A 55155-nucleotide genomic window follows, 5' to 3' on the forward strand; every position below is an offset into this window, starting at 1 on the left:
AGCTCGGCAAGGTCCTCGCCAAGCGCGTCGAACCCGCCCTGACCGAGGGCGCACACGTGCCCGGTCTCGACCCGTCCACGGCCGCGCTCGTGGCCAAGTACCGCGAACTGCGCGGCCGTTGAGACATGAGGGCGGCCGCGTGGACGCGAAATGCGGATGCGCGGCCGGCTTCCGGCGGGTGACACTGCTCCGGCCCGTCACCCGCCGGAAGGACACTCACCATGGACCAGCTCTTGGCCGCGCTCGCCGACCAGGACCGGCTGAAGCTGTACGCCCGGATCGTGCTGGAGGACCTGCCGCCCCGTGAGGAGGACTCTCCCGCCGCGCGCAGGCACCTGGGGCGCCTGATCTCGGCCGGGCTCGTGGAGCGTCTGCCGGACGGTTCCCTGAAGGCCGACCCTGCCGTCTTCCGCCGTGCCCGCCCCGCCGAACCGGCGCAGACCGGCGTACCCCGGCGCCTGACCGGGTTCTTCGCCCACGGCCGGCTGACCTCGATCCCGGTCCGTCCGGTCGTACGCCGTGAACTGCTGGAGCATCTGACGCAGACCCTCTTCGCGGACGGCCGCAGCTACACCGAACGCGAGGTCAACGAGGCCTTCCGCACCGTCCACGACGACACCTCGGCGCTGCGGCGCTACTGCGTCGAGAACGGTCTGCTCGTGCGCGAGCGCGACGGCAGCAGCTACCGGCGCGCCACGCCGGTCACCGTCTGACGGCGCCGCCCCGGCTCAGGCCACCGCGCCGAGGGTGTCCGCCAGGCGGCGGTGGGCGGCGCGTGTCGCGGGGAGGGCGGCGAGGGCGGCGGCGCCGGCCACGGCGGCCGTGCCGAACAGCAGCAGGAGGCCCGGCGACGGACCCCGCGCGATTCCGGCGCCGATGCCGCTGGAGCTGCCCTGGGCGTCGATCAGCCAGTGCGCCAGCGGCAGGCCCAGGGCGGTGCCGAGCAGGACCGCGGTCAGGGCGGTGCAGGCGGTGGCCGTGACGGTGATCGCGGTGATCTGCCGTGGGGTGAGGCCGATCGCCTTGAGCGCCAGCAGGTCCCGCTCGCCCTCCCGGACGGTGCCGCCGATCACGGTGAGCAGCTCGACGATCCCGATGAGCGCCAGTACGGCGATCAGGCCCAGTACCACTCCGCGCAGCGATGACAGCCCGTCCACCGGGTTGGGGACGGCGTGCACGTCCAGGTGCCCGCCGGCCTCCGTCGCCAGGTCGCCCGCGACCTCGTGCGGGTCGGCACCCGGCCGCAGACGCAGCTCGTAGAGGGCGGGGCGCAGCTCCGGGTCGTTCTCTCGGAGGGTGTCGAGCGAGGTGGAGATGACCCGGCCGGCGTTCTCCGTCTCGATGCTGCGGCCGACGATGTGCAGGATCTGCGGCTGGTCGCCCACGGTCATGCGCACCCAGTCGCCGACCCGTACACCGAGCAGGTCCAGCAGTCCCTGCCCGGCGACCGCCTCGTCCCGGCCGAGCGCCGGGCGGCCCTCGGCCACGGCGTAGGGGTAGGGGGCCTCGCGGGTGCCGAGACCGCGCAGCGCGATGGTGCCCGTCTGCCCCGGCACCAGCGCCGCCACCTCGACGCCCGGGTGGGCGGCGGTGATCCGCGGGTCGTCGCCGAGCAGGGAGCGGACCTCGGCGTCGCCGATCTCACGGTCCGGGCGAACGGTGAGATCGGCGAGACCGACCTGGCCGGGGCTGCTGTGGAAGCGGTCGAGGGTGGTCCACGCGCTCATCGCCACCACGATCAGCAGCAGGGGCAGCGCCAGCCGGGCGACGGTGGCCGGTGTCCGCGGCCGGCGGGCGAACGCCTGGTGCCAGCCGAGGACCAGCGCGGGTGGCAGCCGCAGTCCCAGTGCGCCGCGCGCCGCGCCCGACAGCCGTCCCGCGGCCGGGACGCCGGTCCGGGGTACGGGGACCGGCGGCACCCGCCCCGCCCGCCAGGCCGCGAGCCCCGTGGTGGCGGCGATGAACAGCACGGCGGCCACGGGTGTGCCGGCCAGGGCCGCGGTGTGCCCCGGCAGCCCCTGCCACACGCCGACCGCGTCCCCGAGGCGGCCCGGGATCCGGCTGCCCAGGGCTTCGGTCAGCGCCGCCGCGGCCACCGCGCCGAGCAGGGCGTACGCGAGGTGCTGGAGCAGGAAGACCCGTACCACCTGCCCGGGTGTGAAGCCGATCGCCTTGAGCACGGAGATGTCCCGCAGATGGCTCCGTATGCGGGTGCCGATCGCGCCGTGCACGGCGAGCCCGGCCGCGAGCAGGGCGCCCAGCCCGAACAGGCCCAGCACCTGGCCGAGCAGCCGGGTGTCACCCTGCGCCTCGGACCGGGCCTGCTGCCAGGTGGAGACCTCGCTGACCGCGCCGGCCCCCAGCACGGTGACGGCGCGCTGGACGGCGTAGTCCGTCTCCTGCGGATCCGTCAGGCGCAGCCCCGTCACCGCGCCGTCCGGGGCGCGTACGGCGGACGGCAGCGCCCAGACCAGGCCCGGTCGCTCGCCGGGGCGGTAGCGCGGCTCGGCGCTGTCGGCGATCCCGGCGACGGTGAGGGTGCGCGCGGTGCCGGGCAGGGCGAGGACGTCGCCGGGCTCGGCGAGCAGGGCGCGGGCCAGACGGCTCTCCACCACCACGCCGTCGGGGTGCGCGCCGTCCAGCCAGCGGCCCGAGGTGAGGACGGGGCGCCCGTCGGAGGGGCCGGCGCTCGTGCCGCGCAGTTCGACCGAGGCGCGGATGCCGCGGACGGCGACGGTGGCGGACTCGGTGGGGTAGGGGCCCGCGACGGAGTCGAGGCCGTCCAGGCGGGAGAGCTTGCCCGCGTCGGCGGAGGGTGCCGTGTGGATCCACACGTGCGCGTCCCGGGCCTGCGTGAAGACGCGCTGCCAGGGGTTGGTGGCGTAGCCGAAGAGCGCCGTCGCCAGGAGCAGTGAGGCCACGACGCCGGCGGTCGCGAGCACGAGGAACAGTGCCTCGCCGCGGTGCGTCCGCAGGTCCGAGTGCACCCAGCGCAGGGTCGCTCGCATCGGCCTCAGCCTCTCGGCCCGGGGGCGTGGTACACCGGTGATCAGTCCCTGAGCTCCAGCACCCGGGACGCGCCCACGCGGCGCGACGGTACGCCGGTCAGCTCCGCGTCGTCGGCGATGCGGCCGTCGAAGAAGCTGATGACCCGGTCCGCGGCGCTCGCCAGCCGTGCGTCATGGGTGACCAGCAGGATCGTCTGTCCGCGCTGGTGGAAGCGGGACAGCAGCCGCATCACCTCGCGGGTGCCCCGGCTGTCCAGGCTGCCCGCGGGCTCGTCGGCCAGCAGCAGCGGCGGATGGTTGACCAGGGCCCGGGCCAGCGCGACCCGCTGCTGCTCACCGCCGGACAGCTCGCCCGGCATGCTGCGTTCCTTGCCCTCCAGCCCCAGCTCGGCCAGGAGCGCCTCGCGTTCGGCCCGTGCCCGCTTCGGCGCGAGACCGGCGAGCAGCGCGGGCAGCTCGACGTTGTCCGCGACCGACAGGTTGGAGACCAGGTTGAAGAACTGGAAGACGATCCCGATGCGCCGCCGGCGCTCCACGGCCCAGCGCGCCTCGCTGTAGGCGTCCGTGCACTCGCCGTCCAGCCAGATGCTGCCGCCGTCCGGGCGCTGGAGCCCGCCGAGCAGATGCAGCAGCGTCGACTTCCCCGCGCCCGACGGGCCGGTCACGGCCACGAACTCGCCCGGCGCCACCGCCAGGTCGACGCCGCGCACGGCATGCGCCGGGGCACCCTCGCCGTGATGCGTCTTGACCAGGCCTTCGGCGCGCAGCGCAGGAGTGGGACGGTGCTCGCTCACTCCAGCTCCTCCAGTTCCTCCTGGCAGCGCTCCAACCAGTCGAGGTCGGCCTGCAGATGCAGCATCGCGCCCTCGATCAGCAGCTGGGCGATGCGGTTGTCCCGGTTCTCGGCGGCGGCCAGCTTCGACAGGCTGCGCATGGTGTTCAGATACTGGCGCCGCTGTTTGTTGATCAGCGCGATCTGGTCGGCCAGGCCGGTCTGCGGGGCGAGCGCGAGTTTCATGAAGAACTCGTCCCGCACCCGCGGCTCGTCCGCCGTCTCCTCGTACCAGGCGTGCAGCGCCTCCCGCCCGGCGTCGGTGAGGTGGTAGATCTTCTTGTTCGGCCGGTTCGACTGCTCGATCTCCTCGCCCTCGATCAGCCCCGACTTCTCCAGCCGGGCGAGGGTGACGTAGATCTGGCCGATGTTCGGCTGAGGGTACGCGGCACCCAGCAGTTGCTCAAGGTCCTGCTTCAGCTCGTAGCCGTGGGCCGGTCCGCGCGCGAGGAGTGCCAGGAGGGGCAGGCGCACTCGTGCTCTCCTCCTCGCGTCTGCTCAGTGTGCTCCACGCCCTAGTATCGCCCATACCTAACGGGTATACATGGCGACTGACTCCGGGCGAAGAGGCCCGATGCCGGTGTACAGGGAGGAACCTATGCGGTGGATACACGCCGCCGGTAGGGGCCTTCTCGTCCTCGTCGTCGTACTGACCGGTTACGTCACCTCCGGCGCCCGCGCCGACGACGGCGCCGAGGGCGGCCGTGGCCCGCTCACCCTGGCCACCGCCGGCGACCTCACCGGCTATCTCGGGCCCCTGCTCCAGGACTGGAACCGCACCCACCCCGACGAGAAGGTCACGCTCGTCGAGCTGCCGGACTCCGCCGACGAGACCCGCGCGCAGATGATCACCGACCTGCGCGGCGGCTCCCGCGGCCGCTTCGACGTCCTCAACATCGACGTCGCCTGGACCTCCGAGTTCGCCGCGGCCGGCTGGATCCGCCCGCTGCCCCGGGACCGCTTCCCGCTCGGCACCTTCCTCCCGCCGGTCGTCGGCACCGCGACGTACGACGGGCGGCTGTACGCCGTCCCCTACGTCACCAACGCCGGCCTGCTGCTGTACCGCAAGGACGTGCTCGCCGAGGAGGGCGTGCCACCGCCGCGCACCTGGGCCGAGCTGGAGCGGGCGGCGGAGACGATCGCCCCGGAGCACGGCCTGGACGGCTACGCCGGGCAGTTCCTGCCCTACGAGGGCCTCACCGTCAACGCGGCCGAGGCCGTGTACTCGGCGGGCGGCACGATCCTCGGCGACGAGGGCGAACGCGTCACCGTGAACTCGCACGCGGCCCGCGAGGGCATCGGCTTCCTCGCCCGCGGCGTACGCGAGGGCTGGATACCGCGGCAGGCGCTGACGTACAAGGAGGAGGAGTCCAAGCAGGCCTTCCTCGACGGCCGCCTGTTGTTCCTGCGCAACTGGCCGTACGCCTACGCCGCCGCCTCGGCCGCCGGGTCCCCGCTGGCGGGCAAGGTCGGCGCCGTGCCCCTGCCCGGACCCGACGGCCCCGGCACGAGTGTGCTCGGCGGCTCCAACCTGGCCGTCAGCAGCCACGCACGGCACCCCGACACCGCCGCGCGCCTGCTCGCGTATCTCACCAGCGAGCCCGTCCAGCGCCAGGTGCTCACCCGTGGCGCGCTGCCACCCGTACGGGCCGCGCTGTACGAAGACCCGGAACTGGTCCGGGACTTCCCCTACCTGCCGACCCTGCGCGCGAGCGTGCTCGCCGCGGCGCCGCGTCCCAAGAGCCCGCGCTACGACCAGGTCAGCCTGGTGGTCCAGGCGGTCGTGCACGACGCGATGACCGGCCGTGAGACGGCCGGGGGCGCGGTGCGGCGGCTGGCACGCGAACTCGCCGCCACCTCCGGTCGATAGTTACCCGTTAGGTAACGCCAACATCTCAACTCGGCGCAGAATGCCCGAATAGTGCCACTATGCGGCAATCAACTCCTCAGTAGCTTGCGCCCATTCGTTGACACCCTCGCGACATGCCTACCTAACATGCATGCATAACGGCTGCCCTCGCAGAGATGGATCAATGGGTTGAACAGGCACCACTGGTGGCGCGATGCGGTGATCTACCAGGTGTACGTCCGCAGCTTCCTCGACAGCACCGGAGACGGCATCGGCGACCTCGCCGGCGTCCGGACCGGACTGCCGTATCTGAAGAAGCTCGGGGTCGACGGCATCTGGCTGAGCCCCTTCTACCCCTCGCCGCAGCACGACCACGGCTACGACGTGGCCGACTACTGCGACGTCGACCCGCTCTTCGGTGATCTCGCCGAGTTCGACCTGCTGGTGCGCGCCGCCCGGCGGCTCGGCGTGAAGGTGCTGCTGGACATCGTCCCGAACCACTGCTCCAGCGAGCACCCGTGGTTCCGCGAGGCGCTCGCCTCGCCGCCCGGCAGCGCGGCCCGCGCCCGGTTCCACTTCGCCGACGGCCGCGGCGAGGGCGGCGCCGAGCCGCCCAACAACTGGCACGCCATGTTCGGCGGCCCCGCCTGGACCCGGGTGCCCGACGGCCAGTGGTACCTGCACATGTTCACGCCCGAGCAGCCCGACTGGAACTGGCGCAACCCCGAGATCGGCGCGGAGTTCGACCGGACCCTGCGCTTCTGGCTCGACCGCGGTGTCGACGGCTTCCGCATCGACGTGGCCGCCGGCCTCTTCAAGCACCCCGGCCTGCCGGACTCCGACGACCCGGAGGCCGACGCCCGCACCCGCGACTCGGTCAACCCGCTCGCGTGGAACCAGCCCGAGGTGCACGACGTCTGGCGACGGTGGCGCGCGACCTGTGACGAGTACGCCGCCCGCGACGGCCAGGAGCGTCTCCTGGTCGGCGAGGTCTCGGTGCCCACGGCCCGCGAGCACGCGCTGTACGTCCGCCCGGACGAACTGCACCAGGCCTTCTTCTTCGACCTGCTCGGCGCGCCCTGGAACCCGGACGCCTTCCGCAAGGTCATCTCCGAGGCCATGCAGGACATCGCCGGGACCGGCTCCACGGTCACCTGGGTCCTCAACAACCACGACCAGGTCCGCACCGTCACCCGCTACGGCGAACCCGCCACCGAGGGCAGCGGCCTGGGCGCCGCCCGCGCCCGCGCCGCCGCGCTGCTGATGCTGGCGCTGCCCGGGGCCGCGTACATCTACCAGGGCGAGGAGCTCGGCCTTCCCGAGGTCGTGGACCTGCCCGACGACGTGCTCACCGACCCGATCTTCCACCGCACCGGCAGCCGGGCCCGGATCCGCGACGGCTGCCGGGTGCCGCTGCCCTGGTCGGGACAGGCCTCGCCGTTCGGCTTCACCTCCGGCGTCGAGGGCGTCAAGCCCTGGCTGCCGCAACCGGAGTGGTTCGCCGAGCACGCCACCGACCGGGCGCTTGCCGACACCCGCTCCTTCTGGCACCTGTACCGCGACGGACTCCAACTGCGCTCCTCGCTCCCCCAGTTGGGCGAGGGAACGCTGCGCTGGCTGGACACCCCGCCGGGCGTCCTGGCCTTCGCCCGCGGCGACGACCTGGTCTGCGCCGTCAACTTCGGCACCGCCCCCACCCCCGCGCCGGTCTCCGGCACCCCCCTGCTGGCGAGCGGGCCCTGCCCGGACGCCGGGGTGCTGCCCGGCTCCACCGCCGTCTGGTGGATCACCGACCCCTCGTCAACTCCCACCCCCTGAAGGGACATCAACGATGATGCGACGACGTACCACCCTGCTCACGGGCTGCACCGCCCTGGTCCTCGCGCTCGGCACGACCGCCTGCGGCGGCGGCCCGGTCGCGGCCGGCGGCGGCGACAAGGCCCTCAGCGGCCGGACGGTCACCGTGGCCGGCGTCTGGTCCGGCAGCGAGCAGGAGAACTTCCAGAAGGTCCTCGACGCCTTCACCGAGAAGACCGGCGCGAAGACCCAGTTCGTGTCCACCGGTGACAACGTCTCCACCGTCGTCGGCAGCAAGATCGAGGGCGGCAACGCCCCCGACGTGGTGATGGTCCCGCAGGTCGGCGTGCTCCAGCAGTTCGCGAAGGAGGGCTGGCTGAAGCCGCTGTCCAAGACCGCGCAGACCTCCGTGGGCGCCAACTACGCGGACGTGTGGAAGGACTACGGCAGCGTCGACGGCACGCTGTACGGCCTGTACTTCAAGGCCGCCCACAAGTCGACCGTCTGGTACAGCCCCGAGGCCCTCACCCAGGCCGGGGTCGAGCCGCCGAAGACCTACGAGGAGATGCTGAAGGCCGGGCAGACCGTCTCCGACTCCGGGCTCGCCGCCTTCTCCGTCGCCGGCCAGGACGGCTGGACCCTCACCGACTGGTTCGAGAACATCTACCTCTCCCAGGCCGGGCCCGAGAAGTACGACGCCCTCGCCGCGCACGAGCTGAAGTGGACGGACGCCTCCGTGGTCGAGGCGCTGACGACGCTCGGTGAGCTCTTCAAGGACAAACAGCTGATCGCGGGCGGGCAGAAGGGCGCCCTGAACACCGACTTCCCGGGCTCGGTGGAGAAGGTGTTCGGCCCCGAGCCCGAGGCGGGCATGGTCTACGAGGGCGACTTCGTGGCCGGTGTCGCCAAGGACCAGTTCGGCAGGACCATCGGCGAGGACGCCAACTTCTTCCCCTTCCCGGCGGTCGGCGGCGGTGACGCGCCCGTCGTCAGCGGCGGCGACGCGGCCGTCGTGCTGAAGGACGGCAAGAACGCCGAGGCGGGCATGCAGCTCCTGGAGTACCTCGCCACCCCGGAGGCCGCCGCGGTGTGGGCCGAAGCCGGCGGCTTCCTGTCCCCGAACAAGAAGGTCGACCTCGCCTCCTACGGCGACGACGTCACCCGGGCGACCGCCGAGTCCCTGGTCGGCGCGGGCGACTCGGTCCGCTTCGACATGTCCGACCAGGCGCCGGCGGCCTTCGGCGGCACCAAGGGCGCAGGCGAGTGGAAGATCCTCCAGGACTTCCTGCGCGACCCCTCCGACCCGAAGGGCACCGCCGCCGAGCTGGAGGCCGCGGCGGCCAAGGCGTACGGGAACTGACGGCCATGACCGCGACGCTCGTGAAGGAGGCGAGCCCGCCGGCCGCCGCGGACGCCGGAAAGCCCCGGCGCCCGCGGTGGCGCAGGCCGGCCGTCGCCCTGCTCTTCGTCCTGCCCGCCCTGCTGCTGCTCGGCGCGCTCGTCGTCTACCCCGTGCTGTTCTCCGTCGGCCGCAGCTTCTTCGACGCGTCCGGCACCCGCTTCGTGGGCGGCGAGAACTACACCGAGATGTTCCGCGACCCGGCGACGCTCAAGGCCGTGCGCAACACGGCGATCTGGGTCGTCGTGGCGCCGGCGCTGCTGACCGGGCTGGGGCTGATCCTGGCCGTGCTGGTGGAGAAGATCCGCTGGGCGACGGCGTTCAAGCTGCTGCTGTTCATGCCGATGGCGGTGTCCTTCCTGGCCGCCGGCATCATCTTCCGGCTCGCCTACGACGAGGACCCGGACAAGGGCGTGCTGAACGCCGCCGTGGTCTCCGTCCACGACGCCTTCGAGGGCACCGCGTCCTACCCGACCGCGCGGGCCCGCGACGGCCAGGGGATGACCAAGGAGGCGGACGGCGCGTACCGGACGGCCGCGGGCGTCTCCCCGGGCGACACCGTGACGCTCGGCCTGGTCGGCGTGCTGCCGGGCGACCTGCCCGGCGGTGCGGAGCCCGCGTACGCGGCGGCGGGGCGGAACGCCGGCCCCGGTGAGCTGCGCGGGGTCGTCTACCTGGACTTCACGCCCGGCGGGGGAGGGGAGCAGGGCCGCGTCGACCGGCAGGAGAGCGGGCTTCCCGAGATGACGGTCGAGGCGGTGCGGGACGGCAGGACGGCCGGTACGACGACCACCGCGTCCGACGGCTCCTTCGCCTTCGCGGGGCTCGAGCCGGGCTCGTACTCCGTGCGGCTGCCGGCCGCCAACTTCGCGCCGCCCTACGAGGGCGTCTCCTGGCTCGGCCCGGCGCTCGTCACACCGGCGATCATCGGCGCGTACCTGTGGATCTGGACCGGCTTCGCGATGGTGCTGATCGGCGCGGGGCTGTCCGCGCTGCCCCGGGACGCGCTGGAGGCGGCGCGGATGGACGGCGCCAACGAGTGGCAGATCTTCCGGAAGATCACCGTGCCGCTGCTCGCGCCGGTGCTGACCGTCGTCTTCATCACGCTGGTGATCAACGTGATGAAGGTCTTCGACCTCGTCTACATCATCGCGCCCGGGCCGGTGCAGGAGGACGCGACCGTGCTCGCGACGCAGATGTGGCTGGTGTCCTTCGGCGGCGGCAACGACCAGGGCCTCGGCAGCGCACTGGGCGTCCTGCTCCTTCTCCTGGTGATCCCCGCGATGGTCTTCAACGTCCGCCGCTTCCGAAGGAGTCAGCGATGAACGCCGTCCGACGCGGCCTGGGCAACAGCCTGGTCCAGGCCTTCCTCGTGGTGGTAAGCCTGATCTGGCTCACCCCGCTGGCCGGGCTGTTCCTGTCGTCGCTGCGGTCCGCGGAGGACACCGCGAAGGGTGGCTGGTGGACGGTGTTCACCAGCCCCGGCCAGCTGTCCTTCGACAACTACTCGGCGCTGCTGCAGAACTCCGGCATCACCCAGGCGTTCTGGAACACCGTGCTGATCTCGGTGCCGACGACGGTCCTCGTGGTCGTCGTCGCCGCGCTCGCCGGCTACGCCTTCGCCTGGCTCGACTTCCCCTTCCGCGAGCCGCTGTTCCTGCTGGTGGTGGCGCTGCTGGTGGTGCCGGTGCAGATCGGTCTGCTCCCGGTGGCCAAACTCTTCGGCCAGTTGGGCCTGTTCGGCACGATCCCGGGGGTCGTCCTCTTCCACGTGGCCTACGGACTGCCGTTCGCGGTCTTCCTGCTGCGCAACTACTTCGCCGAGATGCCGAAGGAGATGCTGGAGGCGGCCCGGATGGACGGCGGCAGCGAGTGGCGCATCTTCACCCGCCTGATCCTGCCCGTGGGCCGCCCGGCCATCGCCAGCCTCGCCATCTTCCAGTTCCTGTGGGTCTGGAACGACATGCTGGTCGCCCTCCTCTTCGCCGACAGCGCCTCCCAGCCGCTGACGGTGGAACTCCAGTCCCAGATCCGCCAGTTCGGCAGCAACATCGACGTCCTGGCCCCCGGCGCCTTCGTGTCCCTGATCGTGCCGGTGGTGGTGTTCTTCGCGTTCCAGCGGCACTTCGTGCAGGGGGTGATGGCGGGGTCGGTCAAGTAGGCCCTCGGCCGGACACACGAGAACGCCGGGCACACCGTGTGGTGTGCCCGGCGTTCTCGTGCCGTACGTGCCGTGCCGTCAGGCCGACGCCGGTGGGTACAGCGATCTCGGTAGCTGGGACGCCGCCGCCGCGTCCAGGAGCCACAGGGTGCGTGCGCGGCCGTACGCGCCGGCCGCCGGGGCCTGGATCTCGCCGGCGCCCGAGAGGGCCATGGCCGCGGCGTTGGCCTTGTCCTCGCCGGCTGCCAGCAGCCATACCTCGCGGGCCGCGCGGATGGCGGGGAGGGTGAGGGTCACACGGGTCGGCGGGGGCTTGGGGGCGCCGTGGACGCCGACCACCGTGCGCTCGGTCTCCCGTACCGCGGGGAGCTCCGGGAACAGGGAGGCCACGTGGGTGTCCGGGCCGACGCCCAGCATCAGGACGTCGAAGGACGGGACCGGGGCGTGGTTCTCCGGGACCGCCGCCCCGGCCAGCTCCTCGGCGTAGGCGGCCGCCGCCGCGTCCACGTCCGAGCCGTGCGGGCCGTCCGACGCGGGCATGGCGTGCACGCGCTTCGGGTCCAGCGGGACGGAGTCGAGGAGCGCCTCGCGGGCCTGGGTGACGTTGCGCTCCGGGTCGCCCTCGGGCAGGAAGCGCTCGTCGCCCCACCACAGGTCCAGGCGGGACCAGTCGACGGCGTCCCGGGCGGGCGCGGCGGCCAGCGCGGCCAGCAGGCCGTTTCCGTTGCGGCCGCCGGTGAGGACGACGGACGCGCTGCCGCGCGAGGCCTGGGCGTCCACGATCTTCGTGATCAGCCGGGCCGCGGCGGCCTGCGCCATCAGATCCTTGTCGCGGTGGACGACCAGTTGGGGTGTGCTCACTTCGCCGCCGCCTTCTTCACCGGTGCCGGCGCCGCCGCGTCCTGCGCGGGCGCTTTCGCAGCAGTTTCGACGGGAGCGGGGATCGCTTCGGCTTCGGGTCCGGTGCCGGTTTCCGCGCCGTCCCCGGTCCGCTCCCTGTCTCCGTCTCCCGTGGGTTCTCCTTTGGCCGCAGGCTTCCCGGCGGCGGTGGGCGACGCGTTCAGCCGGTCCACGCCGTAGCGCAGTGCCGACGCGTACGTGTCGTCCGGATCCAGCCGCCGCAGCTCCTCCGCGATCAGCTCCGCCGTGTCCCGCCGCTTCAGCGCCACCGCACGGTCCGGCTGGCCCTGGATGGACAGCGTGGCCAGCGAGCCGTCGGCACGGTCGAGGGCGATCGGCCCGCAGTCGGTGTCCATGCGGACCGCGGTGAGCCCGGGTCCGGCGGACAGCGAGCGCCGGACGGGGACGTCCAGCCGGTCCGCGAGCCACATCGCCAGCAGCTCGCAGCTCGGGTTGAACTCCTCACCCTCCACCTCGACGCCGCGGACCTGGCAGACCACCTGGTCGAGGGCCGCTGCCAGCATCGAGCGCCAGGGCGTGATGCGGGTCCAGGACAGGTCGGTGTCGCCGGGCGCGTACGTGTCGGCGCGGGCGGAAAGCTCCCGTACCGGCTGCTCGGCGGCGTAGGTGTCGGTGACCCGGCGCTGGGCCAGCGCGCCGAGCGCGTCGCCCGCCGGGTCGAGCGGCGCGTCGACCGGCCACCAGACGACCACGGGGGCGTCCGGCAGCAGCAGCGGCAGCACCACCGACTGCGCGTGGTCGGCCACCTCGCCGTGCAGCCGCAGGATGACGGTCTCGCCGGTGCCCGCCTCGGCGCCCACCCGCACCTCGGCGTCCAGGCGTGACTGTGTGCGGTCGCGGGGGCTGCGTGAGACGCGCCGGATGACGACGAGCGTGCGCGAGGGGTGCTCGCGCGAGGCGTCGCCGGCCGCTTTCAGGGCGTCGTAGGCGTTCTCCTCGTCGGTGACGACGACCAGGGTGAGGACCATGCCGACGGCGGGCGTGCCGATGGCGCGACGGCCCTGCACGAGCGCCTTGTTGATCTTGCTGGCCGTGGTGTCGGTGAGGTCTATCTTCATGGCCGGCGCCAGCTCCGTCCGTCTCGTTCGAGCATCTGGTCCGCCTCGACGGGCCCCCACGTGCCGGCCGGGTACTGCGCGGGCCTGCCGTGGCCGTCCCAGTACTCCTCGATCGGGTCGAGGATCCGCCAGGACAGCTCGACCTCCTCGGTGCGCGGGAAGAGGTTCGAGTCGCCCAGCAGGACGTCCAGGATCAGCCGCTCGTACGCCTCCGGGCTGGACTCCGTGAAGGACTCGCCGTACGCGAAGTCCATGGAGACGTCGCGGATCTCCATCGAGGTGCCCGGCACCTTGGAGCCGAAGCGGACGGTGACGCCCTCGTCGGGCTGGACGCGGATGACGATCGCGTTCTGGCCGAGTTCCTCGGTCGCCGTCGTGTCGAAGGGGGAGTGCGGGGCGCGCTGGAGGACCACGGCGATCTCGGTGACCCGGCGGCCCAGGCGCTTGCCGGTGCGCAGGTAGAACGGCACGCCCGCCCACCGCCGGTTGTCGATCTCCAGCTTGATGGCGGCGTACGTGTCGGTCTTCGACTTGGGGTCGATGCCGTCCTCTTCGAGGTAGCCGATGACCTTCTCGCCGCCCTGCCAGCCCGCCGCGTACTGCCCGCGCACGGTGGCGCGGCCCAGATCCTTGGGCAGCCTCACGGCACCGAGCACCTTGGTCTTCTCCGCGGCCAGCGCGTCCGCGTCGAAGGAGGATGGCTCCTCCATCGCGGTCAGCGCGAGCAGTTGGAGCAGGTGGTTCTGGATGACGTCACGGGCGGCGCCGATCCCGTCGTAGTACCCGGCCCGGCCGCCGATGCCGATGTCCTCGGCCATGGTGATCTGCACATGGTCCACGAAGGACCGGTTCCAGATCGGCTCGAACATGGTGTTGGCGAAGCGCAGCGCCAGGATGTTCTGGACGGTCTCCTTGCCCAGGTAGTGGTCGATCCGGAACACCTGGTCCGGGGCGAAGACCTCGTGCACGACCTTGTTCAGCTCCTCGGCCGACTTCAGGTCGTGGCCGAACGGCTTCTCGATCACGGCACGGCGCCAGGAGCCGCCCTTCTGGTCGGCCAGCCCGTGCTTCTTCAGCTGCTGGATGACGACCGGGAAGGAACGCGGCGGCACGGAGAGGTAGAAGGCGAAGTTGCCGCCCGTGCCCTGCGCCTTGTCCAGCTCGTCGATCGTGGCACGCAGCCGCTCGAAGGCGTCGTCGTCGTCGAAGGTGCCCTGGACGAAGCGCATCCCCTGGATGAGCTGCTGCCAGACCTCCTCGCGGAACGGCGTACGGGCGTGTGCCTTGACCGCGTCGTGGACCTCCTGCGCGAAGTCCTCGTTGGCCCACTCGCGGCGGGCGAACCCGACCAGCGAGAAGCCCGGCGGCAGCAGACCCCGGTTCGCGAGGTCGTACACCGCGGGCATCAGCTTCTTTCGTGACAAATCGCCCGTGACGCCGAAGATGACCAGGCCCGACGGCCCCGCGATACGCGGGAGCCGTCGGTCTGCGGGGTCACGGAGCGGGTTCGCTCCGGAGGAGGACAAGGTGTCAGCCCTCCGCGGGGGCGAGGCGCTTGAGCTCCGCCTCGGTCGACTTCAGCAGGTCGTTCCAGGAGGCCTCGAACTTGTCGACGCCCTCGTCCTCGAGGAGCTGGACCACGTCGTCGTACTTGATGCCGAGCTGCTCGATGGCGTCGAGGTCGGCCCGGGCCTGCTCGTAGGTGCCGGAGATGGTGTCGCCGGTGATCTGCCCGCGCTCCTCGGTCGCCTCGAGGGTGGCCTCCGGCATGGTGTTGACCGTGTTCGGCGCGACCAGGTCGTCGACGTACATGGTGTCCTTGTACGCCTTGTCCTTCACGCCGGTCGACGCCCACAGCGGACGCTGCTTGTTGGCGCCCGCGTTCTCCAGCACGCTCCAGCGGTCGGAGGAGAAGACCTCCTCGTACGTCTGGTAGGCGAGGCGCGCGTTGGCGACGGCGGCCTTGCCGCGCAGGGCCTTGGCCTCGTCGGTGCCGAGCGCGTCGATCCGCTTGTCGATCTCGGTGTCCACGCGGGACACGAAGAAGGACGCCACCGAGTGGATCTTGGAGAGGTCCAGACCCCGCTCCTTCGCCTTCTCCAGTCCGGAGAGGTAGGCGTCCATGACCTCGCGGTAGCGCTCCAGCGAGAAGATCAGCGTGACGTTGACACTGATGCCGTTGCCGATCGTCTCGGTGATCGCCGGGAGACCCGCCTTGGTGGCCGGGATCTTGATCAGGGTGTTCGGACGGTCCACCAGCCATGCCAGCTGCCGGGCCTCGGCGACGGTGGCACGGGTGTTGTGCGCGAGGCGCGGGTCGACCTCGATCGACACCCGGCCGTCCTTGCCGCCCGTCGCGTCGAAGACCGGGCGCAGGATGTCGGCGGCGTCGCGGACGTCCGCCGTGGTGATCATGCGGACGGCCTCCTCGACGGTGACCTTGCGAGCGGCGAGGTCGGTGAGCTGCTGCTCGTACCCGTCGCCGCCGCTGATCGCCTTCTGGAAGATCGTCGGGTTGGTGGTGACGCCCACGACGTGCTGCTGGTCGATCAGCTCGGCGAGGTTGCCGGACGTGATCCGCTTGCGCGACAGGTCGTCCAGCCAGATCGCGACGCCTTCATCGGAGAGGCGCTTCAGTGCGTCTGTCATGGAAAATGCATCTCCTACGTGTCGTATATGAGCGTCAGCGCTGGGTGGCGGCGATCGATTCCCGCGCCGCGGCGGCCACGTTCTCGCCGGTGAAGCCGAACTCGCGGAAAAGGACCTTGCCGTCGGCCGAAGCACCGAAGTGCTCCAGGGAAACGATGCGGCCGGCGTCCCCGACGTACTTGTGCCAGGTCAGGCCGATACCCGCCTCGACAGCGACGCGAGCCTTGACGGACGGGGGAAGCACGCTGTCCCGGTACCCCTGGTCCTGCTGCTCGAACCACTCCACGGACGGCATCGAGACCACCCGGGTCGGCACACCCTCGGCCTGGAGCTGCTCGCGCGCCTCGACGGCGACGTGCACCTCGGAACCGGTCGCGATGAGGACGACCTGGGGCTCGCCGCCCTCGGCCTCGAACAGCACGTAACCGCCGCGCGCCGCGTTCTCGTCGGGCTCGTACGTCGGCACGCCCTGACGGGTCAGCGCGAGCGCGTGCGGGGCGCCCTTGCCGTACTCCTTGGTGTAGCGCCTCAGGATCTCGCGCCAGGCGATCGCGGTCTCGTTGGCGTCGGCCGGGCGGACCACGTTCAGGCCGGGGATGGCGCGCAGCGACGCCAGGTGCTCCACCGGCTGGTGCGTCGGGCCGTCCTCGCCGAGGCCGATGGAGTCGTGGGTCCACACGAACGTCACCGGCAGGTGCATCAGCGCCGACAGACGTACGGCGTTGCGCATGTAGTCGGAGAAGACGAGGAAGGTGCCGCCGTAGATACGGGTGTGGCCGTGCAGCGCGATGCCGTTCATCTCCGCGCCCATGGAGTGCTCGCGGATGCCGAAGTGGATCGTGCGGCCGTAGGGGTCGGCCTCCGGCAGCGGGTTGTCAGCCGGGAGGAACGACGACGTCTTGTCGATCGTCGTGTTGTTCGAGCCGGCCAGGTCGGCGGAGCCGCCCCACAGTTCGGGGATCACGGCGCCGAGGGCCTGGAGCACCTTGCCGGACGCGGCACGCGTCGCGACGCCCTTGCCCGCCTCGAAGACCGGGATCTTCTCCTCCCAGCCGGTGGGCAGCTCGCCCTTGGAGATGCGGTCGAACTCGGCGGCGCGCTCCTCGTTGTTGTCGCGCCACGCCTGGAACGACTTCTCCCAGTCGGCCTTCGCCTGCCGGCCCCGCTCCAGCGCCTGCCGGGTGTGGCCGAGCACCTCGTCGGAGACCTCGAAGGTCTTCTCCGGATCGAAGCCGAGGACGCGCTTGGTGGCCGCGACCTCCTCGTCACCCAGGGCCGAGCCGTGCGCGGCCTCGGTGTTCTGGGCGTTGGGGGCGGGCCAGGCGATGATCGAGCGCATCGCGATGAAGGACGGCCGGTCGGTGACCTTCTTGGCCGCCTCGATCGCGTCGTAGAGGGCGTGCGGGTCCAGGTCGCCGTCCGGCTTCGGGGCCACCCGCTGGACGTGCCAGCCGTACGCCTCGTAGCGCTTGACCGTGTCCTCGGAGACGGCGGTCTCGGTGTCGCCCTCGATCGAGATGTGGTTGTCGTCCCACAGCAGGATCAGGTTGCCGAGCTTCTGGTGGCCCGCGAGGGAGGACGCCTCGGAGGAGATGCCCTCCTGGAGGCAGCCGTCACCGGCGATGCAGTAGATGAAGTGGTCGAACGGGGACTCGCCCTGGGGTGCGTCCGGGTCGAACAGACCGCGCTCGTAGCGGGCCGCCATCGCCATGCCGACCGCGTTGGCGACACCCTGGCCGAGCGGGCCGGTGGTGGTCTCGACGCCCACGGTGTGGCCGTACTCGGGGTGACCGGGGGTCTTCGAACCCCACGTCCGGAAGGCCTTCAGATCGTCCAGCTCCAGGCCGAAGCCGGCCAGGTACAGCTGGGTGTAGAGGGTCAAAGACGAGTGCCCGGCGGACAGGACGAAACGGTCCCGCCCGACCCAGTCGGCATCCGCCGGGTCGTGCCGCATCACCTTCTGGAAGAGGGTGTAGGCGGCCGGCGCCAGGCTCATCGCCGTACCGGGATGGCCGTTACCGACCTTCTGTACGGCATCGGCGGCCAGGACGCGGGCGGTGTCGACGGCCCGCTGGTCCAGCTCGGTCCACTCGAGGTCTGTGGTGGTCGGCTTGGTGCTCACCCTGGGTCAGGGCTCCTCTCCACATGTCGAAGGCCGGTGTCCTCGGCGCACACCGGCTGCCGGTGCACTGGGCGCCCACCGGCCGCTGTCGAGCCTACCCCCGTGAGAACGCGCGTTTTTTCGAGTCATTCCAGACTGCCGGGAGTGTCGTCGATCCGCCTCCCGACCGGGTCGTTCCGCATTCGGCAAGTGAATACGCAGCCGCTCATCCGACTGCTCAATCGACGCTCTCCGCGCCCCTTGGAGCGCACCGGCCAACACGACCCCACCCCCGCGAAGGTCGCGGTATGGGCAACGTCTACAGTGGCGTGGTACGCGCGAGCCTTTACCGGGACTTCACACGGTTCAGGTTTGCTGGGATGTCTCTGTCAGGGGTGTGCGTGACGGCCGTTGAATCCCGTCCTGCGGGGGTAATCGGGACGAGCCAGGGCCCGACTCACCGGCCGTTCGGGGCCCGTGTCAAGGCGTTCGTGGCGCTGACCAAGCCGCGGATCATCGAGCTGCTGCTGATCACCACGGTGCCGGTGATGTTCCTGGCGGAGCAGGGGGTGCCGGACCTCGGGCTGGTGCTCGTCACCTGCCTCGCCGGGTACCTCTCCGCGGGCGGCGCCAACGCGCTCAACATGTACATCGACCGTGACATCGACGCGCTCATGGACCGCACCTCGCAGCGTCCGCTGGTCACCGGAATGGTCAGCCCGCGCGAGTGCCTCGCCTTCGGCATCACCCTGGCGATCGCCTCCACGGTGCTGTTCGGTCTCGCCGTCAACTGGCTGTCCGCCTGGCTCGCCCTCGGCGCACTCCTCTTCTACGTCGTCGTCTACACGATGCTCCTCAAGCGCCGTACCTCGCAGAACATCGTGTGGGGCGGCATCGCGGGCTGCATGCCGGTGCTGATCGGCTGGTCCGCGGTGACGAACTCGCTCTCCTGGGCGCCGTTCATCCTCTTCCTGGTCATCTTCTTCTGGACGCCGCCGCACTACTGGCCGCTGTCGATGAAGGTGAAGGACGACTACGCGCGGGTCGGCGTGCCGATGCTGCCGGTCATCGCCTCCAACAAGGTCGTCGCCCGGCAGATCGTGCTCTACAGCTGGGTCATGGTCGCCGTCTCGCTGCTGCTGACCCCGCTCGGCTACACCGGCTGGTTCTACACGCTGGTCGCGCTGGCGGCCGGCGGCTGGTGGCTGTGGGAGGCGCACGCCCTGCAGAACCGGGCCAAGGCCGAGGTGACCGGCGGGAAGCTCAAGGAGATGCGGCTGTTCCACTGGTCGATCACCTATGTGTCGCTGCTGTTCGTGGCCGTGGCGGTGGACCCCTTCCTTCGCTGACACAGGTCACAGGGCCCCGCTCTCGCCTGCTGATCTACTCGCGAGTAGCATCCTGGTCATGGCAGACACGCAGCAGGTTGACGCTAAGGCCGCGCGCAGGGTGGCCAAGCTGGCCCGGCAGATCGGCGCCTTCGCCAAGGCCCACGGAGGTGCCGAGGCCCAGGTCGCCTACCTCGGGCAGCGCGGCGCCCGGATCGTGCTGGTCGGTACGGACGGCGACTGGGGCGACCTGGTGGCGCCGACGTACGCGACCGCCCAGCAGGCCGTGGAGAAGTCCGGCCTCACCGTCCACGAGGCCTTCGACGGCGAGTTCGCGGCGAAGGTGAAGACCGGCCCCTACGAATGGAAGCGGATGGCCGGGATCCAGATCGGCGGCTGACGACGTCTCCTCCCACAGGGCACGAGGGACGCAACACCTGACACCCGGTTCACCCGTTAGGACTCGTAGGAGTACGTGGTCCAGTCCCGGGAGTCCGGATGATCGAAACGCCGTCCCTCGTGGACCAGTACTGCCACGGCGTACTGAGAACGGAGCTGGGCCTCGGCACCTTCGAGGCCCAGCTGGCCCGCACCGAGGGCCCGCCCGCCCCCGGCACCACCCTCTTCGACACCCAGACCGGCTTCGCGGTACGCCGCTGGTGCCCCCCGCTGCTCGGCCTGGAACCGCACTGCCCGCCCGCCCGTTATCTCGCCCGCCGTCGCGAGCTCGGCGTACCGGAGGCGGCCCGGCGGCTGCTGCGCGGCAGCGGCATCACCACGTATCTGGTCGACACCGGGCTGCCCGGCGACCTCACCGGCCCCCTCGAAATGGCCTCGACCGCCACCGCGCGGGCACGGGAGATCGTCCGTCTGGAGCTGCTGGCCGAGCAGGTCGCCGACACCTCCGGCACCGTCGAGTCGTTCCTGGCGAACCTCGCCGAGTCGGTGCACGGGGCCGCCGTGCACGCCGTCGCCTTCACCTCGGTCGCGGGCGTCCGGCACGGTCTGGCGCTCGCCCCCGAACCGCCGGGGCCGGGTGAGGTGCGCGGCGCCGCGGGCCGCTGGCTGGCCGGCCGCCGCGTCGGCGGGGAGCTGAGCGACCCGGTGCTGCTACGGCATCTGCTGTGGATCGCCGTCGCCTCCGGGCTGCCCCTCCAGCTGCACGCCGGACTCGGCGAGCCGGGCCTGCGCATCGACCGCACCGACCCGGTGCTCCTGACGGACTTCGTCCGTGCGACGGCGGGCCTCGGCACCGACCTGGTTCTGCTGCACGGCTACCCGTACCACCGCCACGCCGCCCACCTCGCCGGCGTCTTCCCGCACGTCTACGCCGACTCCGGCGCAGCCCTGGTCCGCACCGGCGCGCGCGCCGCCACCGTGCTCGCCGAGATCCTGGAACTCGCCCCCTTCGGCAAGATCCTCTTCTCCAGCGGCGCCCAGGGCCTGCCCGAACTGCACGTGGTGGGCGCCCGGCTGTTCCGCGAGGCACTGGCGCGCGTCCTGGGCACCTGGGTCGCCGAGGGCGCCTGGTCGCTTCCGGACGCCCAGCGGGTGGCGGGCCTCATCGCGGCGGGGAACGCGTGCAGGGTGTACGGGCTGGACTGAGCGGCACAGACTGGGCGGATGCCTACCCAGGAACTGCTCGACCGTTTCCTCGCCGGGCTCCTGCCGCTCGGGCCGCCGGCCGTATGGGCGCACGGTTCGCTCGCCGGGGGCGACTACCAGGAGGGCCGCAGCGACCTCGACCTGATCGCGGTGCTGCCGCAGCCCGTGACGCCGGTCCTCGCCTGGCGGGTCGCGACGCTGCACAGCCGGCTGCGTGCCGAGCCCCTCGCGGCAGGGCTGCACTGCAGCTATCTGACGCCGGGCACCTCGCACGACTCCCGGCGGCCCCATCTCACCTGGGCGCACCGGCGGTTGACGCGGCGCCCCGTGACCCCCGTCACCCGACGTGAGCTGCACACCTTCGGCCGCGTGCTGTACGGCCCGGCGCCGGCGGATCTGCTGGCGCCCGTTCCGGACCCGGAGCTCGACGAGTTCGTCGTGCGCGACCAGCGGGAGTTCTGGCGCCCCGCCGTGCGCCGGGCGCGGCTGTGGACCCAGGACATCTGGGTCGACGTGGGCCTGACGACCCTCGCCCGGGCGGCCGTCACCCTGCGCGAGGGGCGGCTGATCTCCAAAAGGGAGGCGCTGGAGGCGCTGCCCGGCCTCGGAGCGCCCCTGGCGGTGGTCGAGGACATCCGTGAGCGGCGGTACGGGAATCCCGCGCCGCCCGCCCCGGAGTGGACGGTGCGTCGGGGCGAGCTGACGCGGAGTTACCTGGGGCCGGCCATCGACGCGCTGGTGGCCGCGTACTCCTGAGGCGCCGGCGCCTCGGCCGGGAGATCCGCCGGGCGTTCCCGCAGGGACAGGGCCACCCGCAGCACCGCGATCCACACCAGGCAGGAGCCCAGCATGTGCAGCCCGACCAGAAGCTCGGGCAGGTCGGTGAAGTACTGGACGTAGCCGATGACGCCCTGCGCGAGCAGCACCAGGAACAGGTCGCGGGTGCGGTTCAGCGGGCCGCGCGGGGCGTCGACGGCCTTGAGGACGAACCACAGCGCGAAGGTCAGCGTCACCACGATCCACGCCAGGACCGCGTGCACCTTGCTGACGGTCTCCCAGTCCACCGGCATGCGCGGTACGTCGCTGGAGTCGCCCGCGTGCGGGCCGGCGCCGGTGACCACCGTGCCGACCGCGATCAGCAGGACGCTCGCGGCGATCAGGCACCACATCAGCTGCCGCACGGCTGTGCCGACCAAGGCGCGCGGCGCCCCGTCGCCCTCCCGGGTGCGCTGCCACATCACCGCCGCCACCGTGATGAGCGCCGTGGTGGCGAGGAAGTGCGCCGCGACCGTGTACGGGTTGAGGCCGACCAGAACCACGATGCCGCCGAGCACGGCGTTGCTCATGACGACCCAGAACTGCGCCCAGCCCAGCCGGGTCAGGCCGCGCCGCCACGGCTTCTGCGCGCGGGCCGCGATGATCGCCCAGCCGACGGCCGCGCACAGCACGTACGTCAGCATGCGGTTGCCGAACTCGATGACGCCGTGCAGACCCATCTCGCGGGTCGTGGTCAGGGAGTCGGCCGTGCACTTGGGCCAGGTCGGGCAGCCGAGGCCCGAGCCGGTCAGCCGGACCGCGCCGCCGGTGACCACGATGAGCACCGACATGACGAGGGCGGCGAGCGCGGCCCGCCGAACCGTCCGGGAGGTGGGGGTCCAGCGCGCGGCGATGAAGGCGAGCGGGTTGCGCACGGCGGCTGCGGCGTCGGGGCGGGTCACGTTTGGCACGCGAACCATCGTAGGCCCGGGCTTGTGCACGCTTTCACTAGGGGGCCCGCTCCGGGCTACTCCCAGCGGAAGAAGCGGCCTGCCGCCGCCAGCCCCACCACCGACCAGCCGGCCAGGATCCCCAGGTCGCCCCACGGCATCGCCGCCCCGTGCTGGAGCACGTCCCGAAGGCCGTCCGACAGCGCGGCGATGGGCAGCAGCCCGAGCACGCCCTGCGCGGCCTCGGGGAACTTGTCCAGCGGGACGACGACGCCCCCGCCGACCAGCAGCAGCAGGAAGACCAGGTTCGCCGCGGCCAGCGTCGCCTCCGCCTTGAGCGTGCCCGCCATCAGCAGACCGAGGCCGGAGAAGGCGGCCGTGCCGAGGACCAGCAGGAGCAGGACGGCGAACGGGTTGCCCTGCGGGGACCAGCCCAGGGCGAGGGCGATCACGGTCACCAGGATCACCTGGAGCACCTCGACGACCAGCACGGACGCGGACTTCGCGGTCATCAGGCCCCAGCGGGGGAGCGGGGAGGACGCCAGCCGCTTCAGCACGCCGTACCGGCGTTCGAAGCCCGTCGCGATGGCCTGGCCGGTGAAGGCCGTCGACATCACGGCGAGCGCGAGGATGCCGGGTGCGAGGAAGTCGACGGCCTTGCCCTCGCCGGTGTCGACGATGTCGACGGTGCTGAAGAGCGCCAGCAGCAGGGTCGGGATGATCACCGTCAGCAGCAGCTGCTCGCCGTTGCGCAGCAGCATCTTCGTCTCCAGCACCGCCTGCGCCGCGATCATGCGGGGGAGCGGGGCGGCACCGGGCCTCGGAACGTATGCACCGGCGCTGGTCATGAGCGCAGCTCCTTGCCCGTGAGCTCGAGGAAGACGTCTTCCAGGGTGTGCCGTTCCACCGAGATCCGGTCCGGCATCACCCCGTGCTGGGCGCACCACGACGTCACCGTCGCCAGCAGCTGCGGGTCGACCTTGCCCACGATCCGGTACGCGCCCGGCGTCAGCTCGGCGGCGGCGCAGTCCGCGGGGAGCGCCTTGAGCAGGGAGCCGACGTCGAGGCCGGGCCGGCCGGTGAAGCGCAGGGTGTTCTCGGCGCCGCCGCGGCAGAGCGCCTCCGGGGAGCCCTGGGCGATGACCCGGCCCGCGTCGATGATCGCGACGTCGTCGGCGAGCTGCTCGGCCTCGTCCATGTGGTGGGTCGTGAGGATCACGGAGACCCCGTCGGCGCGCAGGTCCCGTACGAGGTCCCAGGTGGCCCGGCGCGCCTGCGGGTCGAGACCCGCGGTCGGCTCGTCCAGGAACACCAGCTCCGGGCGGCCCACCACGGCCATGGCCAGCGCCAGCCGCTGCTGCTGGCCGCCGGAGAGGCGGCGGTAGCTCGTGCGGCCGCAGCCGCCGAGGCCGAGGCGTTCGATCAGGGCGTCCACGTCCAGCGGGTGCGCGTGCAGCCGGGCCACATGACGGAGCATCTCGTCGGCGCGGGCGCCGGAGTAGACGCCGCCGGACTGGAGCATGACGCCGATCCGCGGCCGCAGCTCGCGGGACTGCCGCACCGGGTCCAGGCCCAGGACGCGCACCGTTCCGCAGTCCGGCCTGCGGTACCCCTCGCAGGTCTCGACCGTGGTCGTCTTGCCCGCACCGTTGGGCCCGAGCACGGCGGTGACGCCCGCCCCGGCCCTCAGGTCGAGGCCGTTGACCGCGGTCCGGTCGCCGTACCGCTTCACCAGGGCCTGCACCTGGACCACGGGCTCACTTCGCATGGGTCCAGAGTCTAGGTACGTGTCCGGTCACCCGGACGGGCGGGTGCGGGAACTCCTCCGGACGGGGCCGGTGCGCGCCAGGCCACGGCTCGGTCAGGGCCCCGCGTCCGCCCACGGGAGCAACCGGACGCCGGCCGCTCCCCTCTTCCGGCGGGAGCCCGCGCCGTGCAAGAGGCCCGGTCGGAGGGGGTGCGGCGCCGTTCCGGGGTCTGGGGACGGGGGCCTGGCGAGCCGGCGATGCCGCGTGATGTGATCGATCAAAGATCGTTTTCGCAGGTCAGCTTAGGTACACCTAAGTGACGCAGGGCACCGCCCGCCTGATCGGGCGGCGCTTGTCAGGCCCGGAAGAATTACGCAACAATGGCGTTGTGAAAAACGTCGGCGAGGCTCGGGAGACCCCCACGGGGGCCCCTCAGGAGGAGTTCGCGACCGGAGAGCGCTCGACGCGCAACCGGGTCGCGCGGTCCATCCTGGACCACGGCCCGTCGACCGTCGCCGAACTCGCCGGACGGCTCGGTCTCACCCAGGCGGCCGTACGCAGGCACCTGGACGCGCTGGTCGCCGACGACGTGGTCGAGGCACGCGAGCAGCGGGTCTACGGAGCGCGCACGCGCGGCCGTCCCGCCAAGGTGTTCGCCCTGACCGACTGCGGCCGCGACGCCTTCGACCAGTCCTACGACAAGCTCGCCGCCGACGCGCTGCGCTGGATCGCCGAACGGGAGGGCGGCAGCGAGGCGGTCGCCGCCTTCGCCCGCGCCCGGATCGCCGCCCAGGCGAGCGCGTACCGCAAGGCGATCGAGGCGGCCGCGCCCGAGAAGCGGACCGAAGCGCTGGCCAAGGCCCTGAGCGTGGACGGGTACGCTGCTACGGCGCGCAGCGCGCCCACCGGCGAGCAGCTGTGCCAGCACCACTGCCCGGTCGCCCACGTCGCCGAGCAGTTTCCGCAGCTGTGCGAGGCCGAGACGGAGATCTTCGCCGAGCTGCTCGGTACACACGTCCAGCGGCTGGCCACCATCGCGCACGGCGACGGTGTCTGCACGACGTTCGTTCCCAAGACTTCCAAGACCCACGACACTGCAAGCACGGCCGGGAGGAACCCCGCATGACTCTCCCCACGGAGACTGCCCACCCCGAACTCGAGGGTCTGGGCAAGTACGAATACGGCTGGGCCGACTCCGACGAGGCCGGTGCCGCAGCGAAGCGCGGCCTGAGCGAGGCCGTCGTCCGCGACATCTCGGGCAAGAAGTCCGAGCCCGAGTGGATGACCAAGCTCCGTCTCAAGGGCCTGAAGCTCTTCGAGAAGAAGCCCATGCCGAACTGGGGCTCGGACCTGTCGGGCATCGACTTCGACAACATCAAGTACTTCGTGCGCTCCACGGAGAAGCAGGCGGAGTCCTGGGAGGACCTGCCCGAGGACATCAAGAACACGTACGACAAGCTCGGCATCCCGGAGGCGGAGAAGCAGCGCCTCGTCGCCGGTGTCGCGGCCCAGTACGAGTCGGAGGTCGTCTACCACCAGATCCGTGAGGACCTGGAGGAGCAGGGCGTCATCTTCCTCGACACCGACACCGCGCTGAAGGAGCACCCGGAGCTCTTCAAGGAGTACTTCGGGACCGTCATCCCGGTCGGCGACAACAAGTTCGCGTCGCTGAACACCGCCGTGTGGTCCGGCGGCTCCTTCATCTACGTGCCGCCGGGCGTGCACGTCGAGATCCCGCTCCAGGCCTACTTCCGGATCAACACCGAGAACATGGGCCAGTTCGAGCGGACCCTGATCATCGTCGACGAGGGTGCCTACGTGCACTACGTGGAGGGCTGCACCGCCCCGATCTACAAGTCGGACTCGCTGCACTCCGCGGTCGTCGAGATCATCGTCAAGAAGAACGCGCGCTGCCGCTACACGACCATCCAGAACTGGTCGAACAACGTCTACAACCTGGTCACCAAGCGCGCCGTCGCCTACGAGGGCGCGACCATGGAGTGGATCGACGGCAACATCGGCTCCAAGGTGACGATGAAGTACCCGGCCGTCTACCTGATGGGCGAGCACGCCAAGGGCGAGACCCTGTCCATCGCCTTCGCGGGCGAGGGCCAGCACCAGGACGCCGGCGCCAAGATGGTCCACATGGCGCCGAACACCTCGTCCAACATCGTGTCGAAGTCGGTGGCGCGCGGCGGTGGCCGTACGTCCTACCGCGGTCTGATCGAGATCGGCGAGGGCGCCCCGGGCGCCAAGTCGAACGTGCTGTGCGACGCTCTGCTCGTCGACACCATCTCCCGCTCGGACACGTACCCGTACGTCGACGTCCGCGAGGACGACGTGTCCATGGGCCACGAGGCGACCGTCTCCAAGGTCTCCGAGGACCAGCTCTTCTACCTGATGAGCCGCGGTCTGAGCGAGTTCGAGGCGATGGCGATGATCGTGCGCGGCTTCGTCGAGCCGATCGCCAAGGAGCTGCCCATGGAGTACGCCCTGGAGCTCAACCGGCTGATCGAGCTGCAGATGGAAGGCGCGGTCGGCTGAGGCCCGCCCTCCGGTACGGCAGCAGGCGGCCCGCCCCCGGGGCGGGCCGAGGATCGCAAACGCAGGAAAGAGAGCAGACCGACAGCCATGGCTGAGGCCCAGAACATCCCGGTGGGTTCGACCACCGCCGGCTCGATCGCGGTCGCCGCGGAGTCGACCGTCGTCTCGCGCATGAGCGCGCCGCCCTCCTTCGACGTGGCGGACTTCCCGGTTCCGCACGGCCGTGAGGAGGAGTGGCGGTTCACCCCGCTGGAGCGCCTGCGCGGGCTCCACGACGGCACCGCCGTCGCCACCGGCGAGGGCGTCAAGGTCGAGGTCGAGGCCCCCGCGGGCGTCGTCACCGAGACCGTCGGCCGCGACGACGCGCGGCTCGGCAGGGCCGGCACCCCGGTGGACCGCGTCGCCGCCCAGGCGTACTCGGCGTTCGAGAAGGCCGGGGTCGTCACCGTTCCCAAGGACACGGTCCTCACCGAGCCGATCCGCATCGCCGTGCACGGCCAGGGCGGGGTCGCCTACGGCCACCAGGTCGTCGAGCTGGGAGCCTTCGCCGAGGCCGTGGTCGTCATCGACCACACCGGTGACGCCGTGCTCGCCGGCAACGTCGACTACATCCTGGGCGACGGCGCCAAGCTGACCGTCGTCTCCGTCCAGGACTGGGACGACAAGGCCGTGCACGTCGCCCAGCACAACGCCCTCGTCGGCCGCGACGCCTCCTTCAAGTCCGTCGTCGTCACCTTCGGCGGCGACGTCGTACGCCTGCACCCGCGCGTCACCTACGCGGGCACCGGCGGCGAGGCCGAGCTGTACGGCCTGTACTTCACGGACGCCGGGCAGCACCAGGAGCACCGTCTGCTGGTCACGCACAACACCCCGCACTGCAAGTCGAACGTGGCCTACAAGGGCGCGCTGCAGGGCGACGACGCGCACGCCGTGTGGATCGGCGATGTGCTGATCGAGGCCAAGGCCGAGGGCACGGACACCTACGAGATGAACCGCAACCTGGTCCTCACGGACGGTTCGCGGGTCGACTCGGTGCCGAACCTGGAGATCGAGACCGGCGAGATCGTCGGCGCCGGTCACGCCTCCGCCACCGGCCGCTTCGACGACGAGCAGCTGTTCTACCTGATGGCCCGCGGCATCCCGGAGTACGAGGCCCGCCGGCTGGTGGTCCGCGGCTTCTTCGCCGAGCTGGTCCAGCAGATCGGTGTCCCGGACATCGAGGAGCGGCTGCTCGCCAAGATCGAGGAGGAGCTGGAGGCGGCGGTCGGATGACCACCTTCGTACGCGCGTGCGCGCTGAGCGAGCTGGAGGAGGACACCCCCAAGCGGGTGGAACTCGACGGCACGCCGGTGTCCCTCGTGCACACCGAGGGCGAGGTGTTCGCGATCCACGACATCTGCTCCCACGCCAACGTCTCGCTGTCCGAGGGCGAGGTCGAGGACTGCCAGATCGAGTGCTGGCTGCACGGATCGTCCTTCGACCTGCGCACCGGCAAGCCGTCCGGCCTCCCCGCGACGCGCCCCGTCCCCGTATACCCCGTAAAGATCGAAGGGGACGACGTACTCGTCTCCCTCACCCAGGAGTCCTGAGGCACCCATGGCAACGCTTGAAATCCGAGACCTGCACGTCACCGTCGAGGCCGACAACGCCACGAAGGAGATCCTCAAGGGCGTCGACCTCACCGTGAAGCAGGGCGAGACGCACGCCATCATGGGCCCCAACGGCTCGGGCAAGTCGACGCTCGCCTACTCGCTCGCGGGTCACCCGAAGTACACGATCACCGGCGGCACCGTCACCCTCGACGGCGAGGACGTCCTGGAGATGTCCGTCGACGAGCGTGCCCGCGCCGGCCTGTTCCTCGCGATGCAGTACCCGGTCGAGGTCCCCGGCGTCTCGGTCTCCAACTTCCTGCGCACCTCCGCCACCGCGATCCGCGGCGAGGCCCCCAAGCTGCGCACCTGGGTGAAGGAGGTCAAGGAGGCCATGGAGCGTCTCCACATCGACCCCGCCTTCGCCGAGCGCAACGTCAACGAGGGCTTCTCCGGCGGTGAGAAGAAGCGCCACGAGATCCTCCAGCTGGAGCTGCTCAAGCCGAAGGTCGCGATCCTCGACGAGACCGACTCCGGTCTGGACGTCGACGCGTTGCGCGTCGTCTCCGAGGGCGTCAACCGCGTCCGTGAGACCGGCGAGGTCGGCACCCTGCTGATCACCCACTACACGCGCATCCTGCGCTACATCAAGCCCGACTTCGTCCACGTGTTCTCGGCCGGCCGCATCGTCGAGTCCGGCGGCGCCGAGCTCGCCGACAAGCTGGAGAACGAGGGCTACGAGGCTTATGCGAAGCTCGACGAAGTCGACACGAAGGGTGGCGTATCCGCGTGACACTGCTGCCGGGCCTCCTCGACACCGAGGCGCTCCGCAAGGACTTCCCCGTCCTGGACCGACAGATCCACGACGGCCGGAAGCTCGTGTACCTGGACAACGCGGCGACCTCGCAGAAGCCGCGTCAGGTGCTGGACGCCCTCAGTGAGTACTACGAGCGCTACAACGCCAACGTCCACCGCGGTGTGCATGTGCTCGCCGAGGAGGCCACGGCGCTGTACGAGGGTGCGCGCGACAAGGTCGCGGAGTTCGTCAACGCCCCCTCGCGCGACGAGGTGATCTTCACCAAGAACGCCTCGGAGTCGCTCAACCTCGTGGCGAACATGCTGGGCTGGGCCGACGAGCCCTACCGCGTGGACTCCGAGACCGAGATCGTCATCACGGAGATGGAGCACCACTCCAACATCGTGCCGTGGCAGCTGCTGTCGCAGCGCACGGGCGCGAAGCTGAAGTGGTTCGGCCTCACCGACGACGGCCGGCTCGACCTGTCCAACATCGACGAGATCATCACGGAGAAGACGAAGATCGTCTCCTTCGTGCTCGTCTCCAACATCCTGGGCACCTTCAACCCCGTCGAGGCGATAGTGCGCCGTGCCCAGGAAGTGGGCGCGCTGGTGTGCGTCGACGCCTCGCAGGCCGCGCCGCACATGCCGCTGGACGTACAGGCTCTCCAGGCCGACTTCGTGGCCTTCACCGGCCACAAGATGTGCGGCCCGACCGGCATCGGCGTGCTGTGGGGCCGCCAGGAGCTGCTGGAGGACCTGCCTCCGTTCCTCGGCGGCGGCGAGATGATCGAGACCGTGTCGATGCACTCGTCGACGTACGCCCCCGCCCCGCACAAGTTCGAGGCGGGCACCCCGCCGATCGCGCAGGCGGTCGGGCTCGGCGCGGCGATCGACTATCTCAACGCGATCGGCATGGACAAGATCCTCGCTCACGAGCACGCGCTCACCGAGTACGCGGTCAAGCGCCTGGCCGAGGTCCCCGACCTGCGCATCATCGGCCCGACCACGGCCGAGGAGCGCGGCGCCGCGATCTCCTTCACGCTCGGTGACATCCACCCGCACGACGTGGGCCAGGTGCTGGACGAGCAGGGCATCGCGGTCCGCGTGGGCCACCACTGCGCCCGGCCCGTCTGCCTCCGCTACGGAATTCCTGCGACCACGCGAGCGTCGTTCTATCTGTACTCCACGCCGGCCGAGATCGACGCACTGGTCGACGGCCTGGAGCACGTACGGAACTTCTTCGGCTGAGGGGCGTGCTGAAACGGTGAAACTGGATTCCATGTACCAGGAAGTCATCCTGGACCACTACAAGAACCCTCACGGGCGTGGTCTGCGGGACGGCGATGCCGAGGTGCACCATGTGAACCCGACCTGCGGCGACGAGATCACCCTGCGGGTGAAGTACGAAGGCACGACCATCAACGACGTTTCGTACGAGGGTCAGGGCTGCTCGATCAGCCAGGCCTCGGCCTCCGTACTGAACGAACTCCTCGTCGGCAAGGAACTTGCCGAGGCGCAGCGGATCCAGGCGACGTTCCTGGAGCTGATGCAGTCCAAGGGGAAGCTCGAACCGGACGACGCGATGGAGGACATCCTGGAGGACGCGGTCGCGTTCGCGGGTGTCTCCAAGTACCCGGCCCGGGTCAAGTGCGCCCTCCTGAGCTGGATGGCGTGGAAGGACGCGACGGCCCAGGCGCTGGGTGACGGCGCCGACGCCGAAAGGAAGACGGCATGAGCGAGACCGTGGAGATGAAACCGGCCTCGGAGGAGGAGCTCCGCGAGGCCCTGATGGACGTCGTCGACCCCGAGCTGGGCATCGACGTCGTCAACCTCGGCCTGATCTACGGCATCCACGTGGACGATTCCAACGTGGCGACCGTCGACATGACCCTGACCTCGGCGGCCTGCCCGCTGACCGACGTCATCGAGGACCAGGCCAAGTCCGCCACGGACGGCCTCGTCAGCGAGCTGCGGATCAACTGGGTCTGGATGCCGCCGTGGGGTCCGGACAAGATCACGGACGACGGGCGCGACCAGCTGCGCGCGCTCGGCTTCAACGTCTGAGGTCGTCCTCGCGGGTTTCTCCAGTGGCCCCCGGCGCACCGCCGGGGGCCACTTCTGCGCCCCACGTTATGTACGGGTGTACATAACGTTGGGTACCCTCGTACACATGGGATTCCTTCTGCTCGCCGGGGCCATAGCCGCCGAGGTGGCCGCCACCACCGCGATGAAGTACAGCCACGGCTTCACCCGGCTGGGACCGTCGCTGATCACCGCCCTCGGGTATGTGGTCGCGTTCGCGTTGCTGGCGCAGACCCTGAAGACGGTTTCCGTCGGCACGGCCTACGCGATCTGGGCCGGCGTCGGCACCGCGGCGATCGCGGTGATCGGGATGCTGTTCCTGGGTGAGGGAATGAGCCCGGCCAAGGCCGCCGGGATCGCGCTGATCGTGGCGGGCGTCGTGGTGCTCAACCTGGGCGGGGCGCACTGATGGGCCGGCGGTACGACCCCGAGCGGCGGCAGCGGATCATCGACGCGGCGATCCGGGTGGCCGGCGCCAAGGGGATCGCCGGGCTCAGCCACCGGTCCGTCGCGGCGGAGGCCGACGTGCCGCTCGGTTCGACGACGTACCACTTCAAGACCCTCGACGACCTGCTGGTCGCGGCGCTACGGCAGGCGAACGAGGGCTTCTCCGAACTGGTCGCCGGGCGCGAGTCGCTGACCGATCCGCAGGCCGACCTGCCGGCCGAGCTGGCCGCCCTCCTCGGGGAGTGGCTCGCGGGCGACCGCACGGGGGTGGAGCTGGAGTACGAGCTGTACCTCGCCGCGCTGCGCCGCCCGGCGCTCAGACCGGTGGCCGCGGAGTGGGCGGAGGAGATCGGCGTCCACCTCGCCCGCCGCACGGATCCGGCGAGCGCGCGGGCGTTGCTGGCGCTGATGGACGGCATCTGCCTGCAGGTGCTGCTGACAGGGGTGGCCTACGACGAGGAGTGGGCCCGGGAAGTGCTGGCCCGGGTCCTGCGTCCCGTGGCAGGCGCCGCCGCCCCGCCCGCCACCTGAGACATCCCCGTCGCCGGTTCGCATCCGTGGCCCCCCGACGGTTAGGTTGCCCTCATGACCGACACGACTGCTCCTCGCACCACCGGCGCCGTGGCCGCCGGCCTCGCCACGATCGCCGCCGACGGCACTGTCCTCGACACCTGGTTCCCCGCGCCCGAGGTGGCCGCTGAGCCCGGCCCGGCCGGTACCGAGCGTCTCGACGAGGCGCGCACCGCCGAGCTGCTCGGTGAGCACGGCGTCGCGGCCCTGGGCAAGGACGAGGTGCGCGGCGTGGAGGTCGTGGCGGTCCGGACGGTCATCTCCTCGGTCGAGGACAAGCCGCTCGACACCCACGACGCGTACCTGCGCCTGCACCTGCTCTCGCACCGTCTGGTCAAGCCCAACGAGGCGAACCTGGACGGCATCTTCGGCCTGCTCGCCAACGTCGCCTGGACCTCCCTCGGCCCGGTCGCCGTCGACACCCTGGAGACCGTCCGGCTCGCCGCCCGCGCCCGGGGCCTGCACCTGAGCGTCTTCGGTGTCGACAAGTTCCCGCGGATGACGGACTACGTGGCCCCGGCCGGCGTCCGTATCGCCGACGCCGACCGCGTCCGTCTCGGCGCCCACCTCGCCGCGGGCACCACCGTCATGCACGAGGGCTTCGTCAACTTCAACGCCGGCACCCTCGGCACCTCGATGGTCGAGGGCCGGATCTCGCAGGGCGTCGTCGTCGGCAACGGCTCCGACATCGGCGGCGGTGCCTCCACCATGGGCATGCTGTCCGGCGGCGGCAAGGAGCGGGTGGCCATCGGCGAGCGGTCCCTCGTCGGCGCGGAGGCAGGCGTCGGCATCGCGCTCGGCGACGAATGCGTGGTCGAGGCCGGCCTCTACCTCACCGCAGGCACCCGCGTCACCCTGCCCGACGGCCAGATCGTCAAGGCCCGCGAACTCTCCGGCGCCTCCAACATCCTCTTCCGCCGCAACTCCGTCACCGGCACGGTCGAGGCGCGCCCGAACAACGCGGAGTGGGGCGGCCTGAACGAGGTGCTGCACAGCCACAACTGATCGTCGATCCCTGTCCTGACCCGCTGCCGAGTTGTCGGCAGTCTCGGTCATCGCCGAGCGCCCTTCCCTGGCCCCGAGGACGGCAAGGGAGGGCGCTCGTGTGCTGTCGGCCCTCTTGCGGCCGGGCGACGGCGGGCCGTGCGGAACGAAGCACCGCGGCACCGCTGATGCGGACATCCCGGGCCGAATCTAGACTGGCGGGCGCACGGAAGATCCCTGTTCGGGGTGATGTGCACCCTCTTGACGAACTCGGGCTGAAGGACGTCCTCACGGAGGTGTAGGCCCAGATGCGCACGCCGGTGTACGAGCTTCACATCCGCCCCATGTTCCGGGCGACGGACCGCGCTCACATGGCTGCCGCCATGAACCTGTGGACGTACGAGGACGTGGTCGCCCACGCGGACGAGATCCTGGACCGTCTGGAAGCCGCGAACATGCCGCCGGCCTCGTCCGGCGGCCCGTGGCCGCAGGAGTGGATCGATCTCTTCAGGCGGTGGAAGGACAGTGGCCTCAAGCGCCTCCAGCTCGGTACGGCGCAGTTCACCGTCGCGCGCTCGGACAGCGAGGTCACGGTCAGGGCGACGGGCACCTTTCCCGCGGCGGGCTTCACCGGGTGGCTGCAACTGGAGAGCGAGACCGACACGGCCAAGACCTACGTCCTGTATTTCGAGCCACCGGATGCCCCGGCGGCGGGTACGGCCGGGGACTTCGAGTTCACGGAGCGCTACGCCCCATCGGACACCCGAGCCGTCTTCGTCCACGACAGCACCGGCGTCATCCAGCCCTGATCCGATACAGAACAGCCGCATCGGCGCCCGTCCTCGCTGGGAAAGATCACTTAAACGGATTACCCTCCGTTACCTCGGACGGCTCCCGGCAGATGAATCCGGTGGACCCGGTGTCCGGTCGGATGCCGCAACGGTGAGACGAGGACTGAGCAATGACGAACGAGCGGGCGAAGATCGCGGCGCGTCGGCTGGCCGGCGTGCTGGCCGCCGCGACGGTGTGCTGGCTTCCGGCGGGCGTCGCGCACGCCGACGAGACCAACACGGCCTCGCACAACGGTCCGCGGATCGGCCTGGTCAACCTGGGCCAGGTCGACGATCCCGCGGAGGACGTGCTGGAGCACTTCCGGCTGATCGGCGACGAGCGGACGACGGAGAACGGCGCGACCTGAACCTGGCCGCGCCGAGAGCGCCGGGGCCCGGGGCCCCTGCCGCGTGGAGACCATGGAGACATGGCGAGCGGTGGGGCCCCGGGCCTTCGCGTCACTGAGGGTCATCGCTGCGCGTGCGGCGTGCGGTACGGTCCTCGGCCGCCACCAGGTCCTCGGCCACGACCTGTCCGTCCGCCGTCGCCACCTCCTCGTACGCCGCCAGCAAGCCGTCCGTCGCCGCGGGGCCGGCAGCTCGCAGGGGTGGACGGACCGGGCCGGACGGCAGGCCGAGGGCCGTCAGGAGTGCCTTGGTGGTGACCGTGCCGGGGAGGCCGGCGGACATCATCGCCTCGATCAGTGGCGTGGCCTGCCGCTGGCGGCGGGCCGCTCCCGTCGTGTCGCCCGCGTCGAAGGCGGTGAGTACCGAGTCGATGTGCCGGGGGATCACGTTCGCCACCGTGCTGACGCAGCCCGCCGCCCCGACCGCGTACAGGGCGAGGATGTGCTCGTCGCAGCCCGCGTAGTACGCCAGGTCGGTGCGGGACAGGACCTTCTGGGTGCCCAGGAAGTCGTAGGAGCAGTCCTTGACGGCCACGATGCGGGGGTGCTCCGCGAGCCGGATCAGTGTCTCCGGCTCGATGCGCGTGCCGGTGCGGGCCGGGATGTCGTAGAGCGCGAGAGGCAGGCCGGACGCGTCCGCGATGTCGCGGAAGTGGGCCTCCACGGCGTCCTGCGGGGGCCGGCTGTAGTACGGGGTGACGACCAGGGCGCCGTCGGCGCCCGCCTTCTCGGCCTGCAGGGTGAGGTCGATCGTGTGGCGGGTGTCGGGGGTGCCGACGCCCGCGACGACGGAGGCGCGGTCCCCGACCGCCTCCCGGACCGCCCGGACGAGCGCCGCCTTCTCGGCGTCGGACGTGGTCGGCGACTCGCCCGTCGTGCCGTTGAGCACCAGCCCGTCGCAGCCCCGCGCCACCAGGCGGTCGGCGAGCCGCTGTGCGCCGTCGAGGTCGAGCGCGCCGGCCTCGGTGAAGGGCGTGACCATCGCGCAGAGGGTGCGGCCGAAGGGCGGGAGGGCAGGGGCGGGGTTCGTCATGGCAGTAGTGTCGGCCGCTTGACTGTGTAGCTCCACTTAAAATTTCTACGACGTATTCGTAAGCGTTGGTTGCTCAAGGCTGGGCGGCGCGGCTGATCGCCCCGGGTGGCGCAGGAGCGCCCGGTCCGCCATGGGGAGGAGCTCGAACTTCCCGCGGAGATCGAGGGCTTGGCGGAGTCCGCGCCCCCACGATCATCTGCCGGGCGCGGTGAGCCGGGACCGACGGCCGCCGGCCTCGGCGTATCCGAAGTCGTCGCCGAGGCCGCGCTGTTGCAGGCCCGCCTCGACCGGTTCCTCAGTCAGCCGGCCCGGCTCGGGCGGCCCCGGGACGGGGGTGCGCCGCAGGGGTAGGCAGGGTCGGTGCGGGTACCCGGGTGTTCCGAACCGAGAGGAGGCGGAATGCCGTGACCGGGATCCCGGACACCAAGCCCATGACCGAGGAGCACCACTCGGTGGGCGAACTCGTCGGCCAGGCAACCGAACAACTGTCCCAACTCGTGCGGCAGGAAGTGAGCCTCGCCAAGGAGGAGCTGGCGGCCAAGGGCCGCCGCGCCGGCCGCGGCGGCGGGCTCCTCGGCGCCGCGGGCGCCGTCGCCTACGCCGGGCTGCTCGCGCTCGCCGCCACGGCCACCGCCGCGCTCTCGCTGACGCTGCCCGTCTGGGCCGCGGCTCTGATCGTCACGGCCGTGCTCTTCGCGCTCGCCGGGCTACTGGCCGCGACCGGCCGCGCACAGCTGCGCAGGGCGGCACCCCCCACGCCCGAGGAGACCCTCGGCAGCGTCAGGGCCGATGTCGAGGAGATCAAGGAAAGGGCACATCGATGACAGACAGGACGACGCAGGGCACCGGCGCCAAGGGGCCCGACGAGCTGCGGCGGCAGATAGAGCAGACCCGCAGTCAACTCGGCGACACCGTCGAGGAGCTGGCGGCCAAGGCGGACGTCAAGGGCCGGGCCAAGGCGCGCGCCGCCGACCTGAAGGACAAGGCCGGCGCGATGACCGTCCAGCTGCGCAGCAGCGCCGCCCAGGCCGGTCACGCCGTCCAGGGCAAGGCGGCGCAGGCCGGTCACGCCGTGCAGGGCAAGGCGGCGCAGGCCGGTCACGCCGTGCAGGGCAAGGCCGTCGAGGCCACTCACACGGTGCAGGGCAAGGCGGCGAAGGCGAACCACGCCGTGCAGGGCAAGGCCGCGAAGGCGACCGAGGCCGTCGAGCACGGCGCCGTGCCGCAGCCGGTACGTACGGTCGTCCTGGCCGGGCTGCGGCACCCCGGGCCGGTGCTGGCCGCGGGGGCGGCGGCCGGTGCGGTGGTCGTCGCGGCGGCGGTGCTGCGGCGGCGCCACGGCGGGCGGTAGGCGACGGCGGCGGAAGGGCGCCGCCCGCCGAGTGGCGGTGGACGGGCGCCGCCCGATGCGGGGACCGAGAGCGGAGGCCGGCCGGTGGAGACACCGGCCGGCCTCTTCGTGTGCGGCACGCACGAACCCCGAACCCCGGACGCCGGCCCCCGACCCCCGAAACCCGACCCCTGATCCTCGAGACCCCGTACCGACAACTCCAACCGTCTGGACAAAAAAAGTTTTCGGTGAGACGGTGGTCCCATGCTGGATGTGACCGTGATCGAGGACCCCGAGGCCGCAGCCGTCTGTCTGGACCCCGTCCGGGCCGCGCTGCTCGCCCGGCTCGCCGACGGCCCGGCCTCGGCCGCGATGCTGGCAGGCCAGGTGGGGCTGCCCCGGCAGAAGGTGAACTACCACCTCAGGGCGCTGGAGCGGCACGGCCTGGTCGAGCTCGCGGGAGAGCGCCGCAAGGGCAACGTCACCGAGCGGCTGATGCGGGCGACCGCTGCCTCGTACGTGATCTCGCCGCTCGCGTTGGCCGCCGTGCAGCCCGACCCCGACCGCTTCCGCGACCAGTTGTCCGCACGCTGGCTGCTCGCGCTCGGCGCGCGGCTCGTGCGGGACGTCGGCACGCTGATCACGGGCGCGGCCAGGGCCCGCAAGCGGCTGGCGACGTACGCGCTGGACGGCGAGGTGCGGTTCGCCTCGGCCGCCGACCGGGCGGCGTTCGTCGAGGAGCTGACGGCGGGCGTGACCGCGCTGATCCGGAAGTACGACGTCCCGGACGCCGAGGGCGGCCGGGACCACCGGATCGTCGTGGCCGTCCATCCCACGGTCAAGCCCCAGCCCTCCGCACCGGAAATCGACAGCTAGGACCACCGGTACCGCCGGTACCGCCGCCACTCAGGAGCCACCATGTCCAAGGAATTCGAGATCGCCCGGGAGTTCGAGGTCGACGCCACACCCGAGCAGGTGTGGGAGGCCGTCACCGCCGGTACCGGCGGCTGGCTGTGGCCGATGGAGGCGCCCGAGCCGCGCGAGGGCGGCAAGGGCCCCTTCGGGTCCGAGGTCGTCGTCTGGGACCCGCCGCACCGGTACGCCAACCGCGTCGAGGACGTCGAGGGGATCTCCGAGCAGACCCTGAACCAGCTCGACTACACCGTCGAACCGCGCGACGGCGGCCGGCGGGCGTGGGTGCGGTACGTGCACAGCGGGATCTTCGTCGACGACTGGGACAACCAGTACGACGGCGCGAGCAAGCACACCGAGTTCTATCTGCACACCCTGCGCGAGTACCTCACGGCGTTCGGCGGCCGGCCGGTCACCGCCTTCGCCACCTTCGACGGGCCCGAGGCGTCCGGCACCCCCGACGCCCTGGCCACGGTCGGGCGGGCGCTCGGGCTGGCGGACGACGCCACCGTGGGCGGGCGGGTCCAGGTGCGCGGACCCGAGGGTCAACTCCTGGACGCCGTCCTCGACTTCCGCAACCCGTACTTCATCGGTCTGCGCACCGACGACGCGATGCTCCGCTTCTTCGGGCGCAACCACTGGGGGTACGTCGTCGGCATGTCCGTGCACGACTTCGCCCCGGGCGCCGACGCCAAGGCGGACGAGGCCGCCTGGCAGGGCTGGCTGAACGGGGCTTTCAGCCAGCCCTGACGAGGGCGCGACCGGTTACGGGCGGAACCGCAGCACCTGCGGGTCGTGGTCGCTGATCTGGTCGTGGAACTCGGCGTTGATGTGCACGCTGTCGTACGTGAAGTCGCAGCTGCGCCGGATCGACGGGCTGATCAGGATCTGGTCCAGGGTCTGGCTGTTGCCCTGGTAGACGTACGAGTAACGCTCGCTCCGGGGCAGCGACTTGATCGCCGACCACAGTTCGCCGTCGCCTTCGAGGATCTCCACCGTGCCGGAGAACTCGAAGTCGTTGATGTCGCCGAGCGTGACGACGTCCGCGTTCTTCTGGGTGTCCAGGAGCTGCTTCACGAAGGCGTTCACGGCGGTGGCCTGGAGGTGGCGCTGGGTCTCCGAGCTACGGGCCGGCGGCTGGTACTGCGAGTGCAGTGCCTGGTCGCCGCCCTTGGAGTTGAAGTGGTTGGCGATCACGAAGACCGTCTCGCCGCGGAACACGAACTCGCCGGCCAGCGGCTTGCGGCTGTTCGCCCAGGCCGCGCCGGACGGGTCGATCCGGCCGGGGGAGACCGTCAGCTCCGCCTTGCCGCGCACCTTCTTCACGCCCACCGCGGTGGTGGCGTCGCCGCCCGCGCGGTCCGTGAACGACACCCGCTCGGGGTTGAACAGGAACGCCTGGCGGATGTTGCCGCCAGGCTCCCCGCCGTCCGCGTTGTTCACCGGGTCGATCGAGCGCCACTCGTACGCCGGGCCGCCCGCGGCGACGATCGCGTCGATCAGCTTGGTCATCGTCAGGCCGGCGGCGACCGTGCCGTCGTTCGTCGCGCCGTTGTTGTCCTGGATCTCCTCCAGGGACACGATGTCGGGCGACTGGAGGTTGTTCACGATCGCGGCGGCGTGCGCGTCGAACGTGGCGTCGGACGGGTCCAGGTTCTCGACGTTGTACGTCGCCACCGCCAGCTCGCCGCGCCGCTGCTTGCGGGTCGTCTCCCGCTCCAGGCCGCCCTGCTTCAGAGTGCCGAGCTCGCTCGCGACGAGGGTGTAGCCGCCGAACTGGTTGTAGTCCAGCGGGCCGGTCGTGGTGCCGGCGAGCACGTCGCCGACGTTCGCGTCCGGGAAGTCGGCGACCGCGCCGAGGGACTGTATCTGGAGCCGGCCGGTGTTCTGGGCGGTGTACGCGCCGTAGACCGCGCCGCCGTGCCGGCTGGCGTTCTCGCGCGGCTTCACCGTCACCCACAGCTCGGTGTACGGGTCGGTGGCCCCGACCACACGCGTGTCGGCGACCTGGACGTTCATGCCCTCCAGGGACTCGTAGTAGTCCAGGGCGTACGTCCTCGGCCGCAGCGGCAGGCCGTTGACGGAGCCGCCGGCCGCCGGGTCACCGGCCGGGGTGTAGGCGTTCGGCACGGACCGCGCGTCGATCACCGTGGCGGCCGGGACCGGGTTGCCGCCGGAGAGGACGGTGACCGTCGGCCGGACGATCTCGGTGAGCGCCTGGTTGCCGGAGGAGGTGCCGCCGGGAACGTACTCGGAGACGGTGCCCGACACGCTCACCGAGTCGCCGACGGCGACCTTCGGGGTGGAGCTGGTGAAGACGAAGACGCCCTCGCTGGTGGCGGGGTCGGCGTCGGCGGCCGGGTCCTGGATCCAGAAACCGCGCGACGAGCCGTAGCCGCGGACGCCGGTGACGATTCCGGTCACGTCCGTGACCTGCCGGCCCGCGTACGGGGACATCCGCGTGGTGCCCTGGATGTCGTGGATGCGCACCGCCTCCGCGTGCGCGGGCGAGGCGATGACGACGGTGGACGCCGCGGAACAGACGGCGGCGACGGTGAGCGCGGCAAGGCGCGCGGAAGACTTGCTCGGCAAAGGGATCCCTCCGGGGACGTACGTGGGCGCCAGGACGAGAGTGAAGCGCTGGAACTGTGGCGACGCGCGTAGAAACCGTGATCGGAGTGAACACTTGTCCCCCCAATTTCTACGCGCGTCAATTTCCAGTGTGGTCAGGGCACTTGTCAAGGTTCCGGCCATGTACGGCACCCGGCGGGGAGATGAACCGGGCGGCATGGGCGCAAATCCGTCTAGGCTGAGTGGCTGAGTCGTACGACGGCTTCCGGCGGTCCTACGACGTGCAGACGGCCGAACGGCCTTCGAGGCGCCCTAGGAGATCCTCCCGATGTCAGACAGCTCCTCCCTGCCGCCGGTGCGGCTGTCCTCCGAAGCGGAGCTGGCGCGTGACGCGCTGGCCACGCCGGTGCTGTCCCGGGCCGTCCGGCTCGCCCGCTGGGCCGGACCCGCCACGCGCGTGGACGCCGGGGGCGGACTGGTCGACGAGCAGCTGCCGGCCGCGGCCGGGGAGCTCGGGCTGGACGGCGACGACGCGGCGGCCCTGGCGAGCGAGGCCTGGCGGGTGGCCGTGGACACCGGCCTCGTCGAGATCCTCGACGAGGAGGCGGGCACCGTCACCTCGGGCGGGCAACTGGCGCCGCTGACCGGCGGATCCCCGCACGACGTGCTCGCCGTCTGGCTGGGTGCCCTGGAGACGGTGCTCTCCGACGCGAGCGTGCCCGACCTCGACGACCTGATCGCCGCGATGGACGAGGGCGGCGAGGGCGGCACCTCCACGCCGGACTGGGACCCCGAGTCGGAGTCCGCGTTCCTCGACGGCGTGCTCGGCAACCTCTACCTGCTCACCGTCAGCGAGGACGGCCCCGGCGCCGCGCCCGTGCCGCTGCCCGCGCTGGCCGCCTCGGTGATCGTCCCGGGCGACATGGCCGAGCCCACCAATGACGTGCTCGAGCAGGTGTCCGACGCGATGATGCGGCTGGACGACCAGTTCCGGACATTGGAGCCGGTGGGGCTCGTGGAGTATCAGCCGGTCGACGAGGCGCTGATGGCGGAGGCCGACGACGCCGAGGAGCCGGCCGCCGTCGACGACACCGACGTCTCCCGCTACGGCATGGTCCGGCTCACCCCGCTCGGCCTGTACGGCCTGCGGGCGCGGCTGCTGGAGGCCGGGATCGAGGCGCCGGCCGTGGGCGAACTGGCCGACAAGGGCGCCGACGCGCTGCTCGACGGCACCGCCACCTTCGGGCCGCGCGCCGCGCAGGCCGAGACCGAGCAGTGGCTGGCCCGCCGCGAACCCCTGGCCGCCGCACGGGAGTTGCTTGCCGCAGCCCGGGGCGCGGACCCCGGCGCCCCGCTGCGCCGGCTCCGCTGCCAGCAGGCCCTGTCCCTCGTCGGCATCGAGGCCGAACCCGCGCTGCGGGAGGTGCTGGACGACCCCGAACTGGGCGGCCTCGCCCGTGTCTGGCTGACCGAGCACGGCTGCGCGGACGTACCCGCCCCGTCCGAGGCGATGGTCTTCTGGCTCACCGTGGACACCCTGGCCGCGCAGCTCGCCGCCGAGGGCAACTCCGAGGAACTGCACGCCCTGGTCGAGGGCCTCGCCGAGCAGCACAGCGGCTTCTTCGCGGCGGCCTGGCGCGTCGACCATCCGGCCACCGCCGATGTCCTGGAGGCGATGGGGCGCATCCACCCGGACAAGAGGATCGCCAAGGAGGCCAGGAAGGCGGCCTTCAAGGCCCGCTCCCAGCAAGGAGGCTGACGCCTGTCCTGACGGACGGGAGTGCTCGTACGGAGTGTTCCGGCCCGGCCGAGTGGCCGGCCGGTGACGGGTCGTACGGATTCACGGAAGCGCATCCCACGGTGTCGCCCGGCGTTCAAGCCGCGTTCACTGCCGGACGACACCGTTGCGCCGACCCGAGGTCCGCCCCAACCCTCCACGGCACTCCCCTCGTCACAGGAGACAGCATGTCGCTCACTCGCAGGGACTTCGCCAGGACCACCGCGATCGCCGGCACCGGCGTCGCACTGGCGGGCAGCGTCGGCGCACTCTCCAGCGCGCCCGGCGCTCTCGCGTCCGCCGAGACGGAGACCACGGGTGAGGAGTCCGCCGCCCGGCACGGCGGGGTCGGGTACGGCCCGCTCCTCCCCGACCCGGACGGCATCCTCGCCCTGCCCGCGGGCTTCTCGTACCGGATCCTCACCTACGCGGGCCGGACCAGGCTGGAGTCGGGCGAGTTCACGCCCGCCGACCACGACGGCACCGCTGCCTTCGACGGCCCCCGCGGCACCACCCTCCTGGTCAACAACCACGAGATGGACGGCCCCCGCTCCGACTACGACCACCCCGTCCCGCTCACCGAGGGCCTGGTCTACGACCCCGCAGCCCCCGGCGGCTGCACGGTCGTCGAGGTGCGCCGCGACGGCCGCGTCGCCGAGTGGGTCGGCATCGCCGGCACCGCCAACAACTGCGCCGGCGGCTCCACCCCCTGGGGCACCTGGCTGACCTGCGAGGAGAACTCCGACCGGGCCGGCGAGAACGGCATGACCAAGGACCACGGCTACGTCTTCGAGGTCGATCCCCGCGACCGGCGCGCCAACCGTGACCCCAAGCCGCTGAAGTTCTTCGGCCGCTACGACCACGAGGCCGTCGTCATCGACCCCAGGCGGGGCCACGCCTACCTCACCGAGGACGCCGACGAGCCCAACGGCCTGTTCTACCGCTGGACCCCGCCGAAGGGCTTCGAGTACGGCCCCCGCAGGTTCCGCGCCCTCGCCGACGACGCCGGAGTCCTCCAGGCCCCCAAGTGCTTCAACTCCGGCGGTCACTTCGTCGACGACCTCTCCCGCGCCACCAAGGTCGGCACCGTCTACGGCGTGGACTGGGTCGACGTCCCGGACCGCGACGCGAGGACGGTCTCCGTGCGCGAGCAGTTCGGCGAGGGCGAGGTCACCCGAGCCCGCAAGCTGGAGGGCATGTGGTGGGGCGACGGGGGCGCGTACCTCGTCTCCTCGTACGCCCGTGAGGAGAGCCCCGTCCAGCACGACGGCCAGGTCTGGTTCTACGACCCCAAGCGCCGCACCCTCACCCTGAAGGTGCTGCTCGGCGTCAACCCCGATCCGTCCAGGGACGGTGCCCTCGACGGCCCCGACAACATCACCGTCTCCCCTTACGGAGGCCTGATCATCGCCGAGGACGGCGAGGGCATCCAGCACCTGTTCGGCGCCACCGACAGCGGCCGTACCTACCCCATCGCCCGTAACGACCTGAACATCGGCACCGAGGAGGAGCCCGAGTTCAGCGAGTTCACCGGCGTCACCTTCTCGCCCGACGGAAAGACGCTGTACGCCAACATCCAGGAGCCGGGCATCATGCTGGCCATCAACGGCCCCTGGAAGCGCCAGCGGCGGTAGCTAATTCGCTCGCCGGGCGCTCACCGCGCCTCCTACAGTGAGATCACGTCACGCACCTCCCGGTGCGAAGGCGGCGGCTACTTCTTCCCATGAATTCACGCCGCCGCCGGTTTGATCTCGGGAGGCGCAGCTCGTGGTGGGTGCCCGGTGCGCAGGCAACGGTTACTTCATTGGATCGGACGGTTGCGGGTTCGAGTCCCGTCATCGGCTCAGGGCCGATGTAGCTCAATGGGCAGAGCATCTGGCTAAGTCCGTCGCCGCCCTCTGATCTCGGGCACCCTCCCCTTGCCGCGCCTCCTTCCGAAACGGAAATGAATTCGGGGGAATTCACCATGGCGCGATTCAACACCAGGGCCACCAAGGCACAGCCGACCTCGCGGGTGACGTCCACGGGACGGATCCTGCGCACCTTCCAGGGCGGCCGGGGCCAGGAGCGCGACCCGCGTTCCGAGCTCTTCCTGCTCGCGGTGTCCCACTTCGTCTCCCAGCAGACCTTCTACGAGAGCGGCGCCGGCCGCGACGACCGCTTCGTGCGGCTCGTGCGTGAACTCGCCGTCACCGATCCGGTGTGGACCGCGGGCCTCCTCGGCTGGCTGCGCGGCGCCGGCAACCTCCGTACCGCCTCGGTCGTGGGCGCCGCCGAGTACGTCAAGGCACGACTGGAGGCCGGCGCGAGCGACGGTCCGTCGAACCGTCAGGTCGTCGACTCCGTGCTCCAGCGGCCGGACGAGCCCGGCGAGCTGCTCGCGTACTGGACCGCGCTGTACGGCCGCAACATCCCCAAGCCCGTCAAGCGCGGCGTCGCCGACGCCGTGCGGCGGCTCTACAGCGGGAAGTCGCTGCTGAAGTACGACACCGCGTCCAAGGGTTACCGTTTCGGCGACATCCTGAACCTGGTGCACGCGGCGCCGGACCCGGACAAGCCCTGGCAGGGCGAGCTGTTCAAGTACGCGCTGGACCGCCGGCACAACCCGGACACGGCCGTGCCGCCCGCCTCGGCCCGCGTCCTCACCGCGCACCGCGCGCTGATGGCGCTGCCGGACGAGGAGCGCCGGGCGGTCGTCACCGGGCCGGAGGGGGCCGAGCGGCTCGCGGCGGCCGGGATGACGTGGGAGGCGCTGGCGGGCTGGCTCCAGGGGCCGATGGACAAGGCGGCCTGGGAGGCGGTGATCCCGTCCATGGGCACCATGGCACTGGTGCGCAACCTGCGAAACTTCGACGAGGCCGGAGTCTCCGACGAGGTGGCCGCGCGGGTCGCGGCGCGGATCAGTGACCCGGCCGAGGTCGTGCGGTCGCGGCAGTTCCCGTTCCGGTACCTGGCCGCCTACCGGCACGCGCCCTCGCTGCGCTGGTCGTACCCGCTGGAGCAGGCACTCGGGCACTCGCTGGCCAACGTGCCCGCGCTGACCGGCCGGACCCTGGTGCTCGTCGACCGCTCGGGTTCGATGTTCTGCTCGCGGCTGTCCGACCGGTCGGAGCTCAACCGGGCCGACGCGGCGGCGATCTTCGGCACGGCGCTCGCGCTGCGGGCCGCCGACGCGGATCTCGTCGAGTTCGGGACGACCAGCAACCGGGTGCCGTTCCGCACGGGGGAGTCGGTGCTCAAGGTGCTGGAGCGGTTCGGCGGCCTGGGCGGCACCGACACCACCGAGGCGGTGCGCCGGCACTACCTTAAGCACGACCGGGTGCTGATCGTCACCGACGAGCAGTACGCCCCCAGCCGCCACGGCGGCCCCACCGAGCAGGTCCCGGCGAACGTGCCGGTCTACACCTGGAACCTCGCCGGGTACCGGGTGGGCCACGGCCCGTCCGGCACGGGGAACCGGCATGTGTTCGCGGGGCTTTCCGACGCGGCGTTCCGGATGGTGCCGCTGCTGGAGGCGGCGCGGGACGCCGACTGGCCGTGGTTGGCGGCGGGCTGACGCCACCGCGGTACGGGGGGCGGCGGGCGATCCTGGTGGGGGCGCCCGCCGCCGTCGTCGTGCCGGCGCCGGCGCGGGTGCCGCCGCTCGTTACAGGGCCTGGGCCGCCGGCTTGACCATGTTGCGGACCGTACGGGCCTTGACGAAGTCGCCCAAGGCCGTCATCTCCCACTCGCCGGAGAACTGGCGGATCAGCTTGGCCATCAGCACGCCGGTCTGTGCCTCGGCGTTGGTGAGGTCGAAGCGGACCAGTTCCTCGCCGCTGGCGGCGTCGATCAGCCGGCAGTAGGCCTTGGCGACCTCGGTGAACTTCTGGCCGGTGAAGGAGTTGACCGTGAAGACCAGGCCGGTGACCTCCTGCGGGAGCCGGCCGAGGTCGACCATGATCACCTCGTCGTCGCCGCCGCCCTCCCCGGTGAGGTTGTCACCGGAGTGCTTGATCGCGCCGCCCACGATCTGGAGCTTGCCGAAGTAGCAGCTGTCGATGTGGTTGCGCTGCGGGCCGTAGGCGATGACGGAGGCGTCGAGGTCGATGTCCCGGCCGCGGTAGGCGGGCTCCCAGCCGAGGCCCATCTTGACCTGGGAGAGCAGCGGGCGGCCGCCCTTGACCAGGGAGACCGTCTGGTTCTTCTGGAGGCTGACCCGGCCCTTGTCGAGGTTGATCTTCCCGGCGCCGGGGGCGGCCGGGGCCGGCGGGGTGGCCGGGGGCGCGGTGGGCGCCGGGGGCGTGGCGATCCGGGGGTCCATGACCGGGGCGGGCGGGGCCACCGGCGGCTGCATGGGGGAGGGGGGCGGGGTGACCGGCTGCGTGGGGGCGGCCGGCTCCTCCACCGACACGCCGAAGTCGGTGGCGATGCCGGCCAGGCCGTCGGCGTAGCCCTGGCCCACCGCGCGGGCCTTCCACGCGCCGTTGCGCAGGTAGATCTCGACGACCACCAGTGCCGTCTCGGTGCCGAGCTGCGGGGGCGTGAACGTGGCCAGGACGCCGTTGTCGTCGGCGTTGCGGATCCTGGCGGTCGGTTCGACGCCCTGGAAGGTCTGGCCCGCCGCGTCCGGGCTCGCGGTGACGACGATCTTCTCGATGCCCGGGGGGAGGGCGGTGGTGTCGACCGTGATGGCGTCGGGGGCCGTGCCGCCGCCGGAGCGGTAGGTCACGCCCGGGCCGTTGGGCTGGTTGTAGAAGATGAAGTCGTCGTCGGAGCGCACCTTGCCGTCGGCGGTGAGCAGCAGGCCCGATACGTCGAGCCGCACCGGGGCGGCGACGTCCACCGTCACGCGGGCGGTGGAAAGAGGGATGTTCGAGCCGGGGGTCATAGCGGTCATGACCCGAGAACGACCGGGGCCGCTTTACCGTTCCCTTACCGTGCGGCCGATCGGGTCAGCGGCGGTTACGGGGGTGCAGGCGGGCGGTGCGTTCGTTGCCGCGGCGGTAGTTTCCCGTCCAGCGGGCCATGACCAGCTGCGGGTCGCCGGCGTCGATCTCGGCGAGGAACCGGTCGGCGCGCGGGCCGCGCAGGGTGGCCGCGGCGCGGCCGTGGTGGGTGACCACGACCGTGCCGTCCGGGTGGACGTCGTAGCGGAAGCCGTGTGGCGGGGGCATGTGCGGCAGGGTAGGGCCCGGACGGCCCGCGGGCCCACCGGTTTTCGCGCCGCCCCGGCACGGGCCGCTACGGCACCACCACGATCTTCCTGCCCACCCCCGACGCGAACTGCTCCAGCGCCTGCGGGTAGCCGCTCAGCGGCAGCCGGTCGCTGATGAAGACGTCGGGGTCCAGGACGCCGTTGGCGAACAGCTCGGCCGCGCGTTCGAAGCTGTGCAGGACGGCCATGGAGCCGGTGATGGTGATCTCCTGGTTGTAGATCCGGTACGGGTCGATCGTCACCCGCGTCGCGTAGTCCGCCACGCCGAACTGCAGGAACGTGCCGGCCTTGGCCACGCGGTCCAGACCGTCCTGGATCGCCGCGGCGTTCCCGGTGGCGTCCACCACCACGTCCCAGCCCTGCGGCCGCTCCAGCTCGTCGGCGTTCACCGCCGACGCCGTCACACCCAGCTGCCGGGCGGTCTCCAGCCGGGCCGGGTTCACGTCGACCACGTCCACGCTCGCCGCGCCCGTGCGCTTGGCCAGCTCCAGCATCATCAGGCCCATCGTGCCCGAACCGTAGATCAGGACATGGGCGCCGAGGCGGGACCGCAGGACGTCGTAGCCACGGACCGCGCACGACAGCGGCTCGACCAGCGCCGCGTCCTGGGTGCGGATGTGCTCGGGCAGCTTCACACAGTTGGCGACGGGGGCGACCGCGTACTGGGCGGCGCCGCCCGCGGTGGTCACGCCGATCGCGGCCCACCGTTCGCACAGGTTGTTGTGGCCGGCCCGGCAGTAGCGGCACTCGTGGCAGTACAGGGAGGGGTCGACGGCCACCTGGTCGCCGGGTGCCACCTCGGTGACCTGGGTGCCGACGGCCACCACCTCACCCGCGAACTCGTGCCCGGGCACGATCGGCAGCTCGGGCGCGAACTCGCCCTGGAGGATGTGCAGGTCCGTGCCGCACAGGCCGCACGCGGCGACCTGCACGACGACCTCGCGCGGGCCCGGCGCCGGGTCCGGGACCTCGGCGACGACGGCCCTGCCCGCGGACTCGATGACGGCGGCCTTCATTTCACGGCTCCCAACGACAGGCCCTGGACCAGCTTGTCCTGGGCGGCGAACCCCGCGGCGAGCACCGGCAGGGAGATGACGAGCGACGCGGCGCACACCTTGGCCAGGAACAGGCCCTGACTGGTGATGAAGCCGGTCAGGAAGACGGGGGCGGTCTCGGCCACCACCCCGGTGAGGACCCGGGCGAACAGCAGCTCGTTCCAGCTGAAGATGAAGCAGATCAGGGCGGTGGCGGCGATGCCGGGCAGCGCCATCGGGGCGATCACCCGGGCCAGCACCGTGGGAAGGCGGGCGCCGTCCACCCGGGCCGCCTCGATCACCGCCACCGGGACCTCGGCCAGGAACGACTGCATCATCCACACCGCGATCGGCAGGTTCATGGACGTGTAGAGCACGACCAGCAGCCAGATGTTGTCGAGCAGACCGGCGTTCTTGGCGAACAGGTAGATCGGCAGCAGGCCCGCCACCACCGGCAGCATCTTCGTGGAGAGGAAGAAGAACAGCACGTCCGTCCACTTGCGCACCCGGCGGATCGACAGCGCGTACGCGGCGGGCAGCGCCAGGAGCAGGACCAGCAACGTCGACGTCAGCGACGCCACCGTCGAGTTGATCAGGGACGGCCAGGGGCTGGCCCCGCCACCGGCGCCGAAGAACTCGCGGTAGCCGTCGAGCGTGAGCGCGGCGCCGAAGGACGGCGGGTTGGTCGCCGCGTCCTGCTCGGAGTGGAAGGACGTCAGTGCCATCCACGCGACGGGCAGGAAGAACACGATGCCGGCCAGCCAGGCCACCAGGCCCAGGCCGGCGCCCTTACGGGGGGCACGACGGACGCGTACGGCGTTGCCGCTCATCCGCGGCTCACCTCCTCGCGGAACAGGGACGACACCACGCGCAGGGCGAAGGTCGCGATGATGATCGAGCCGATGACCACCAGGACGCCAGCGGCCGAGGCGAGGCCGTTCTCATGGGCCTGGTAGAAGCTCTGGTAGACGGTGTAGGGGAGGTTGGCGGTGCCGAGGCCGCCGGAGGTGAGGGTGAAGACCGCGTCGAAGTTCTGCACGATGTAGATCGAGCCGAGCAGGGCGCCGAGCTCGAGATAGCGGCGCAGATGCGGAAGCGTCAGGTGGCGGAAGATCTGCCAGTCGCTCGCCCCGTCCACCCGGGCGGCCTCGATCTGCTGCGGGTCACGGCTCTGCAGGCCGGCCAGGACGATCAGCATCATGAACGGGGTCCACTGCCAGACGAGGGACGCCTCGACCGCGAGCAGCGGGGTGTCGGAGATCCAGTCCGGCTGTGGGCCGCCCACATAGTGCAACAGCCCGTTCAGCAAGCCGTATTCAGGGTTGTAGAGCACATGCTTCCACAGCAGCGCCGCCGCGACCGGGACGACCAGGAAGGGCGCGATCAGCAGGGTGCGGACCACGCCCCGGCCCTTGAACCTGCGGTCCAGCAGCAGCGCCAGCAGCAGGCCGAGGAGCAGGCTGACCAGGACGACGGTCACGGTCAGCAGGATCGTCGTCCACACCGAGTCGCGCAGGGCGGCGTCGGTCAGGACGTGGCGGTAGTTGCCGACACCGGTGAAGCGGCGGGCGTCGGGGTAGAGGGCGTTCCAGTCGAAGAAGGAGATCACCAGCGTGGCCACGAACGGCAGCTGGGTCACGACGATCATGAAGATCAGGGCGGGCAGCAGCGGCGCCCGGGTGGCCCAGGCGCGCAGGCGGCCCGACGGCTCGCGATTCCTCGTCTGTACGGACGGTGTGGCCACGGGGGCCGTGGTGGTGGCGGTCATCGTCCCTCGTACTCCTCGGAGATGCGCTCGGCGAGCTGCTGGGACTTCTTCAGGGCCGCGTCGACGGACTGGCGTCCGGCGATGGCCGCGCTGATCTCCTGGGAGACCTTGGTGCCGAGGTCGGTGAACTCGGGGATGCCGACGAACTGGATGCCGGGCGCGGGCCGCGGCTGCACGCCGGGGTCGTCCGGCCGGGCGCCCTCGATGGCCTCCTTCGTCATCTCCTGGAAGGCGGCGGCCTCGGCGCGGTAGTCGGGATTCGTGTACGTCGACGCCCGCTTGCCCGCCGGGATGTTCGACCAGCCGATCTCGTCGCCGACCAGCTGCTCGTACTCCTTGCTGGACGCCCAGGAGACGAACTGCCAGGCCTTGCCGGTGTTGCGGGACGCCTGCTGGATGCCCCAGGCCCAGGTGTAGAGCCAGCCGGAGGACTCGGTCCGCTCGACCGGCGCCGGGGCGTAGCCGACCTTGCCCTTGACGGGGGAGCCGGTGGCCTCCAGGGAGCCGGCCGCGGAGGTGGCGTCGTACCACATGGCGACCTTGCCCTGGGTCATGTTGTTGAGGCATTCGGCGAAGCCGGACTGGGCCGCGCCGGACTGGCCGTGCCGGCGGATCAGGTCGACATAGAACTTCGTCGCCTTCTCCCACTCGGGGGAGTCGAGCCGGGCCTTCCAGTCCTCGTCGAACCAGGTGCCGCCGAAGGTGTTCACCACGGTCGTCAGCGGTGCCATGACCTCGCCCCAGCCGGGCAGGCCGCGCAGGCAGATGCCCTTCATGCCGGACCCGGCGCCGTCGACCTTCGCGGCCAGGTCCGCGATCTGGGTCCACGTGGGGTGCGCGGGCATCGTGAGGCCTTGCTGCTCGAACACGTCCTTGCGGTACATGAGGAAGGACGACTCGCCGTAGAAGGGCTGACCGTAGAGCTTGCCGTCGTCGCCGGTCAGGGACTGGCGCATCGGCTTCAGGACGTCCTGCTCGTCGTACGCGGGGTCTTCGGCGACGTAGGAGTCCATCTCCTTCAGCCAGCCGTTGCGGGCGTAGATCGGTATCTCGTAGTTGGAGAGGGTGGCGACGTCGTACTGGCCCGCCTGGTTGGCGAAGTCCTGGCTGATCTTGTCGCGGACGTCGTTCTCCGGCAGCACGGTGAAGTTCACCCTGATGCCGGTGTCCTTGGTGAAGTGGGCGGCGGTGAGCTTCTGGAGCTCGACCATCTGGGGGTTGTTGACCATCAGGACGTTGATCGAGTTGCCGCCCGATCCTGCCCCGCCCGCTCCGGCCCAGCAGCCGGAGAGCAGCGGGGCGAGCAGCGTCCCTGCGGCGGCCGCGGCGAGCGTGGCGCGCGGCCTCCGTCGGCTCTGGGTTCGCATGCGTCGCTCCTGAACATATGGGGAGATAAGGGGTATGGGAGGGCGTGCGGCGCCCTGTGGTGGGGGTGTGCCGGAAACTCAGACGCGGATGACCTGGGGGCCGAGCAATGAGTAGCGGTGTGCTTCGGCGGTGGGCAGCAGAGTGCTGGTGACGATCGTCTCCAGCGCGCCGACCTCGGCGAACCGGCAGAAGCTGACCGCGCCGAACTTGGTGTGCACACCCGCGAAGACCGTGCGCCGCGCGGCCCGCACCGCCTGCGCCTTGACCTCGCTCACCGCGGGGTCGGGAGTGGTCAGGCCGTGCTCCCGGGAGATGCCGTTGGCGCCGATGTAGGCGAGGTCGACGACGAAGCCGGCGAGCATCTTCGTCGTCCAGTGGTCGACGGCGGCCAGCGTGCCCGGGCGGACCCGGCCGCCGAGCAGCAGCACCGAGAAGCCCTCCACCTCGGCCAGTGCGCCCGCGACCGGCAGGGACGCCGTGACCACGGTCAGCGGCCGGTCCTTGGGGAGCGCCTCGGCGATGAGCTGCGGGGTGAAGCCCTCGTCGACGAAGACCGTCTCGGCGTCCCCGAGCAGCTCGGCCGCGGCGGCCGCGATCCGGCGCTTCTCGGGGACGTGGCTGGTGGCGCGGAAGGCGAGGGTGGTCTCGAATCCGGCGCTCTCCACGGGGTAGGCGCCGCCGTGGGTGCGGCGGACCAGCCCGTGGTCCTCCAGGGCGCGCAGATCCCGCCGTACGGTCTCCTTGGCCACGCCCAGCTGGGCGGCGAGCGCGGTGACGTCGACGGAGCCGGCCGCCCGCGCGGCGCGCACGATCTCGCGCTGCCGTTCTTCCGCGGTTCGGTTCATCTCTGTCACCCGCTTTCTCGCCTCGCTGCCCGTTCGGGCCCATGGGGGAAGTTCTACAGCGGGTGCGAGGTGCTGACCAGGTCTGTCAGGGGAGCGATAGTGCCCGGGTGTGCCCGTTCGGTCTTGGGTGCGGCCGGTTGCGGGGGGCGGGGGCGTGTGTCGTCCGCGGGTACGTCGTGGCTGGTAGCGCGGTACCCCGCGCCCCTGGGGGCGCTGCCGGGCCGCATCTTGAGCTGTGCCCGGATGTGGGAGCGGGCGGGCCCGTTTCTTGCCCGCCCGCCCCTGTCGTGGTCGGGATCTCGTCAGTACGGCCAGATCGGGGGGTCCGTCACGAAGTGGCCGCCCAGGTACGCGTGCGCCTCGTTGCCGGCTTCCAGCTCGCCCTGTTCGGCGATCAGCTTCCCGGCGTACGGCTCGGAGTCGTCCTGCGGGGCGTAGCCGAGCGCCCGCGCGGTGGACAGGTCCCACCACAGGCGGGTGTTGGCGGAGGAGCCGTAGACGACCGTGTGGCCGACGTCCTCGGCGGTCAGGGCGGCGTGGAAGAGGCGGGCGCCGTCGGCGGGGCTCATCCACAGCGAGAGCATCCGCACGCTGGTCGGCTCCGGGAAGCAGGAGCCGATGCGGACGGAGACGGTCTCCACGCCGTGCTTGTCCCAGTAGAACTGCGCGAGGTCCTCGCCGAAGGACTTGGACAGGCCGTAGAAGGTGTCGGGGCGGCGCGGGGTGCCGACTTCGATCAGCGGGTCGCCCTCCTCGGGACGGGGGGTGTAGCCCACCGCGTGGTTGGAGGAGGCGAAGACGACGCGCGGGACGCCCTCCTCGCGGGCGGCCTCGTAAAGGTTGTAGGTGCCCTCGATGTTGGCTTTCAGGATCCTCTCGAAGGAGGCTTCCAGGGAGATGCCCGCGAGGTGGATGATCGCGTCGACGCCCCGCACGGCCTCGCGCAGGGCCGCCCGGTCGGCCAGGTCCGCGGTGATAGCGTCCGGCGCGCCCTCGACGGGGCGCTGATCGAACAGGCGCAGCGTGTACCCGTGGGCCGGGAGCAGGCCCCGCATCAGGGTGCCGAGGCCGCCGGCGGCGCCGGTGAGCAGAACGGTGCGGGGAGCGGGCATCCTCGGGTCTCCTTGCGGGGTCTCATGAACGAGCGGCAAGAGCGCGTGGCGGGGCCAACTGGCCGTATTCCTGCACGACATTCACATGCGTGGACACGCTAGGGAGCGGGGCCGTACCCGTCAAGGGGCCGATGGAGGCATGGAATCCGCTGGTGCATCGCGGGTTGGCCTGCTTGACCCCTCCTGGGTGGCCACCATAGCGTGAGCACGTTCAGGAATGTGGACGTGAAACATGAATATGGACCTTGGAGAGCCCGTGACGCCAGCTCCGCTCGCCGCCCGCCTCAGCGTTCCCAGCGGGCCGCTGTTCTTCCCGGTCACCGCCTACGGACCCGACGGTTCCCTGCACCTCGACGCCTACCGCGCCCACGTCCGCCAGGGAGTCGAGGCCGGGGCCGCCGCCGTGTTCGCCTGCTGCGGCACCGGGGAGTTCCACGCGCTCACGCCGGAGGAGTTCGAGACCTGCGTACGGGCGGCCGTGGAGGAGACGGCGGGGCGCGTACCGGTGGTCGCGGGCGCCGGATACGGCACCGCGCTCGCCGTACGCTACGCCCGGCTCGCCGAACGGGCCGGAGCGGACGGGCTGCTCGCCATGCCTCCGTACCTCGTCGTCGCCGGGCAGGAGGGCCTGCTGCGGCACTACCGGGAGCTCGCCTCGGCCACCGCGCTGCCGGTCGTCGTCTACCAGCGCGACAACGCCGTCTTCACCCCCGGGACCGTCGCCGAACTCGCCCGCACGGACGGGATCATCGGCCTGAAGGACGGTCTCGGGGACCTGGACCTGATGCAGCGGATCGTGAGCGCCGTACGCGCCGAGGTCCCCGGCGGCTTCCTCTACTTCAACGGACTGCCGACCGCCGAGCTGACCCAGCTCGCCTACCGCGCCGTGGGCGTCCCGCTCTACTCCTCGGCCGTCTTCTGCTTCGCCCCGGAGATCGCCCTCGCCTTCCACGCGGCCCTCGGATCCGGTGACGACCACACCGTCCACCGCCTGCTGGACGGCTTCTACCGGCCGTTCGTCGAACTGCGTGCCCAGGGCCGCGGCTACGCCGTCTCCCTCGTCAAGGCGGGCGTGCGGCTGCGCGGGCTGGACGTGGGCGAGGTGCGGCCCCCGCTGCACGAACCCGGCGAGGACCACGTCAAGCAGCTCGCCCAGCTGATCGACCGGGGCCACGCGCTGCTGGAGGAGGGCCTGTGAAGGCGTCGGCGTTCGTCTACCCCTGGGACGTCAACGGGGACCCGTGGGCCCCGGAACGGATCGCCGCACTCGGCGTGGACCAGGTGACGCTCGCCGCCGCCTACCACTCCACGCGCGCCCTCACCCCCCGCCACCCCCGCCACCGCGTCGTCACCGCCGGGCACGCCGCCGTGCTCTACCCACCCGGCGACGCCCGCTGGGAGGGCCGCTCCCTGCGCCCCTGTCCGGCGGGCGCCTGGGCGCCCGGCGACGCGTACGGCGAGGCGGCGGCCGCCCTCACGGACGCCGGCCTTCAGGTGCACACCTGGGTGGTCCTCGCACACAACTCACGCCTGGGCACCGAACATCCGGACACCTCCGTCGTCAACGCCTACGGCGACCGCTACCCCTGGGCACCCTGTGTCGCGCAGCCCGCCACGCGCGCGTACCTCGTCGAGCTGGCCGCCGAGGCCGCGGTACGGCCGGGCGCGCACGGCACCGAGCTGGAGTCCCTCGGCTGGTACGGCCTCGCCCATCTGCACGCCCACGACAAGATCGCGGGCGTCGCCCTCGGGGACGCCGCCCAGTACCTGATGTCGCTGTGCTTCTGCCCCGCCT

At 71.4% G+C, this 55155-nt stretch carries 54 protein-coding genes (1 of these 54 only partly in view); 33 read left to right on the top strand and 21 right to left on the bottom strand.

Features of this window, described 5'->3' with window-relative positions; all coding sequences use genetic code 11:
• Nucleotides 1–221 precede the first annotated feature (221 nt).
• Nucleotides 222–713: a DUF2087 domain-containing protein gene (locus ACIHCM_RS29955; RefSeq protein WP_399902524.1), complete on the top strand. Its 492-nt coding sequence runs from the start codon at nucleotides 222–224 to the stop codon at nucleotides 711–713.
• Between the two features lie 15 nt (nucleotides 714–728).
• On the opposite strand, the gene ACIHCM_RS29960 is transcribed toward ACIHCM_RS29955, so the two are convergent.
• The 3 genes from ACIHCM_RS29960 to ACIHCM_RS29970 are packed head-to-tail and all read right to left on the bottom strand — an operon-like array spanning nucleotide 729 to nucleotide 4314.
• Nucleotides 729–3008 (bottom strand): FtsX-like permease family protein, encoded by a 2280-nt coding sequence (locus tag ACIHCM_RS29960; RefSeq protein ID WP_399902527.1) that lies wholly within the window; start codon nucleotides 3006–3008, stop codon nucleotides 729–731.
• Nucleotides 3009–3049: 41 nt separating this feature from the next.
• Nucleotides 3050–3802, bottom strand: coding sequence for an ABC transporter ATP-binding protein (locus tag ACIHCM_RS29965; protein WP_399902530.1), 753 nt, complete (start codon nucleotides 3800–3802; stop codon nucleotides 3050–3052).
• Nucleotides 3799–4314 carry a PadR family transcriptional regulator gene (locus ACIHCM_RS29970; protein ID WP_399902533.1) on the bottom strand — a complete coding sequence of 172 codons (516 nt, stop codon included), beginning with the start codon at nucleotides 4312–4314 and terminating at the stop codon, nucleotides 3799–3801. Before ACIHCM_RS29970 ends, ACIHCM_RS29965 begins: the two co-directional genes overlap by 4 nt.
• A 124-nt stretch (nucleotides 4315–4438) precedes the next feature.
• Between ACIHCM_RS29970 and ACIHCM_RS29975 the strand changes: the two genes are divergently transcribed.
• The 5 genes from ACIHCM_RS29975 to ACIHCM_RS29995 all read left to right on the top strand — a co-directional run bounded on the left by ACIHCM_RS29975 (nucleotide 4439) and on the right by ACIHCM_RS29995 (nucleotide 11046).
• Nucleotides 4439–5710, top strand: a complete 1272-nt coding sequence (locus ACIHCM_RS29975; protein ID WP_399902536.1) for an ABC transporter substrate-binding protein — start codon at nucleotides 4439–4441, stop codon at nucleotides 5708–5710.
• Nucleotides 5711–5878: 168 nt separating this feature from the next.
• Nucleotides 5879–7507, top strand: a complete 1629-nt coding sequence (locus ACIHCM_RS29980) for a glycoside hydrolase family 13 protein (RefSeq protein ID WP_399902539.1) — start codon at nucleotides 5879–5881, stop codon at nucleotides 7505–7507.
• 13 nt (nucleotides 7508–7520) lie between these two features.
• A complete protein-coding gene (locus tag ACIHCM_RS29985; protein ID WP_399902542.1) occupies nucleotides 7521–8846 on the top strand; it encodes an ABC transporter substrate-binding protein in 1326 nt (441 codons plus the stop codon).
• Between the two features lie 5 nt (nucleotides 8847–8851).
• A complete protein-coding gene (locus tag ACIHCM_RS29990) occupies nucleotides 8852–10210 on the top strand; it encodes a carbohydrate ABC transporter permease (RefSeq protein ID WP_399902545.1) in 1359 nt (452 codons plus the stop codon).
• Nucleotides 10207–11046 (top strand): carbohydrate ABC transporter permease, encoded by an 840-nt coding sequence (locus ACIHCM_RS29995; RefSeq protein WP_399902548.1) that lies wholly within the window; start codon nucleotides 10207–10209, stop codon nucleotides 11044–11046. The genes ACIHCM_RS29990 and ACIHCM_RS29995 overlap by 4 nt, the downstream gene beginning before the upstream one ends.
• Before the next feature lie 78 nt (nucleotides 11047–11124).
• Here ACIHCM_RS29995 and pgl read toward each other — a convergent pair whose 3' ends face one another.
• From pgl to tkt, 5 genes are read right to left on the bottom strand one after another with little or no spacing between them, the layout of a single operon-like run.
• The gene (gene pgl, locus ACIHCM_RS30000; protein ID WP_399902551.1) at nucleotides 11125–11907 is read right to left on the bottom strand and encodes a 6-phosphogluconolactonase; all 783 of its coding nucleotides are present in this window, start codon (nucleotides 11905–11907) and stop codon (nucleotides 11125–11127) included.
• Nucleotides 11904–13025 (bottom strand): glucose-6-phosphate dehydrogenase assembly protein OpcA, encoded by a 1122-nt coding sequence (opcA, locus tag ACIHCM_RS30005; protein WP_399902554.1) that lies wholly within the window; start codon nucleotides 13023–13025, stop codon nucleotides 11904–11906. Before opcA ends, pgl begins: the two co-directional genes overlap by 4 nt.
• A complete protein-coding gene (zwf, locus tag ACIHCM_RS30010) occupies nucleotides 13022–14551 on the bottom strand; it encodes a glucose-6-phosphate dehydrogenase (protein WP_399902557.1) in 1530 nt (509 codons plus the stop codon). Before zwf ends, opcA begins: the two co-directional genes overlap by 4 nt.
• Nucleotides 14552–14555: 4 nt before the next feature.
• Entirely contained in the window at nucleotides 14556–15674 is a 1119-nt protein-coding gene (gene tal, locus ACIHCM_RS30015) for a transaldolase (protein WP_399902560.1), read from the bottom strand.
• 34 nt (nucleotides 15675–15708) lie between these two features.
• Nucleotides 15709–17796 carry a transketolase gene (tkt, locus tag ACIHCM_RS30020; RefSeq protein WP_399902563.1) on the bottom strand — a complete coding sequence of 696 codons (2088 nt, stop codon included), beginning with the start codon at nucleotides 17794–17796 and terminating at the stop codon, nucleotides 15709–15711.
• A 374-nt stretch (nucleotides 17797–18170) separates the two neighbouring features.
• On the opposite strand from tkt, the gene ACIHCM_RS30025 reads away from it, so the two are divergent.
• The 4 genes from ACIHCM_RS30025 (at nucleotide 18171) to ACIHCM_RS30040 (ending at nucleotide 21464) form a co-directional block, all read left to right on the top strand.
• Nucleotides 18171–19124 (top strand): heme o synthase, encoded by a 954-nt coding sequence (locus ACIHCM_RS30025; RefSeq protein WP_399902909.1) that lies wholly within the window; start codon nucleotides 18171–18173, stop codon nucleotides 19122–19124.
• 58 nt (nucleotides 19125–19182) lie between these two features.
• Complete coding sequence (locus ACIHCM_RS30030) at nucleotides 19183–19503, top strand: hypothetical protein (protein WP_399902566.1); 321 nt, start codon at nucleotides 19183–19185, stop codon at nucleotides 19501–19503.
• 98 nt (nucleotides 19504–19601) lie between these two features.
• Nucleotides 19602–20708, top strand: coding sequence for an amidohydrolase family protein (locus ACIHCM_RS30035; protein ID WP_399902569.1), 1107 nt, complete (start codon nucleotides 19602–19604; stop codon nucleotides 20706–20708).
• A gap of 18 nt (nucleotides 20709–20726) precedes the next feature.
• Nucleotides 20727–21464: a nucleotidyltransferase gene (locus tag ACIHCM_RS30040; protein ID WP_399902572.1), complete on the top strand. Its 738-nt coding sequence runs from the start codon at nucleotides 20727–20729 to the stop codon at nucleotides 21462–21464.
• Here the strand turns inward: ACIHCM_RS30040 and ACIHCM_RS30045 are convergent.
• Genes ACIHCM_RS30045 through ACIHCM_RS30055 form a run of 3 tightly spaced genes read right to left on the bottom strand, consistent with a single transcriptional unit; the run spans nucleotide 21419 to nucleotide 24182 of the window.
• Nucleotides 21419–22444 (bottom strand): heme A synthase, encoded by a 1026-nt coding sequence (locus ACIHCM_RS30045; RefSeq protein WP_399902574.1) that lies wholly within the window; start codon nucleotides 22442–22444, stop codon nucleotides 21419–21421. The genes ACIHCM_RS30040 and ACIHCM_RS30045 overlap by 46 nt on opposite strands.
• 47 nt (nucleotides 22445–22491) lie before the next feature.
• Nucleotides 22492–23262 (bottom strand): ABC transporter permease, encoded by a 771-nt coding sequence (locus ACIHCM_RS30050; RefSeq protein ID WP_399902577.1) that lies wholly within the window; start codon nucleotides 23260–23262, stop codon nucleotides 22492–22494.
• Nucleotides 23259–24182, bottom strand: coding sequence for an ABC transporter ATP-binding protein (locus ACIHCM_RS30055; RefSeq protein WP_399902580.1), 924 nt, complete (start codon nucleotides 24180–24182; stop codon nucleotides 23259–23261). Before ACIHCM_RS30055 ends, ACIHCM_RS30050 begins: the two co-directional genes overlap by 4 nt.
• Before the next feature lie 368 nt (nucleotides 24183–24550).
• Between ACIHCM_RS30055 and ACIHCM_RS30060 the strand changes: the two genes are divergently transcribed.
• From ACIHCM_RS30060 to ACIHCM_RS30120, 13 genes are all read left to right on the top strand, one after another.
• Nucleotides 24551–25288, top strand: a complete 738-nt coding sequence (locus tag ACIHCM_RS30060; RefSeq protein ID WP_399902582.1) for a helix-turn-helix transcriptional regulator — start codon at nucleotides 24551–24553, stop codon at nucleotides 25286–25288.
• Nucleotides 25285–26706 carry a Fe-S cluster assembly protein SufB gene (gene sufB, locus ACIHCM_RS30065; protein WP_399902585.1) on the top strand — a complete coding sequence of 474 codons (1422 nt, stop codon included), beginning with the start codon at nucleotides 25285–25287 and terminating at the stop codon, nucleotides 26704–26706. Before ACIHCM_RS30060 ends, sufB begins: the two co-directional genes overlap by 4 nt.
• An 87-nt stretch (nucleotides 26707–26793) precedes the next feature.
• Entirely contained in the window at nucleotides 26794–27978 is a 1185-nt protein-coding gene (gene sufD / locus ACIHCM_RS30070; protein ID WP_399902588.1) for a Fe-S cluster assembly protein SufD, read from the top strand.
• Nucleotides 27975–28295, top strand: a complete 321-nt coding sequence (locus tag ACIHCM_RS30075) for a bifunctional 3-phenylpropionate/cinnamic acid dioxygenase ferredoxin subunit (RefSeq protein ID WP_393111523.1) — start codon at nucleotides 27975–27977, stop codon at nucleotides 28293–28295. The genes sufD and ACIHCM_RS30075 overlap by 4 nt, the downstream gene beginning before the upstream one ends.
• A 7-nt stretch (nucleotides 28296–28302) precedes the next feature.
• Nucleotides 28303–29088, top strand: coding sequence for a Fe-S cluster assembly ATPase SufC (gene sufC, locus ACIHCM_RS30080; RefSeq protein WP_399902592.1), 786 nt, complete (start codon nucleotides 28303–28305; stop codon nucleotides 29086–29088).
• Entirely contained in the window at nucleotides 29085–30341 is a 1257-nt protein-coding gene (locus ACIHCM_RS30085; RefSeq protein ID WP_399902595.1) for a cysteine desulfurase, read from the top strand. The genes sufC and ACIHCM_RS30085 overlap by 4 nt, the downstream gene beginning before the upstream one ends.
• Nucleotides 30342–30357: 16 nt before the next feature.
• Nucleotides 30358–30828: a Fe-S cluster assembly sulfur transfer protein SufU gene (sufU, locus tag ACIHCM_RS30090; RefSeq protein ID WP_393111517.1), complete on the top strand. Its 471-nt coding sequence runs from the start codon at nucleotides 30358–30360 to the stop codon at nucleotides 30826–30828.
• Nucleotides 30825–31157, top strand: coding sequence for a metal-sulfur cluster assembly factor (locus ACIHCM_RS30095; protein WP_093546390.1), 333 nt, complete (start codon nucleotides 30825–30827; stop codon nucleotides 31155–31157). The genes sufU and ACIHCM_RS30095 overlap by 4 nt, the downstream gene beginning before the upstream one ends.
• Nucleotides 31158–31263: 106 nt before the next feature.
• Nucleotides 31264–31584: a DMT family transporter gene (locus ACIHCM_RS30100; protein WP_399902600.1), complete on the top strand. Its 321-nt coding sequence runs from the start codon at nucleotides 31264–31266 to the stop codon at nucleotides 31582–31584.
• Nucleotides 31584–32153, top strand: a complete 570-nt coding sequence (locus tag ACIHCM_RS30105; RefSeq protein ID WP_399902603.1) for a TetR/AcrR family transcriptional regulator — start codon at nucleotides 31584–31586, stop codon at nucleotides 32151–32153. The genes ACIHCM_RS30100 and ACIHCM_RS30105 overlap by 1 nt, the downstream gene beginning before the upstream one ends.
• 54 nt (nucleotides 32154–32207) lie before the next feature.
• The gene (dapD, locus tag ACIHCM_RS30110) at nucleotides 32208–33197 is read left to right on the top strand and encodes a 2,3,4,5-tetrahydropyridine-2,6-dicarboxylate N-succinyltransferase (RefSeq protein WP_399902606.1); all 990 of its coding nucleotides are present in this window, start codon (nucleotides 32208–32210) and stop codon (nucleotides 33195–33197) included.
• Nucleotides 33198–33484: 287 nt separating this feature from the next.
• Nucleotides 33485–33985, top strand: a complete 501-nt coding sequence (locus ACIHCM_RS30115) for a hypothetical protein (RefSeq protein ID WP_399902608.1) — start codon at nucleotides 33485–33487, stop codon at nucleotides 33983–33985.
• Between the two features lie 152 nt (nucleotides 33986–34137).
• Complete coding sequence (locus ACIHCM_RS30120) at nucleotides 34138–34374, top strand: hypothetical protein (RefSeq protein WP_399902611.1); 237 nt, start codon at nucleotides 34138–34140, stop codon at nucleotides 34372–34374.
• Between the two features lie 91 nt (nucleotides 34375–34465).
• Here ACIHCM_RS30120 and dapA read toward each other — a convergent pair whose 3' ends face one another.
• Nucleotides 34466–35446 carry a 4-hydroxy-tetrahydrodipicolinate synthase gene (dapA, locus tag ACIHCM_RS30125; protein ID WP_399902614.1) on the bottom strand — a complete coding sequence of 327 codons (981 nt, stop codon included), beginning with the start codon at nucleotides 35444–35446 and terminating at the stop codon, nucleotides 34466–34468.
• A 105-nt stretch (nucleotides 35447–35551) separates the two neighbouring features.
• On the opposite strand from dapA, the gene ACIHCM_RS30130 reads away from it, so the two are divergent.
• From ACIHCM_RS30130 to ACIHCM_RS30150, 5 genes are all read left to right on the top strand, one after another.
• Nucleotides 35552–35797: a hypothetical protein gene (locus ACIHCM_RS30130; protein ID WP_399902617.1), complete on the top strand. Its 246-nt coding sequence runs from the start codon at nucleotides 35552–35554 to the stop codon at nucleotides 35795–35797.
• Nucleotides 35798–35877: 80 nt separating this feature from the next.
• A complete protein-coding gene (locus tag ACIHCM_RS30135) occupies nucleotides 35878–36270 on the top strand; it encodes a phage holin family protein (RefSeq protein ID WP_399902912.1) in 393 nt (130 codons plus the stop codon).
• On the top strand, nucleotides 36267–36797 hold the full coding sequence (locus ACIHCM_RS30140) for a DUF3618 domain-containing protein (protein ID WP_399902620.1): 531 nt from the start codon (nucleotides 36267–36269) through the stop codon (nucleotides 36795–36797). Before ACIHCM_RS30135 ends, ACIHCM_RS30140 begins: the two co-directional genes overlap by 4 nt.
• 243 nt (nucleotides 36798–37040) lie before the next feature.
• Nucleotides 37041–37652, top strand: coding sequence for an ArsR/SmtB family transcription factor (locus ACIHCM_RS30145; RefSeq protein WP_399902623.1), 612 nt, complete (start codon nucleotides 37041–37043; stop codon nucleotides 37650–37652).
• Between the two features lie 42 nt (nucleotides 37653–37694).
• On the top strand, nucleotides 37695–38438 hold the full coding sequence (locus ACIHCM_RS30150) for an SRPBCC domain-containing protein (protein WP_399902626.1): 744 nt from the start codon (nucleotides 37695–37697) through the stop codon (nucleotides 38436–38438).
• Between the two features lie 15 nt (nucleotides 38439–38453).
• Here ACIHCM_RS30150 and ACIHCM_RS30155 read toward each other — a convergent pair whose 3' ends face one another.
• Nucleotides 38454–40280 (bottom strand): endonuclease/exonuclease/phosphatase family protein, encoded by a 1827-nt coding sequence (locus ACIHCM_RS30155; protein WP_399902629.1) that lies wholly within the window; start codon nucleotides 40278–40280, stop codon nucleotides 38454–38456.
• A gap of 307 nt (nucleotides 40281–40587) precedes the next feature.
• On the opposite strand from ACIHCM_RS30155, the gene ACIHCM_RS30160 reads away from it, so the two are divergent.
• The 3 genes from ACIHCM_RS30160 to ACIHCM_RS30170 all read left to right on the top strand — a co-directional run bounded on the left by ACIHCM_RS30160 (nucleotide 40588) and on the right by ACIHCM_RS30170 (nucleotide 45592).
• A complete protein-coding gene (locus ACIHCM_RS30160; RefSeq protein WP_399902632.1) occupies nucleotides 40588–42018 on the top strand; it encodes a hypothetical protein in 1431 nt (476 codons plus the stop codon).
• Between the two features lie 206 nt (nucleotides 42019–42224).
• Nucleotides 42225–43670: an alkaline phosphatase PhoX gene (locus tag ACIHCM_RS30165; protein ID WP_399902635.1), complete on the top strand. Its 1446-nt coding sequence runs from the start codon at nucleotides 42225–42227 to the stop codon at nucleotides 43668–43670.
• Between the two features lie 332 nt (nucleotides 43671–44002).
• The gene (locus tag ACIHCM_RS30170; protein WP_399902638.1) at nucleotides 44003–45592 is read left to right on the top strand and encodes a TROVE domain-containing protein; all 1590 of its coding nucleotides are present in this window, start codon (nucleotides 44003–44005) and stop codon (nucleotides 45590–45592) included.
• Nucleotides 45593–45682: 90 nt separating this feature from the next.
• On the opposite strand, the gene ACIHCM_RS30175 is transcribed toward ACIHCM_RS30170, so the two are convergent.
• From ACIHCM_RS30175 to ACIHCM_RS30210, 8 genes are all read right to left on the bottom strand, one after another.
• Nucleotides 45683–46906 (bottom strand): TerD family protein, encoded by a 1224-nt coding sequence (locus ACIHCM_RS30175; RefSeq protein WP_399902915.1) that lies wholly within the window; start codon nucleotides 46904–46906, stop codon nucleotides 45683–45685.
• Between the two features lie 64 nt (nucleotides 46907–46970).
• Nucleotides 46971–47192, bottom strand: coding sequence for a hypothetical protein (locus ACIHCM_RS30180; protein WP_399902641.1), 222 nt, complete (start codon nucleotides 47190–47192; stop codon nucleotides 46971–46973).
• Nucleotides 47193–47259: 67 nt separating this feature from the next.
• Nucleotides 47260–48249: a zinc-dependent alcohol dehydrogenase family protein gene (locus ACIHCM_RS30185; protein WP_399902644.1), complete on the bottom strand. Its 990-nt coding sequence runs from the start codon at nucleotides 48247–48249 to the stop codon at nucleotides 47260–47262.
• Nucleotides 48246–49097, bottom strand: a complete 852-nt coding sequence (locus ACIHCM_RS30190) for a carbohydrate ABC transporter permease (protein ID WP_399902647.1) — start codon at nucleotides 49095–49097, stop codon at nucleotides 48246–48248. The genes ACIHCM_RS30185 and ACIHCM_RS30190 overlap by 4 nt, the downstream gene beginning before the upstream one ends.
• The gene (locus tag ACIHCM_RS30195) at nucleotides 49094–50035 is read right to left on the bottom strand and encodes a carbohydrate ABC transporter permease (protein WP_399902649.1); all 942 of its coding nucleotides are present in this window, start codon (nucleotides 50033–50035) and stop codon (nucleotides 49094–49096) included. Before ACIHCM_RS30195 ends, ACIHCM_RS30190 begins: the two co-directional genes overlap by 4 nt.
• Nucleotides 50032–51402, bottom strand: coding sequence for an ABC transporter substrate-binding protein (locus ACIHCM_RS30200; protein ID WP_399902652.1), 1371 nt, complete (start codon nucleotides 51400–51402; stop codon nucleotides 50032–50034). Before ACIHCM_RS30200 ends, ACIHCM_RS30195 begins: the two co-directional genes overlap by 4 nt.
• Nucleotides 51403–51480: 78 nt before the next feature.
• Nucleotides 51481–52248 carry a DeoR/GlpR family DNA-binding transcription regulator gene (locus ACIHCM_RS30205; protein ID WP_399902655.1) on the bottom strand — a complete coding sequence of 256 codons (768 nt, stop codon included), beginning with the start codon at nucleotides 52246–52248 and terminating at the stop codon, nucleotides 51481–51483.
• Nucleotides 52249–52550: 302 nt separating this feature from the next.
• The gene (locus ACIHCM_RS30210) at nucleotides 52551–53360 is read right to left on the bottom strand and encodes an NAD-dependent epimerase/dehydratase family protein (RefSeq protein ID WP_399902658.1); all 810 of its coding nucleotides are present in this window, start codon (nucleotides 53358–53360) and stop codon (nucleotides 52551–52553) included.
• Between the two features lie 256 nt (nucleotides 53361–53616).
• Between ACIHCM_RS30210 and ACIHCM_RS30215 the strand changes: the two genes are divergently transcribed.
• On the top strand, nucleotides 53617–54558 hold the full coding sequence (locus tag ACIHCM_RS30215) for a 5-dehydro-4-deoxyglucarate dehydratase (protein ID WP_399902661.1): 942 nt from the start codon (nucleotides 53617–53619) through the stop codon (nucleotides 54556–54558).
• Nucleotides 54555–55155: the 5' portion of a hypothetical protein gene (locus ACIHCM_RS30220; protein WP_399902663.1), read on the top strand. 566 nt of this gene lie beyond the right edge of the window; only the first 601 of its 1167 coding nucleotides appear in the window; the start codon lies at nucleotides 54555–54557; the stop codon falls past the right edge of the window. The genes ACIHCM_RS30215 and ACIHCM_RS30220 overlap by 4 nt, the downstream gene beginning before the upstream one ends.

This window comes from Streptomyces sp. NPDC052023 (genome assembly GCF_044548465.1).
Lineage (GTDB): Bacteria > Actinomycetota > Actinomycetes > Streptomycetales > Streptomycetaceae > Streptomyces.

Excerpts from the sequence above, each read along its gene's own strand:
- ACIHCM_RS29955 (WP_399902524.1), top strand. The coding sequence starts at position 222 with ATGGACCAGCTCTTGGCCGCGCTCGCCGACCAGGACCGGCTGAAGCTG.
- ACIHCM_RS29960 (WP_399902527.1), bottom strand. The coding sequence starts at position 3,008 with ATGCGAGCGACCCTGCGCTGGGTGCACTCGGACCTGCGGACGCACCGC.
- ACIHCM_RS29975 (WP_399902536.1), top strand. The coding sequence starts at position 4,439 with ATGCGGTGGATACACGCCGCCGGTAGGGGCCTTCTCGTCCTCGTCGTC.
- ACIHCM_RS29985 (WP_399902542.1), top strand. The coding sequence starts at position 7,521 with ATGATGCGACGACGTACCACCCTGCTCACGGGCTGCACCGCCCTGGTC.
- ACIHCM_RS29990 (WP_399902545.1), top strand. The coding sequence starts at position 8,852 with ATGACCGCGACGCTCGTGAAGGAGGCGAGCCCGCCGGCCGCCGCGGAC.
- ACIHCM_RS29995 (WP_399902548.1), top strand. The coding sequence starts at position 10,207 with ATGAACGCCGTCCGACGCGGCCTGGGCAACAGCCTGGTCCAGGCCTTC.
- opcA (WP_399902554.1), bottom strand. The coding sequence starts at position 13,025 with ATGAAGATAGACCTCACCGACACCACGGCCAGCAAGATCAACAAGGCG.
- tal (WP_399902560.1), bottom strand. The coding sequence starts at position 15,674 with ATGACAGACGCACTGAAGCGCCTCTCCGATGAAGGCGTCGCGATCTGG.
- ACIHCM_RS30030 (WP_399902566.1), top strand. The coding sequence starts at position 19,183 with ATGGCAGACACGCAGCAGGTTGACGCTAAGGCCGCGCGCAGGGTGGCC.
- ACIHCM_RS30035 (WP_399902569.1), top strand. The coding sequence starts at position 19,602 with ATGATCGAAACGCCGTCCCTCGTGGACCAGTACTGCCACGGCGTACTG.
- ACIHCM_RS30040 (WP_399902572.1), top strand. The coding sequence starts at position 20,727 with ATGCCTACCCAGGAACTGCTCGACCGTTTCCTCGCCGGGCTCCTGCCG.
- ACIHCM_RS30045 (WP_399902574.1), bottom strand. The coding sequence starts at position 22,444 with ATGGTTCGCGTGCCAAACGTGACCCGCCCCGACGCCGCAGCCGCCGTG.
- ACIHCM_RS30050 (WP_399902577.1), bottom strand. The coding sequence starts at position 23,262 with ATGACCAGCGCCGGTGCATACGTTCCGAGGCCCGGTGCCGCCCCGCTC.
- ACIHCM_RS30055 (WP_399902580.1), bottom strand. The coding sequence starts at position 24,182 with ATGCGAAGTGAGCCCGTGGTCCAGGTGCAGGCCCTGGTGAAGCGGTAC.
- sufB (WP_399902585.1), top strand. The coding sequence starts at position 25,285 with ATGACTCTCCCCACGGAGACTGCCCACCCCGAACTCGAGGGTCTGGGC.
- sufD (WP_399902588.1), top strand. The coding sequence starts at position 26,794 with ATGGCTGAGGCCCAGAACATCCCGGTGGGTTCGACCACCGCCGGCTCG.
- ACIHCM_RS30075 (WP_393111523.1), top strand. The coding sequence starts at position 27,975 with ATGACCACCTTCGTACGCGCGTGCGCGCTGAGCGAGCTGGAGGAGGAC.
- sufC (WP_399902592.1), top strand. The coding sequence starts at position 28,303 with ATGGCAACGCTTGAAATCCGAGACCTGCACGTCACCGTCGAGGCCGAC.
- ACIHCM_RS30095 (WP_093546390.1), top strand. The coding sequence starts at position 30,825 with ATGAGCGAGACCGTGGAGATGAAACCGGCCTCGGAGGAGGAGCTCCGC.
- ACIHCM_RS30100 (WP_399902600.1), top strand. The coding sequence starts at position 31,264 with ATGGGATTCCTTCTGCTCGCCGGGGCCATAGCCGCCGAGGTGGCCGCC.
- ACIHCM_RS30105 (WP_399902603.1), top strand. The coding sequence starts at position 31,584 with ATGGGCCGGCGGTACGACCCCGAGCGGCGGCAGCGGATCATCGACGCG.
- dapD (WP_399902606.1), top strand. The coding sequence starts at position 32,208 with ATGACCGACACGACTGCTCCTCGCACCACCGGCGCCGTGGCCGCCGGC.
- ACIHCM_RS30115 (WP_399902608.1), top strand. The coding sequence starts at position 33,485 with ATGCGCACGCCGGTGTACGAGCTTCACATCCGCCCCATGTTCCGGGCG.
- ACIHCM_RS30120 (WP_399902611.1), top strand. The coding sequence starts at position 34,138 with ATGACGAACGAGCGGGCGAAGATCGCGGCGCGTCGGCTGGCCGGCGTG.
- dapA (WP_399902614.1), bottom strand. The coding sequence starts at position 35,446 with ATGACGAACCCCGCCCCTGCCCTCCCGCCCTTCGGCCGCACCCTCTGC.
- ACIHCM_RS30135 (WP_399902912.1), top strand. The coding sequence starts at position 35,878 with ATGACCGAGGAGCACCACTCGGTGGGCGAACTCGTCGGCCAGGCAACC.
- ACIHCM_RS30140 (WP_399902620.1), top strand. The coding sequence starts at position 36,267 with ATGACAGACAGGACGACGCAGGGCACCGGCGCCAAGGGGCCCGACGAG.
- ACIHCM_RS30145 (WP_399902623.1), top strand. The coding sequence starts at position 37,041 with ATGCTGGATGTGACCGTGATCGAGGACCCCGAGGCCGCAGCCGTCTGT.
- ACIHCM_RS30150 (WP_399902626.1), top strand. The coding sequence starts at position 37,695 with ATGTCCAAGGAATTCGAGATCGCCCGGGAGTTCGAGGTCGACGCCACA.
- ACIHCM_RS30160 (WP_399902632.1), top strand. The coding sequence starts at position 40,588 with ATGTCAGACAGCTCCTCCCTGCCGCCGGTGCGGCTGTCCTCCGAAGCG.
- ACIHCM_RS30165 (WP_399902635.1), top strand. The coding sequence starts at position 42,225 with ATGTCGCTCACTCGCAGGGACTTCGCCAGGACCACCGCGATCGCCGGC.
- ACIHCM_RS30170 (WP_399902638.1), top strand. The coding sequence starts at position 44,003 with ATGGCGCGATTCAACACCAGGGCCACCAAGGCACAGCCGACCTCGCGG.
- ACIHCM_RS30175 (WP_399902915.1), bottom strand. The coding sequence starts at position 46,906 with ATGACCCCCGGCTCGAACATCCCTCTTTCCACCGCCCGCGTGACGGTG.
- ACIHCM_RS30180 (WP_399902641.1), bottom strand. The coding sequence starts at position 47,192 with ATGCCCCCGCCACACGGCTTCCGCTACGACGTCCACCCGGACGGCACG.
- ACIHCM_RS30185 (WP_399902644.1), bottom strand. The coding sequence starts at position 48,249 with ATGAAGGCCGCCGTCATCGAGTCCGCGGGCAGGGCCGTCGTCGCCGAG.
- ACIHCM_RS30190 (WP_399902647.1), bottom strand. The coding sequence starts at position 49,097 with ATGAGCGGCAACGCCGTACGCGTCCGTCGTGCCCCCCGTAAGGGCGCC.
- ACIHCM_RS30195 (WP_399902649.1), bottom strand. The coding sequence starts at position 50,035 with ATGACCGCCACCACCACGGCCCCCGTGGCCACACCGTCCGTACAGACG.
- ACIHCM_RS30200 (WP_399902652.1), bottom strand. The coding sequence starts at position 51,402 with ATGCGAACCCAGAGCCGACGGAGGCCGCGCGCCACGCTCGCCGCGGCC.
- ACIHCM_RS30205 (WP_399902655.1), bottom strand. The coding sequence starts at position 52,248 with ATGAACCGAACCGCGGAAGAACGGCAGCGCGAGATCGTGCGCGCCGCG.
- ACIHCM_RS30210 (WP_399902658.1), bottom strand. The coding sequence starts at position 53,360 with ATGCCCGCTCCCCGCACCGTTCTGCTCACCGGCGCCGCCGGCGGCCTC.